The following is a 57,671-nucleotide window of genomic DNA, read 5'->3' on the forward strand; positions in this document are numbered from 1 at the left end:
CTGCGTCCCGAAGCCCTGAATTGTCGGGTCACCGGCCCCGGAAAGCTTCCACTCGGACGGCGCCGTGCCGGGCAGGCTGTTCTCACAGACAATCGGGTTCACGGGGGCGTCGCAGGGACCCGTGGTGGTGGCCTCGGCAGCCGGGAGCGTCTGGGTGCCCGGCATCACGGTGAAGCCGACCAGCGAGGCCGCCACCAGCAGGGCGAGAACCGCCACCCGACGCGGCGCCAGCCGCACCGCCGCCGCCAGGGCCATCACACCCGGCCGACGGCGCGGCGACGGACCGGTCGATCCACGGCGCCACGAACTGGCAACGCGCCGACGAGACTGCATGACGATCTCCCACTTTTCCGGGACGGGTACCGCGCCCTTGCCCCGGCCGCCGGGTCAGGTCCGGCCTAGGCGACAGATTCGGGTTGGAGCCTTGTCGGATGCGGGTGGGAGGGGTCGTCGAAGCCGTCATCCCCCGGCACGCGCACGTCGATCTCAGATCGTGGACGGTTCAGGGGAAGTCATGTAGGTGCGACACGGCGGCGGAACGCGCACAGCCGACCACCACGCGCGGACATCTGCCGCGACAGCTGGCTGACACTCATTCGGACCCCCCCGAGGCCACGCGACACACCCCCCCTTTTGGGTGCCGCTGCGGCGATCCGACACGGTAGCGCACCAACCGTCGGCGAGCAAACCGCCACATACCATCGCTCGAACGCAGTTCATCTGTTGTCGATTGTTGCCGATATTGGCCGGAAACGCAGCGAGGTGGGTGGCTCGAGCGCCACCCACCTCGCGATACCAGCCAGCCCGCCGCCACCGCATCAGTCGGTGACGGCGCAGTACTCAGGGAGTGACCGTCGCTCCCGTGTCAACCCAGACGTTGCCCGAGGCCTGGTTCCCGTTGACGGACTCGAAGCCCGCGATCGTTCCGTAGGTTCCACAGGTCGGGTGGTACCGCCGACCGAACGTGTTGTCGAGGATGCGGACGTTGCTGGCGAGCGGGAACGCCTTCTGCGCCCCGGAGCCCCCGTACACGCAGTAGGCCCCCTGGGTGTTGAAGAGGTTGTACCGGATCAGCACGTTCTGAATGGGCGCGAAGTCTCCGAACAGGCCGACCGAACCCGAGCACATGTCATTGCCGTCCGGAACCGCGCACTCGATGTTGTTGCCGACGAGCGTGAGGTTCGAACCGCCGTTCGAGAGGAACCCGTCCATGTGGGACGAGTGGTTGGAGTACAGGTCGTGCACCCAGCTGTTCTCGACGACCGTGTTTCCGTCCGAATAGATACCCGCCCGGAAACCGTGGATGTCCGCGCGCCGGATGGTCATGTTCGAGTTGCCGACGCCGGTCCGGTCACAGGCCAGCCCGTCGCCGCTGACCTCGACGTCCTCGACCAGGGTCGGGCCGACCCTGTCCTCCACGTAGCCGGCGTCGATCGCGCCGCGGTCACCACAGCCGTGCACCCGGACATTCCGAATGGTCACGTTCTTGGCCCGCACGGTGATGGTGCCGGTGATGTCCAGCCCACTGATCACGGTGTTGTCCTTGGTGACCGTGATGGATCCGGACGGGGTCAGCGCCACCCCCGGCTTGACCCCGGTGCTGTCCGGGCCAGGCCAGGCGCTGGGCGGCGCGGAGACACCGGAGGTCTGCGGCGTGGCCTGCGGGACCGTCGCACCACCGCCCGCCGGCGCGGGCGCCTGACCGGTGGGTGTCGCCGACGCGGTGGTGGTCGCCCCCGGCGTGGCGCTGGCGGACGGGCCGGCGGACCCGGCCGGTGACGCGGGCGCGGTCGCGTTCGGGCCCGGCGAGGGCGGCACGGTGACCGGGGCTCCCGCCCCCGAGGTAACCGGCTGGAACTCGACGTCCACGTAGTAGTTGCTGTCGCGCCAGGTCTCGTCGGGGAAGGCCGCGGCGCGGTAGGTGTACACCCCGGCGAGCGCGATGAGCGGCCCGACCTTGCGGACCTTTCCGGCGCCGAAGTAGTCGACCTGATCGACATAGCCGCCGGAGTCGACCTGGTAGGCGGCGACGTAGGTCTGCCCGGCCTGAACGGCGACCGGACGCTCGAACGCCCCGCGGCGCCAGCCGGCCTGGTCGCTGTTGGGAATCGTCAGCGTGCTGAGCTGCCGCCCGTCACCGGACCAGAGCGCACCCGTGTTCGGGCCGCCGCCCGCGGTCGGGCGGTAGACCCGCAGCGCGGAGATCCGCCCGGACACCTCTGGGCGGAACCGCAGCCCGAGCACCACCTGGCGGGTGTCGGGGCTGGTCTCGACCGTCAGCGCCCCACGCCCGTTCCACAGGCTGACCGGCCCGGACGACCCCCTGCCCGACCGGCCGGCCTCCGCCACGGTCAGGTTGTCCGACGCCGTCCGCAGCCCTACCACCAGGCCGACGAGACCGCCCGCCAGGGCCACGACCAGCATGATCGACAGGCGGCGGCTCGGCCTGCGGGCCGGGCGCGGCGCAGCGGCACCCCGCTGCCTTCGTCGGCGCCCGCCTCTGCCTGGTGGCCGCGCGCCGCCCTGCCGGCCGGAGGCGGTCGATGCGAGGGCTGCGACTTCAAGGTCGGCAGGATCGAAGTCGGCAGGATCGGGACCAGCCAGGTCAGCGCCCGCGAGGTCATGCTCCGCCAGGTCATGGTCCGCCAGGTCATAGCCATCCGGATCGAAACCGGCCGCCGCATAGTCGGCCAGCTCATAGCCATCCTGATCGAAACCGACCAAGCCAGCGCCCGCCAGATCATGATCCGCAAGCTCGTGACCGGCCGTACCGAAACCCGTCGGATCGAAACCCGTCAGATCAGCACCTGCCAGCTCATGACCAGCCGTACCGAAAGCGGCCATCTCAGCGCCCGCCAGATCGGCGCCTGCCAGGTCATGACCAGCCGTACCGAAACCCGCCACACCGGCGCCCGTCAGGTCATGACCAGCCGTACCGAAACCCGCCACACCGGCGCCCGTCAGGTCATGACCAGCCGTACCGAAACCCGCCACACCGGCGCCCGTCAGATCATGACCAGCCGGATTGAATCCGGCCAGGTCAGCGCCGGTCGCGGTGCCGTCCGGCACCGGTGTGCCGGTGACCGGACCGGCCTCCGCCCGGTCGGCCATCTCTGCTGAAACGTGAAATTCGCTCCACGTATTACTCGCGGTCATTGCGTGCCTCCCGGTCGGTCCCCCCCGGAGATGGACACGGAACCGTCAGGTCGTGTGACCCGGATCGCTGCGGCGAAATCAGCGGCCCGACGAGCCCAACTGTGGCTTTCCGCGAACGCGCGACGAGCGGCGGCCGCCTGGCCGGACCGCTCGCGTTGCAGCTCGGCGGCTACAGCTGCCTCGAACTCTGGCGGAGTGGTAGCAGTGACTATCAACGATGAATCCAACCAACGGGTAGCCGGCAGATCCGTCGACACAGCCGCCCGCCCCGCTGCGAGGTACTCGAGGGTCTTCAGTGGAAAACTACCACGGTTGAAGGCGGTGTCGGCATAGGGCACGAGGCCGACGTCGATGGCCTTCAGATAGCTCGGGAGCGACTCGGCGGGCTTCCGCCCCACCGATACGACGTTCTTGCGGCCGAGCAGCGCCCGCATCCGATCCGGCTCGAACGTTGGATCGATCGGGCCGACCAGAAGCAGCGAATGACCGGCCTCGGCAACCGCTTCCAGCAGACCGAGATCTATTCGCGCATTGATATGCCCGACCAGACCGGCAACCGGGCCGGGAAGGTCCACGTCTTCCGGATCCGCCGCGGTCTCCACGCCGGCGAACGCCTCGGGATCGCAACCATACGGAATGAGGATCGGGCTCGCACCCAATGCGGTCAGTTTGTCATGAACGACGGGACTCGCGGTAATAACCACATCCGCCTTCGCCGCCACCCGCACCTCGGCGACCTGCACCCGCACCGGGTCGAGCCCGAGCAGCGCCGCACCGCCGGCGTAGTCGTCCTGTGCCCAGTAGACGCGCAGCCGTTCCCGGGCTGCCCCGAAGGCCGGGAGCAGCACGTCCGCCTCCACCAGCGCCGCGACGGGTACACCGAGGTCACGAACGGCGCGTCTGATCTGGCGGCGGACGATCTCCGAGTTCGCCGTGGCGACGCCGCGCCGGCGCAGCCCGGGCAGCACCACCGGCGCCAGCTGTGCCAGGTTGTCCGCCACCATGCGTACCCTGGGCGCGGCAGGCGCGGCGATGTCCGCCCGGCGCCTCGGCGTCGCCGGTGAGATCGGCGGGTCCACATACAGAACAGGTACGTGGCGGGCCAACTGCTCCGCGAGTGAGCGGTCGTGTAGTTTGACGCCATCCCAGCGGTTGGTCGCACACACGGTGACGCATTGACGCCACTGAGCAGCCCCTGCCAGGTCGGGCGCACGCACAGCGCGGCTCATCGGTCCCCCCTCCGATTGCGCATCCACGCCAATGAATGCGTGGCCGATGGTAACCGACCGGTATCCCGTCAGGGAGCACCGGCTGTGCGCCCTCCCGAGTACCTGCCCTATGGTGGTAGCCGAACAGATGACGCCGGCCCGTCACCTTCACGGACTGGATCTCCGCAGCARGGGGCGAGATCCACTCTGCCATGCGAAGCTCACGGGAACGGATACTTCCGCCTGACGCCGCCGGACCGGCGAGGGCGCCTTGGGGGGACGGAATGGGGCGGGCCCGGGTTGCGCTGGCCGCCGTGCTGGCGGTGGGGGCGGTGCTGGGTGCCGTCACGTTATTCATGCGTCCGGCACCCCAGTCGGCGAGCGTGGCCGTCGTGCTCCGTGTGGACAAGGGCCGCGACGACGCGCTGAACGCCCAGTTCGCGGGCGAGCTGCTGATCTATTACGCCCGTTCGGAGCTCTCCCGGCCCGGGGCGCTCGGCCCCGAGCAGGTCACCGACTTTCAGCTTGCCTTCTCCCGCAACAGCACCGAGCCGTTCGCGGACATCGTCGGCCGCAGCACGATCATCAACATTGTCTCCGCGGACAGCGACGGCGCGGTGGCCCGTGACACGGTCAACGCGGTCGTCAGCCAGCTGTCGAAGCGGCTCGAGATCTGGCAGGACGGAATTCCCGACGCCAAGCGCATCGTTCTGGTGCCGCTGCCGCGAGCCGGCAAGGATTCCAGTGGCCCGGCAGGCCCGGCGTCCTATGCCGGCGGCAGTCGCCCGCGGGCAGCCCTGGGAGTTCTCCTCGTCGCCGTTCTCGTCACCGCGGCCGTGGGCACCAGCCTCCGGCGAGCGCGGCCGCGATGAGCGCTCCCCCGCGGCAAGCCCCAGCTCAAACCACATCTTTGCCGTTGCTGCGACCATGGGAACGGCAAAGGTTGCACTCGAGGCCGTCGGTGACGGCGCCTACCCGTCCACAGCTTCCGCCGCGTTCAGGAAGTCAGGTCTTCCGGATCGGCACCGGGGGGAACACGTAATGCAACTGAACGGACCGCTCACGATTCTGCTCCGGCGGTGGCGACTCACCGCCGCTGGAGTTGCTCTGACCGTGGTCGCCGCGATCGGCGCCTTCGTGATGACCCCCGTCAGCTATCAGGGATCGTCCCAGGTCTTCCTTCTGCCGTCGGCCGTCTCCGCGGAGACCGGCAAGGTTGACAATCCGTATCTGGGATTCGGGCAGTCGTTGCGCATTACGGCGGAGGTGATCAGCCGCCTGACCAGCACCGCCGAAGCCGTTGACGAAGCCGTGAAGCACGGGGCCACAGCGGGGTACATGATCGGTATTCCCACCGACGCCGCCGGCCCGGTACTCAACGTGCAGGCCGAGGGACCCGACCGGGCCGCGGTCGTGACCACCGTCAACTATGTCGTCACCAAGCTCGGCGAGGTGCTGGACCAGGAGCAGGAGAAGGGCGGCGCGCCCCGGTCGTCGTGGTTCGTCCTGAACAAGATCACCGAGGAGCCGGTGGTCACGGTCGCCAAGAAGGCCCGCTACACGCAGGCGGCGATGGCTTTCGCGGTCTGCTGCCTGCTCACCTTCCTGGGCGTCCTGCTGTTCGACCGGTTCCGCTCGCCGCGGCCTGCCGGTGACGCCGATGCCCCGATGTCACCCACCGGGCCGTCCGCGCCGACCGACAGTGACGGCTACGGGGAGATCGGGCGCCCCCGGCGCCCGGCCGCGGGGCCGCAGGAGCACCGCGAGCGCCAGCGATACGACGAGCCGAGCACCTTCGACGGGGCACCGCAGGGTCGCTCGGACCACGACACCGAACGCACCTACCGCATTCCGCTGCGGCGTCCCATGTCACTGGACGACGACCCGCAGTCGGGCTACGACCGCCGACCGCTTGGCAGCGACCGAAAGTCATGATCAGCGGAACGTCGCGGTCCGCTACCAGCCCCCCGGCCACCACATCTCGCGCCAGCGGCCCCGGCGCGGCCCTGGCTCCGGCCCCGTCCACCCCTTTGGCCGCGCCCCCGACGTCGGCGTCGGCAGCGGCGTCGGCCCCGGCCTGGCTCCGGTCGACCTCGCACCTGGACACGGTCAGCCTGCTCACGCTCTTCCTGTTCCTGCTGCTGGGCCTGTCCGCGCAGCTGGTGATCGGTTCGCTCGGTTCGGCCGCGACACCGGCCAACCTGATCGGTCTCGCCGGCCTGCTGTGCTGGCTCGGCGGGCGGCTGCATCCGGCTCTGGGCCTGGACCAGGCGGCGAACCCGGTGCGCGTCGCCGCGTTGATGTTCATGGTCGTGGTCCTGCTCAGTTACACCGCGTCCAATGGCCGGGTCACGTCCGCGGTCGAGATCCGCGCGGCCGACCGGGGCCTCATCGCGACCCTGTGCTGGCTGGGGATCATGCTGATCGCCTGCGACGGGGTGAGCAGCCTCGATCGGATGGAGACCCTGCTGCGGCGCCTGGCCATCGGCGGCGGGCTGCTCGGCCTGCTGGGGCTGGTGCAGTTCTACACCGGGTTCAATCCGCTCGCCGCGGTCAAGCCGCCCGGCCTGCAGCCGATCGCGGCGTTCGACGAGCTGAGCACCCGGTCGGACTTCGTCCGGATCAAGGCGACCGCGAGCCATCCGATCGAGGCCGGCGTCGTGTTCGCCGCGATCCTGCCGTTCGCCCTCCACTTCGCCCTGCAGCCCGCTGCCACCCGCCTGCGTGGTCGGCTCCGCTGGGTGGGCGTGGTCATGCTCCTGGTCGCGCTGCCGATGACCCTGTCCCGCGGCGGCCTGCTCGCCGCCACGGTCACCTTCATCGTCCTGTTCACCGGCTGGCCGTCCCGGATCCGCGTGCGGGCGCTGATCATCACGCCGGTCTTCCTGGTGATCATGCGACTGGCCGTGCCCGGCCTGCTCGGCACCGTGCGAAGCATGTTCGCCGGCATCTCCGAGGATCCGAGCACCTCGGGCCGGACCAGTGACTACGCGACGGTCGGCCACTACTTCGACCAGTCCCCGCTGTTCGGCCGAGGATTCCGCACGTTCCTGCCGAACATCTACCGCACCCTGGACAACCAGTACCTGGGCAGCCTGGTGGAGATCGGCGCGGTCGGCATGGTCGTACTCATACTGCTGTTCGCAATCCCGCTGACCTGCGCGGTGATCGCCCTGCGACGCGCCCCCGACCAGCGGACGAAGGACCTCATCCGGGCGCTGGCCGCCAGCGTGTTCGCGGTGATGCTCAGCTACGCCACCTTCGACGCACTGAGCTTCTCACTGATCGCCAGCCTGACCTTTCTTCTGCTCGGTTGCTGCGGCGCCGCCTGGCGCCTTACCCGGCAGCCGGCCCACCGCGAGAGGAACAACGCCCGATGACCGCACCGGGACCGGCCGCCCGAGCCCGCCAGATGGCCAGGGACATGGTCCGCGACRTCGTCCTGAACGGCGCGCTCGCCGCCCCGGTGACCCCGCGCCCGCTGCGCGCGCAGCTGCTGCACCGCACCGGCATGCGGGTGACCGGAGCCGCGATCTCCCCCGGCTGCTGGTTCGGCGGCCGGAACGTCTCGATCGGGCCCCGGACGTACGTCAACCGCGGCTGTTTCTTCGACTCGTTCGCGGACATCACGGTCGGTGCCGACTGCCATCTCGGCATGCAGGTGCTCCTGTGCACCAGCACCCACGAACCCGGTACCGGACGGTCACGCGCGGGGGCGCTGGCCGGGCGCCCGATCGTGATCGGCGACGGCTGCTGGCTCGGCGCCCGTGTGACGATCATGCCAGGCGTCACGGTGGGAGACGGGTGCGTCATCGCCGCGGGCGCCGTCGTGACCGCGGACTGCGAGGCTGACGGGCTCTACGCCGGCATTCCGGCCCGCCGGGTCCGTGATCTGCCGCCGCGCGCCACGAGCTGACCTGACAGGCCACAAGCTGACCTGGCTGGACGAACGACGAGCTGACCGGACGAACGACGGCCCCCAGCCGGCAGACAGTACGCCCCCCGGCCGGCAGACAGTTCAGGCGACCCGGGGCGGAACGGGCTGCCCGCCGCCGGCCCGGCCGCGCAGCGCACGAACATCAGCCCAGGAGCGGGCGCGCAGGAACGGCGCCTCGAACAGCTTGAAGAACCCATAGGACACGACCAGGACCGTCGGAATCGTCAGGGCCATGATGATGGCCAGCGCCGCCATTCCTGAGGCCAGGTCCTGCACCAGGTGGAACCAGAGGGTTTCCAGGATCAGCACGTGGATCAGGTAGATGGAGAAGGCGAACATGCCGAGGGTGGTGAGCAGGCGGGCCGCCAGCACCCCACGCAGCCGGGATGTCGGCGCGGCGGCAAGGCCACGGAAAGCCACAGCCGTGACGACGCCCACGAGGACGTCGACCCAGAAGTAGTTGTTCACGATGTCCTCGGAGCCGATGACCGCGAAGCCCGCCACGCAGGCGGCGATCAGCAGGCCGGCGAGCCCGAGCAGAGGAACCCGGCGTCCCGCGATCCGCGGTGCCCGCGAGGAGTCGGCCGCGAGCACGCCGAGCGCGAAGCAGGCCAGCATCTGCGGGCTGAGCTGCCCGTACTTCGTGGCGAGCATCGGGGTGTGCGAAAGGGCGACCTTCAGGCCACACACGACGAGGACGGTGACGACCGCCATGGCCACCGGGCCCAGCCGCCGGCGGAGCAGCAACAGCAGCGGAAACAGGAAATAGATCCAGACCTCGACCGCGATCGACCAGAACGTGCCGTTCGGCCGCTCGGTGTCCACCACGATCTGCAGCATCGAGAAGTGCACGAAGAACGCGCGGATTCCGGCGCCGGTGCCGCTGACGCTGTGGGTGACCCAGATCGCGACCGGCACGGAGATCGCCAGCGCGGTCCAGTAGGGCGGCAGGATCCGCCAGGCCCGGCGCCGGGCGAAGGTGCGCCAGCCACCCTTGAGCCGGTGGCCGTTCGCCGCTGGCGCGAGGGCGAGCGAGTAGCCCGAAAGCACGATGAAGACCACCACTGCCAGGTGGCCGTAGAGCAGCCATCCGACATACCACGGGCCGTTGTTTCGCGGGAATCCCGGAAAGACAATCAGCCAGCAGTGATGGAGAACCACGAACATCGCCGCCAGTCCGCGCACTCCGTCCAGCCACGCGGTGGCTCCATGTACCTTCTCGGGTGCCTTTCCAGCGGCCGGACGGGCCTGATCCGCATCCGCACCCGCGCCGGTGGCGCGGGCGAACCTCGGAATCGTCATCGTCCGTTCGGCGGCCTCCGAGCCCGGGAGGGCTCGTCTGGGCACCCACACCGTGGCCTGATCGACGGAAGCGGGGCCGGCCCCGGGATCGGGCACTGCGGCGGGTGACTCGAAGCCTTCCCGATGGGTCGTCATCGCGCCACTACCGTCCCCCCGCTGCCATCACCTGTGATCATGCCCGGCTGCTGTTGTCCCGCAGCCAGACAGGGGTGCCGCCGCGGCGGGCCCGCGCCTGGCCCCACAGACGCCCGCCCAGCGTGATGGCGACGAAGGCGGCGACCGCCGGTGCCTGGGCCGGCTCCCGCCGGAGGATCCCGGCGACCGCCCGGGCGCTGGCGGTGCTCTCCTCCCGAGCCCGCGAACCGGACTGCTCCGCGTTGCCCATGGAAGCCCGGGCACGGCGGCGTAGCAGGTCGGCGACCTTACGCGGAGGATGGACCATCGACCGTGCCGAGCGCACGACCGTGCGTTCGGACGGCCCGAAAGCACGGTGCAGGTAGAGATCGTCGTTGACGACGTCGGGCAGCGCGGCGATGCGCTGGTGGCCGCGTTCGCTCACCGCGACCACCCCGCGGCCGATCAGCCCGTTCGACACCACCGGCAGCTGCGACCACACCGAGTAGTAGGCACGCACCAGCCAGGGCGAGCCAGCGAGGTCCAGAACCCGTTCCGGCCCCGCCGCGAGGTAGCCACCGCCGTCGACGGCCTCGGCCAGCGCCAGCAGCCCGGCCCGGTCGATCTCCACATCCGCGTCCACGTAGATCCGCGGGAAGACGTCCGTGGCGGCGTTCCCCATCCGCAGGGCATTGATCTTCGACGGAACGTCGGTGGACAGCACACGTACGCCCGGCCCGAACGAGGAGGCGACCTCGGCGGTGCGGTCCCTGCACCCGTTGCAGACCACCACCACGTCGAAAACCGCGCCCGTGTCGTCCGGGCCGGCGCTGACGATCCTCGACAGGAGCCGGCCGATCACCCGCTCCTCGTTGTGGGCTGGTACCACCACACTCGCCGACACCCGTCCGGTGCCCGTCTGTGGCTCACTCATGCCCCGCCCCCGGCGCTGCCGATCCAGTCCGATCCGATCCGATCCGATCCGGTCGGCGGAAGAAGACCTCATGCCAGACCTCGAGACACAGCAAGGTCCAGATCCTGATCTCTTCGTTGCGCCGACCCTGTTGATGCGTGGCGAGCAACTGCCGCACGGGTGCCGTGCCGAGAAGGCCGCCGACGAAGGACCCGTTGCTGGTCAGCATGTCCGCGGCGAGGTCGGAGAGATCGCCGCGGAACCAGTCGGCCAACGGCACCCGGAAGCCGACCTTGGGCCGGTCCACGATCAGCGTCGGCAGGTAGCGGCGCGCCACCTCCTTGAGCACCCACTTGCCGCGGCCGTCCCGCACCTTCACCGACGAGGGGAGCCGGAACGCGAGCTCCACGAGTTCGTGGTCCAACAGCGGCGGCCGCATCTCGACCGAGGCGGCCATCGTCATCCGGTCACCGCGCTCGAGCAGGTTGTCGGGCAGCCAGCCGAGCAGGTCCGCCTCGAGCATGCCCCGCAGCGGATCGTTGCGGGTCGCCGGTAACAGCCGGCCCGGCTCCCCACGGGCGATGCCGAGCAGCCGGTTGCGCTCCCGTTCGGTGAACGGCGCGAACCAGCCGTCGCGACGGGCCCGCTCGTCCCTCTCCCCCAACGCCCGCAGCGCGATGCGCAGCCGGTTGGCGCCCGCCGGAAGGGATCGCTGGACCCCGTCGAACAGCGGCCCGCGCAGGCCGGCGGGAACGATCCCGATCCGGGAGGTCAGCGTGGCCAGCCGGTACTTCGGATAGCCGCCGAACAGCTCGTCCGCGCCCTCGCCGGACAGCACCACCCGCACGTGCTCCCTGGCGAGCTGGGCGAGCCGGTGGACGGCGATGTCCGCCGGCTCCGACACCGGGGCGTCCCGGTGCCAGGTCAGGGTCGACCACAGGTCGGCGAAGTCACTCGGCTTCACCACGATCTCGTGATGGCGGGTGGCGAACTGGTCGCTGACCAGGCGGGCCATCGGCCGCTCGTCGTGCTGGCCGGGCCCGAAGCCCACGGAGAAGGTGTGGACCGGCTCGTCGGTCCGCTGGCTCATCAGCGCCGTCACCAGGCTGGAGTCGACACCGCCGGACAGGTAGGCACCCACCGGGGTGTCCGCGACAGTCGCCCGTTCCACGGCCCGCCGCAGGGCGGCGTCGACCAGGTCGACCGCCTGCCGGGGGTCCACGGGCAGTTCCTCCGTGGCCAGCGGCGGCGACCAGTAACGCCTGATCGTGGAACGGCCATCCCGGGCCACGCTGAGCGCGTGGCCGGGCAGCAGCTTGCGGACCCCCTCGAACAGGGTCGCCGGCGCCGGGACGGACCGGCCCGCCAGGTAGTCGGCGACCGAGGCGTGGTCCACGGCTGGCGGCTTCGGCAGCGCAGGCAGGATCGCCTTGATCTCCGAGGCGAACACCAGCTGCGAGCCGTCCAGGTAGTAGTAGAGCGGCAGCACGCCCACCCGGTCCCGGACGAGGGTCAGGCCACCGCTGTCCGCGTCATGGACGGCGAACGCGAACTGGCCGACGAGGCGGCTCAGCCCGTCGATGCCCTTCTCCGCGAACACGGCGAGCGCGACCTCGGTGTCGCCACCGGTCTGGAACGGATAGGACATCTGCTCGCGCAGCTGCCGGTAGTTGAAGATCTCGCCGTTGAAGCAGATGTGGTGCCGGCCGCCGGCCGAGGCCATCGGCTGCGCGCTGCCGCCGAGATCGATGATCGACAGGCGGCGGTGCCCGAATCCCACCGGCCCCTGCGCCCAGAAGCCCTCGGCGTCGGGTCCACGATGGGCCAGTAACCCGGTCATCGTCGACAACATCGCCGGATCAACCGGCTGGCCGTCGAAACGGGCGATACCCGCGATGCCGCACATCAGCCGGCCCGGTGCGGGTTACCGCCGGCGATCGCCCGCCGGCCCGGCCGGCCGGCCGGGCCGGGCGCCGAGGTCTCGCTGGCAATCCTGTCGATGAGCTCGAGCAGTTCCTCGGCGCGGGCGTCCCAGGAGTCGCGCTCGACATGGCGGCGCCGGCCGGCCGGGTCGCCGGGCCCGCCGTCGGCGATGGAGTCCCGGATGAGCTGGACGAATTCCTCCGGACTCCCCGCCACCCGCACCACATCGCGGTCACTGGCGATCTGCGGGTAGTCCGTGGTCACGACGGGCAGCCCCAGAGCCAGATATTCCTTCAGCTTGATGGGGTTGCAGAACCGGATCCACTCGTTGCGCAGCCACGGCATGATCGCCACGTCGAACGCGGCACCGTAGGCTGGGATCTGCTCGTAGGGGCGGAATCCGAGCCAGTGCACGTTCGAGTAGGCCTCGAACCGGCGCATCGAACAGGTCGCGTCACCGATGAGGACCAGGCTCGCGGTCGGGATCTGGGCCGCGACCTGTTCGAGCAGGTCGAAATCGACCGTGTAGTCGTCGAGCCCACCGAAGAAACCGATCCGCGGCCCCGGGATGCGGGCGATGTCGGCCGGGGCTGGACCGGCCGTTGCCGCGTTGAAGTGGGCCAGGTCGACGCCGTGCCCGAGAAAGTGCGCCCGGTCCGCCACCGCCGCGCCGTCCCGGCTCATGAGCTCGTGACTGACGTAGAGAACCCGATCGCTGTGCCGCAGCAGCTCGTCCTCCAGCGCGGCCACCACCGCACCGTTGCTCTCGGTGAATTCGGAGTGCTTGTCGGACCGGTTGTAAAGGAGGCCCGACCGCGCGAGCGGGCGAACAGTGTCCCACGCCGTGGGCATCGTCACGAAATAGGCGGGCGCACGCAGCCCCAGGCGCTTCGCCACCCGGGCCACCTGAAAACGCACCAGCCAGGCGTTCACCACCCGCCCCGCGCGGCTGCCGTACAGGGGCAGGAGAACCGGCGAGAGGACATGGAGGTCCGGAAGGTCCGCACGCGGTGTTCTGACCCCGCGCGAAATGCTCTTCGCCTTCCGCGCTATCCGCCGCAGCGGCTGGGTGCTACGACCCGGCAACGGCATGCGCACAGCCAGGCTGTTGACGAAGAGCACCGGCCGCTGTGCGGCTATCCGGGTCATGAGCTGGAAATCCGAGTGGGCCCGGTTGTGATACCACCAGTCCTGGCCGGAGAAGCACACGATCGGCGGAGCGCCGGCGACGTCAGCGGGCAGCGCGTGCCCCGCCGGCACGGCCCGGGTCCGCGTGCCGGCGCCCCCGGGAGAGCCGGCGGAACGGACCGGGAGCGGAATCACGGCCGGGATCCGGTTCGCGAGCCGCGGCCCTCGGGCACCAGCTCGCCCGCCGCCATCACCGCCACTGCCACCACGACCACCACGACCGCCGCGGCTGCCGGTGGCCACCGCCCCCGGCTGCCTGCCGCCCGCGCGTTCCACCAGCCGCGGCTGGCTCGCCGTCAGCAGCCCTTTCACCGCCGCCTTGCTGATGGCCCGGCCGGACGCGGCCCGAAGAAGCTCGCCCGTGAGAACCCCCGCGGTGAACGCGGCACTCGCCGCGAGGCCGTGCCGGGACCTGAACAGCCGCAGCCGGTTGGCTGTGAGCAATGTCCACAGCGCGGGCGAGGTGCCCGACTCCCCGCCGAGATGCACGCCCACCGCGGCCGGCGCGAGACGCAGCCGGAAACCGGCCTCCCGGACCCGCAGCAGGAAATCGGTCTCCTCGGAGTAAAGGAAGTACGCCTCGTCCCAGTCCCCTACGGCTTCCAGGCATTGCCGCGAGACCAGCAGCGCGGCACCGGTGGCCCAGTCCGCCTCGCTCGGCGCCTCATAGGCACCCGGCGCGACAACCACCTCACCCAGCGCCGGCCACCGGCCGGCCCGGCCACCGAACAACGCCTCGCCCCAGGCCCGGCCGACGGAGGGCTCCCTGCGCAAGGAGAACGCGAGCGTGCCGTCGGCCCCGAGCAGCCTGGGCGCGACGACGCCCGTACCGGGTCGCTCCAGCAGCTCCAGCATCGCGGGAACGGCCCCTGGACGGAGCCTGATGTCGGGATTCAGGACGAGCACCGCGGAGGCCGGCGAGGAGGCCGCCCGGATCCCCCGGTTGATCGCCGCCGCATAGCCGACGTTCCCCCCGGTGGAGACGATCCTGATGCCATCGCCGGCGGCCCGGGCAACCTCAAGCGTCGCGTCGCTGGATGCGTTGTCGACGACGAGGGTCTCGACCGGGACCCGACCGCACGCCGCCGGCAGGGCCGCCAGGCATTCAGCCAGGACCGGCGCGCTGTTGAAGGTAACGATGACCACCGAGACGAGCGGCAGGTCGGACGCGGCCGCTCCACCCTCGGCGGACGGACTTACCTCGCAAACATCCATGGCCATCCCCCCATAGCCGAACGCTGCCAGTCGCGAGCAGCGAGCAGCGCCCGGGTCATAGTACGGGTATGGCCGCCCTTGCCCCCAAGGGGGCCGTCCGCTATCGTCATCCGCCGGATGCCCTGAAGTGGGTGATCCGGCAGGCTGGCCAGATCACGTACCAGCCCAGATCACGTACCAGCTAGGCTCACGTACGGCTCGGCATCATGTACCGACTAGACCAGGTAGGTCAGTAGACCAGGTAGCTGCTGGACCATACTAGCTACCAGACAACTACTACTGCCTGCGATAACCGGTGACTTGTCGCAGTCGGTCAGTTCATGTAGAGGCATCTACACGGTTGCAGTTCAACACACCACCCGAACCTTAGACACACGAATGTTCAGCAGCCGAGTTCCACGGTGCCGCCGCGTTGGGGGGAGCAGTGGCTTTGGGAACGTTAGCACGTAAACATGTCCTGATAATCGTCCAGAATCTTCCGGTTCCGCTGGACCGCAGGGTCTGGCTGGAATGCCAGGCGCTGGTGAGGTCCGGGTACCAGGTTTCCGTCATCTGCCCCAAGGGCCCCGGGGATCCGTCCCGCGAACTCCTCGACGGTGTGTGGCTCTACAAGTACCGCCCGCCGGCGCAGGCGAACGGCTTCGCCAGCTACATCAACGAGTTCGTCTACTGCTGGCTGCGGACGGCGCTGCTGTTCACGCGGATCTTCCTCACCCGCCCGTTCTCCGTGGTGCAGGCCTGCAACCCGCCGGACACCTATGCCCCGCTGGGGCTGATCGCCAGGCTTTTCGGGGTCCGGTTCGTCTACGACCAGCACGACCTCTGCCCGGAGATCTACCTGGCCCGCTTCGAGAAGCCGTCCAAGAAAATCTTCAAGGCGCTGCTCGGCCTGGAGCGCGCGACCTACCGGGTCGCGGACCATGTGATCTCCACAAACGAGTCCTATCGCGCGATCGCGATGCGGCGCGGCCACCGCACCCTCGAGAACACCACCGTGGTGCGCAGTGGTCCCGACACGACCAGGATGAAGCCCGGGCCGGCGCAGCCCGAGCTCCGCCTCGGTCGGGAGCACCTCGTCTGTTATCTGGGCATCATGGGCCCCCAGGACGGCGTGGACATCGTTCTGCGGGCGATGGACGTCATCGTTCACAAATTCGGCCGCAAGGACGTGAGTGCCGCCCTGCTCGGCTTCGGCGACTGCCTGGAGGAGCTGCGCAGGTTGTGCACCGAGCTCGATCTCGACGACTACGTCACGTTCACCGGCAGGGCTGACGCGAACATGATTCGGGACTATCTGTCCACCGCCGCGGTCGGTCTCAGCCCTGATCCATACAACGAGCTGAACGACATTTCCACGATGAACAAGACCATGGAATACATGGCGCACCAGCTCCCGGTCGTGACCTTTGACCTCGCGGAGACCCGGGTCTCCGCGGCGGACTCCGCCGTGTACGTCGAACCGGGTGACATCACCGCGTTCGCCACCGCCGTCTGTGAGCTCCTCGACGACGCGGACCGGCGCAGCGAGCTGGGCGAACGCGGCCGCCGCCGGGCAGTCGAAGTGCTGGACTGGGCCGCCCAGGCCAGGGCCTACGTCAGCGTGTACGACCGGCTGCACGGCATCACCCGCTCCGACGGGACGTCCGCCGTGCCGGCGCCATCCGTGCGGGTTCCCACCCCGGCCCGCGTGTCGAAGGGCTCCGAGGTCGAGGCGGCCGGAAGCTCCGCCGGGCAGGCGCTGCGCCCATGAGCATGGCGAGGAACGTCCGCCGACTCATGGTGGAGTCGCCGAACTCGCTCGGCGCGCGCAGCCGCGGCCGCCGCTGGGAGCGAGTGCGTGAGTTCTTCCCGAGCATCGATGACATGCGGGTCATCGATCTCGGTGGGACCGTCGACTTCTGGCTGCGGCTCGACCGCCGGCCGGCGCACGTCGTGGTGATCAACCTCGACAAGCCCGCCGAGCCCGCGCCACCCGACATCACGGTGATCGTCGGCGACGCGTGCAACCCACCGCCCGAAGCCCTCGTCGGGGACTTCGACCTGGTCTTCTCGAACTCGGTGATCGAGCACGTGGGCGGGCATGCCAACCGGCTCGCCTTCGCGGACGTGGCCCGGCGGGTCGCGCCGATGCACTGGGTGCAGACACCGAACCGCTACTTCCCGCTCGAGCCGCACTGGCTCTTCCCGGGCTTCCAGTTCCTGCCCGTGGCGGCGCGGGCCTCCGTCGCGCAGCACTGGCCGCTCGCGCACACGAAGTCGCGGACCAGGCAGGAGGCGCTGAGCGCGACCATGTCGACCGAGCTGATCGGCCGGACCGAGCTGAAGGCGTACTTCCCCGACTCCGACATCGTCGAGGAGCGGACGGGGCCGCTCACGAAATCGATCATCGCAGTCCGCCCGGAGGTTCCCGGAACCGGCAGCGCCACGCGCACGACGGCAGACCCTGGTGGAGGCCCGGCGCGGTGAGACTGCCGGAAGGACGAGCTCGGCGTGGTGCGGCCATCGGCGCCGTGCTCTGCGTCGTGCTCGTGGGTGTCCTGATCGGCGCGCGTCTCGCGGGCGTCGGAACGGGCGATGACAACGAGGGCGCCTCGAGCCGACCACAGCTGGTGGTCGGCTCGACCGGCGCGCTCGACGACGCGCTGGTCGCCGACCTGTACGCGCGGGAGCTCAACGACCACGGGCACAACGCGGTCGTCCGCACCTTCGAGAGCCGTGACCAGCTGATGTGGGCTCTGGAGGAGGGGACCGTCGACCTCGCGCCGACCTATCTCGACGAGCTGCGCGACGGCCTCGCCGAACAGGCCGGCAGCGGGGTGCAGACGACCCCCGCCCTCGGCTCGAACGTCGCCGAGGTCACCGGCCTGATGCAGGCCCTGACCCAGCGGAAGCTGATCGCCTACCCCACCGCCCCCGGCGGGCGTACGCCGGCGTTCGCGGTAACCGCGGCGACCGCCGAGCAGGCCCACCTGAGCACCCTGTCGGACCTGGCCGCACCGGGCGTGGCGAGCGGACTGACCCTCGGCGCGCCGGCAGCCTGCCAGGCCTGGGCGGGATGCCTGCCGGCGCTGCGGGACTCCTACGGCGTCGGCTTCGGGCAGGCGAAGGAGCTTGACGACGGTGGGCCCGGCACGATCCGCGCCCTGCTCGACGGAACCGTGCAGGTGGCACTCGTCTACGGCTCGGATCCCGCGGTCGCCGCGAACAAGCTGGTCCTGCTGCAGGACGACCGGCACCTGCTCCCCGCCAACAACCTGCTGCCGCTGGTGCGCATGGACGTCGCCAACCTCGAGCTCCAGGGCCTGCTGTACCAGGTCACCCAGACCGTCACCACCGCGAACCTGCTGGAGCTTCAGCAGCAGGTGAACGCGGCACCCGACGGTCGCGCCCGCGCCATCGAGAGCTATCTCGACAAACACGTCCAGACTGGTTGATCGCCAGATGACCAGCGGCAGGGAACCAGTCATTCTGGTCGCGGCCTCCGGGCTGGCCAGGGAGACCGCCGAGGCCGTCCACGCGGCGGGCGGCTACGAGCTCGCCGGGTTCGTCGACGACAATCCGCAGCGGTGGGGCACCGAGGTCGATGGGCTGCCGGTCCTCGGCGGCCTGGAGGCCATCTCGGCACGGCCGTCGGCCCGGATAGTGCTCTGCCCCGGGCCCGGGTGGGCTCGCCGGCGGCTGGCGCACCGGCTCGCCGCGGCGGGCGTCCCCGAGGAGCGCTACGCGACGATCATCCATCCGACGGCGGCCGTGGCGAGATCCTCGGAGATCAGCCCCGGATGTGTCCTGCTCGCCGGGGTCGTGCTGACGGCGTCCGTGCGGCTGGGCCGACACGTGGTGATCATGCCGAACACCGTTCTCACCCACGACGACGTCGTCGACGACTACGCCACGCTGTGCGCGTCGGTCTCGCTGGCCGGGTCGGCGCGAGTGGGATCAGGCGCCTATGTCGGGGCCGGGGCGCTGGTGCGGGAGGGCGTCGCCATCGGGGCCTGGTCGACGCTGGGCATGGGCGCCGTCGCCCTGCGGGATGTTCCGGATGGCGAGGTCTGGGTCGGGAATCCGGCCCGCTTCCTGCGGCGGGCGGCGCTCCCGGGCGACCAGCCCTCGGCGACCAGCCCCTCCTAGCCCTCCAGCAGGCCCTGCAGATAGACGCCGTAGCCGCTCTTCGCCAGCGGCGCCGTCAGCGCCCGCAGCTCCTCGTCGGTGATGAATCCCTCACGCCAGGCGACCTCCTCGACACAGCCGATCTTCAGGCCCTGCCGTTCCTCGATGACCTGGACGAACTGGGCGGCCTGCATCAGGGAGTTGAACGTGCCGGTGTCGAGCCAGGCGGTACCCCGGTCGAGCAGGTGCACGTTGAGCTTGCCGCGGCGCAGGTACTCCTGGTTGACCGCGGTGATCTCCAGCTCGCCCCGCTCGCTCGGCTTCGTCTCCTCGGCGATCTCCAACACCGAGTTGTCATAGAAATAGAGACCGGTGACGGCGTACCTGGACTTCGGTGCCACCGGCTTCTCCTCGATGGAGATCGCACGCCGCCGGCCATCGAACTCGACGACGCCATAACGCTCTGGATCCGAGACGTGATAGGCGAAGACCACGCCGCCGTCCGGATCGGTGTAGCGCTTCAGCTGGTCACCGAGGCCGACCCCGTAGAAGATGTTGTCGCCGAGAACGAGGGCGACCTTGTCGCGGCCCACGAAATCCGCGCCGATAATGAAGGCCTCGGCCAGGCCTCTCGGCTCGTCCTGGATCGCGTACTCGAACTGGCAGCCGATCCTCGACCCGTCGCCGAGCAGCCGCTGGAACTGAGCCTGGTCCTGCGGAGTGGTTATGACCAGGATCTCACGGATCCCCGCGGCCATCAGCGTCGAGAGCGGATAGTAGATCATGGGTTTGTCGTACACCGGCATGAGCTGCTTGCTGACCGCGTGGGTGATGGGATACAGCCGGGATCCGGTGCCGCCCGCGAGAATTATTCCCTTCATACCAGCTGCCGCCCGCCTTTCGGCGCCGATCCCCACTGATCGGCGCGAGGTCCTCCGCGCATTACCCGCACCTTCACGCCGACGCCTCGAACGGACGCGCGTCCGCCAGCGGCACGTGCCCGCGGTCCCGCTCCGAGATCACGGCCTTGTCCAGCGGGATCGGCCAGTGCACGCCGACCTCCGGATCCGCCAGGTTGACAAACACGTACTCGTCGTACTGATCGGCACTCCAGTGGCGGTTCACACTGTAAAGGTAGTAGGTGTCGTCCACCAGTGTCTGGAACGAGTTGGCCACCCCCCGCGGCAGGAAGACCGCACGGCCGTTATCGATCTCCACCGTGACGACCCGCCCGAAGTTCTCGCCCCGCCGCAGGTCGAGAAAGGCGCAGAAGACCTGGCCGGCGACCACCGAGATATATTTGTCCCACGGCTCGGCGTGAAAGCCTCGGGTAACCCCGGCCTGCCGGTTGTACGAGACGCTGGTCTGGACCACCTCGAAGGATTCCGGCAGCCCGGCGGCGACGAGTTTGGCCCGATGGAACTTCTCCTGAAACCAGCCACGCTCGTCACCGATGCTCGTGATATCGAAGACGAGCAGCCCCGGAATCTCCGTCTCCCGGGCAGTGAACTCGGTTGTTGCCACGGCCATGCGAAACTCCCCCTCGCGTCGTCGGTCGCACCACGAGAGCAGCCTGCCTGGCCGAGACTCTCCGGGTGCGAACCGTCCCCCTGACGCTTGCCTGGCGAATCATAAACCGGCTCGCCAGCCGGATGCCGGCGGGACGACGCACCGGTGGGACCATCGGTTCTTCCGGGACCGCTCCTTTGTTCGGACGTACCTGATGGGACCGAGCCTGGTGGGACGGACCTCGGTGCCCACCGCTCCAGTGTCCCGTGCGGGGCCGCTGCCGCCGGGTGTTTCGCCCTGGCGCGTCTGGCCACCGGTTACCGCTCAGCTCTCGACAGCCGCCTCGGCCTCGGCCTCGGCATCGGAGTCACGCGTCGCGATGACCGCGTCGTAGACCTGGCGGGGTGTGACGCCGTTCTCGGCGGCGACGGCCTTGCGCGCCTCCTTCGGCGCCATGCCACCGGCGATGAGACGCGCGACGGCGGCGGCCAGGGCCGCAGGCCCCACCGCACCCCCGCCCGCGCCTTCCTCCACCGCACCCGCACCCGCGACCCCGGCCGCTCCGCCGGCGCCACGTCCACCGCCACCGCCGCCTGCACCGGCACCTGCGATCACCAGAGTGAACTCACCGCGGATCACCCGACCGTCGGTCGCCCACTCCACCAGGCCGGCCAGATCGGTCCGGACGATCTCCTCCCAGGTCTTGGTCAGCTCCCGGCACAGCGCCGCACGCCGGCCACCACCGAGGACGTCCGCGAGGTCGCGCAGCGCCGCCAGCAGGCGGTGCGGGGACTCCAGGAAGACCATCGTCCGGGGTTCCGCGGCCAGTCCACGCAGCCGGGCACGGCGCTCACCGGCCTTGCGGGGCAGGAATCCCTCGAACGTCCACCGGTCCGAGGGCAGCCCGCTGACCGCCAGCGCCGCCGTCACCGCGGACGGGCCGGCGACGACCGTGACCGCGACCCCGGCCCGCGCCGCCGCGGCCACCAGGCGGTACCCGGGGTCCGAGACACCCGGCATGCCCGCGTCGGTGATCAGCGCGACGGTGCGGCCGGCGAGCAGCTGCTCGGTGAGCATCTCGGCGCGTGCGCCCTCGACCGCGTCATAGCAGGAGACCACCCGCCCCCCGATGGTGATCCCGAGCGTGTGCGCGAGGCGGCGCAGCCGCCGTGTGTCCTCGGCGGCGACGATGTCCGCGCTCGCGAGCACCTCGCCGAGGCGTGGACTGGCATCCCGAGGGTCGCCGATCGGGGCACCGCACAGCACCAGGGTCCCGGACACCCGACCAGTCTGCCAGGACCCAGGACCTAGGCTGATCGCGTGACGGCGACGACGGCGCAGCTTCCCCGACCCGAGACCGGGCCGTCCGGGTCGCCCGGCCCGGGGGGACCGGCCGGGCGCGCGCGGGTCACACCCGATGGCTCCGCGACGCCCGGTGTCACCGCGCGCGAGCGGCTGTACCGACCGATGCCGACCGACCGGTTCGTCGGCTGGCTCGCGCCGGTGCTGCTCGCGGTGGCCGCCGGCGTCCTGCGCTTCTGGCGCCTCACCGAGCCCCGCGGGATGTACTTCGACGAGATCTACTACGTCAAGGACGCCTGGGGTCTGATGACCGCCGGCTACGAGATCGACTCGAACACCTGCAACGGGCCCGCGTACGTCGTCCATCCACCGTTCGGCAAGTGGCTGATGGCCGCGTCGCAGTGGCTGTTCGGCTACGTCGACTGCGGCGGCGCCGCGCACGGCAGCCCCGAGCTGGGCTGGCGCTTCTCGTCCGCGCTCGCCGGGACGCTGGCCGTCCTGGTGCTCGCCCGCACCGCCCGCCGGATGTTCCGCTCGACGGTGCTCGGGTGCTTCGCGGGGCTGCTGCTGGCGCTGGACGGGCTCGAGTTCGTCCAGAGCCGGATCGGCATCCTCGACATCTTCCTGATGACGGGCATCGTCGTGGCCCTGGCGTGTCTGGTGCTCGATCGCGACCACGGCCGCCGGCGGCTGGCCGACCGGCTCGACCGGGTGGCGGCCGGCGCGGCCGRCACGGGCTCGGCGGCCGATGCCCGGTACGGGCCCAGACTCGGCCTGCGCCCCTGGCGAGTGGCCATGGGGGTGGCGCTCGGGGCCTCGCTCGGGGTCAAGTGGAGTGCCCTCTACACCGTGATCGGTTTCGCCGCGCTCGCCCTGGCGTGGGACATCGGTGCCCGACGCACGGCCGGGGTGCGCTCACCCGTTCTGGGCGCGCTGCGCCGCGACCTGCCCGGCTGGCTGGTGGGCTTCGTCATCCTGCCGATAGTGACCTTCCTGGCAACCTGGACGGGCTGGTTCGTCACCGACGGCGGCTGGAACCGCCACGAGCACGGTGACGGCTTCGTCAACGCCTGGTGGAGCTGGTGGGACTACCAGCGGGACGTGCTCAGGTTCCACGAGGGGCTCTCGGACAGCCACCCGTTCCGCTCGACGCCGATGAGCTGGCTCGTGCTCGGCCGCCCGATCGCCTACTTCTACAGCTCCCCCGCGTTCGGGGCCGAGGGCTGCACGGCGCCCGGCGGCTGCTCACGTGAGGTCATCGCCCTGGGGAACCCGGCGATCTGGTGGGGCGGCACCGCGGCCCTGGTCGGCTCGCTGGCGCTGTGGGTGCGCCGCCGCGACTGGCGGGCGGCGCTGGTGCTCGTCGGCTTCGGTTCGGCGTTCCTGCCCTGGCTGCTGCTCCCCAGCCGGACGATGTTCTTCTTCTACGCGCTGCCGAGCCTTCCGTTCCTGGTGCTGGGGCTCACCGCGATGGCAGGCATGGCCCTTGGGCCGCGGGACGCCACCGAGGCCAGGCGGCTCGGCGGCGCGCTCTCGGTCGGCGTGTACACGGTCATCGTGGTCCTGTTGTTCGCCTACTTCTACCCGATCCTGGCGGCAGAGGTGATTCCTTATTCATCCTGGCGAATGCGTATGTGGTTCCCGGGGTGGATCTGACCCGGTTTCGGCAGCGTTGCGTTCCAGGCCCGGCACGCAGCGCCCCGGACACCCCCGCACGGGCGGCGCCACCCGGCCGCATTACGCGCCAGATCGACCGGAACAGACCACAGCCGTGTCCCAAGTCACCTTTACCGAAAACTCGCCGCCGTGCTGACAACGCCCCGAAGTGGGAGCATCACCCAGAGATGACACCGGCTGAATCGGGTCGACACGGGGGAGACGCTTTCAACCATGGGAAGTCACCGAAAGTCCATGCCGTCCGCGACTAGCAGCATCGCCTCACCCGAGAAAGAGGGGGGTCACGAACGAGCCGACAACCCGATCAGGGATCGTGGATCGGTCACCACGTCCCTTGGCCGCAAGGACGGGGATGCCCAGACGGGTCCCCGCGGCACGATCGGCCACCGGCCACGGGTGTCCGGGGGACCCGAACTGGGAGGAAAGACCATGGCGGATGTGTCGGTACGCTTCGCAATGACCGATGACAGCGAGATCGTCCTGAACCTCTCGCTCACCCAGGCGATCCGGCTCACCGAAGCCATCGCGTCGAAGGTCAGCCAGGCCATGACCGAGCAGCCGCGCGCGGGCATGAACGGCAACGCCTACGGCCCGGGAGTGCGCCCGGGGCCGTACTCGACGTCCTGATTTCTCCTGGCGCCGTCGGGGCGCCCGAAAACCGCGTCCGGTCGCAGCTCCGGGCGACGCTCCGGCACACCCGGCACACCTGGCCCGCCCGCCGACGCCACGACGACGGCGTCGGAGCCTGGCGGGCCCGGCATGGTGTGCCGGGCCGCTGACCCGACCGTGAAGTCGGAGCCGACGACCGCGATCCCGTTTCCGGCCAGCGGTGCGCCGGCCGGTCGGCCGGGGCGGGCCGGTACGGGCGGGCTCTGGATCGGCGAACTCTGATTCGGCCTCACCTGGCCTGGCTGTACCTGGCCGGGCTGGGTCTGGCCGGGCTGCGCCGACGGCCCGGGCTGCGCCGACGCCGATGCCTTCGTGTGGTCGGGCCCGGTGAGCTCCGCGATCAGCGCGTTGAGCAGCTGGAGATCCCGGCGGCGCAGCTCGGCCAGCGAGGCCGCGTCGGAGTGGCCTGGCGTGAGAGCGGCCCGCACCCTGCTGAGCGCGCTGCGCAGCGCCCCCAGTGCCTCGGGGGCGAGCAGCCCCTCCCGCAGCACCAGCACCACCTGCCCGCCGTGATCGACGACGTCGCAGGGCTGGCTCATCTGCATCGTGACGACACGCAGGCCCATCGGCGCCTCCTGGTCATAGACCAGGCAGAGCTTGTCCTCCGCCAGCACCTCCGCGGATCCGTCGTCCCACAGCACGGTCGCGCGGGCACACGGCGACGTGGCCACCGGCATGGCGTCGACACGAACGCCGTCCTGGGCCGCCGGCGCCTCCTGCCGCTGCACCGGATGAACCGACAGCACGGTCCCACGCCGGGACCACACTCCACCGCCAAGGTCATCCACCGGGAAGACCCGGTCGCCGCGAGCGAACATGACAAGGCCGGCTCGACCGTCCTCGATGGTCGGCCACTGCTTGGTCATGCGGCGATCGTAGGGCGCGCGCTCCGGGCCTGGATACCCGAGACCCCGGGCAACACCGCCACGCCGGCGTGACACCACATCGCACCAAGATCGACCAAGGGCGACTTCACTGTCAGAACAGGTATTTCAGGTGATTCCGCGCAGTTGCGCGACCCGGCCGCGGGCCGGCACCGCCGACAACCCCATCGGGTAGTCGGCGGCACCTTCGGCGCCCCCATCCGTCCCGGCATGCGGGGTGGTTCGGCCGCCCGGGCGAGGTACCTTCGGCTGACCCCGCCGATGTGGACCGAGGACCTCCCGCACCCGCCCGCCGCTCCGGCCACGCCCGGACCTCCCACGCGCGGAGAACTGCATGCCCGGATCCGACCATCCACCGAGCAGCTACCCATCGAACGGTTACCCGCCGATCGAGGAACACGCGGTCATCGGCGACCTGCGCACCGTGGCCCTCGTCGCCACGGACGGCACGATCGACTGGTACTGCCCGCAGCGTTTCGACGGTGCCTCCGTCTTCGCGAGCCTGCTCGACGCCGACCGCGGCGGATCCTTCCGCATCCACTGCTCCCGGTCCAAGGCCAAGCAGCTCTACCTGCCCGACTCCAACATCCTGATGACCCGCTTCCTCACCCCCCATTCGGTGGGCGAGGTGGTGGACTTCATGGTCCCGGTCGACAACGACCTCACCGAGACGCCTCACGTGATCGTCCGGCAGGCACGCGCCGTGCGCGGCACCGCCGGGTTCAACCTGCGCTGCGACCCCCGTTTCGACTATGGACGGGCGTCGCACACGGTGACCCTGGTGCCCGGGGCCGGGGCGGTCTTCGAGTCGGCCGCCGGCACCCTCGTCCTGCGTACGGCTCTGCCGCTGCGGGTGGAGGGCACCGCGGTCACCTGCGCGTTCGAGCTGGCCATGGGCGAGACGTCCGAAATCGTGCTGGAGTGGAACTCGCGGATCCGGCCGCTCGCGCCCGGCGAGGCGGACGAGATGTTCGCCCGGACGCTGTCGTACTGGCAGACCTGGCTGCGCAGGGGCCGCTACCAGGGCCGCTGGCGGGAGATGGTGCTGCGGTCCGCCCTGGTCCTGAAGCTGCTCGTGTACCGCCCGACCGGGGCACTCATCGCGGCCCCGACCACCTCCCTGCCGGAGGAGCTCGGCGGGGTGCGCAACTGGGACTACCGCTACACCTGGATCCGCGACGCCGCGTTCACGACCTACGCGCTGATGGCCCTCGGTTTCACCGACGAGGCCGCGGCCTTCATGGACTGGCTGGAACAACGCTGCAAGGAGGCACCTCCGGGCCGCGGGCTGCGCGTGCTCTACAGCGTCGACGGCAACGCCGACCTGGACGAGATCGTGCTGGACCACCTCGCGGGCTACCGCGGATCCAAGCCGGTCCGGATCGGGAACGGCGCCGCCGACCAGCTCCAGCTGGACATCTACGGCGAGCTGATGGACTCGGTCTACCTGTACAACAAGCGGGTCCCGATCTCCTTCCAGCTCTGGGAGGCGCTCGGGCGCCAGCTCGACTGGCTCGGCCGGCACTGGGAGCAGCCCGACGAGGGGATCTGGGAGACCCGTGGCGGGCGGCAACGGTTCACCTACTCCGCCGTCATGACCTGGGTGGCGTTCGAGCGGGCATGCCGGATCTCCCGGCAGCGCGGCCTGCCCGGCCCCACCAACGACTGGAAGGAGCACGCCGGCCGGGCCTACCGCTTCGTCCAGAACGAGGCCTGGGACCCGCGCAACGGCGCCTACATGGAGTTCCCAGGCTCACCACGGCTGGACGCCTCGCTGCTGTGCATGCCGCTGGTGAAGTTCTCCGGCCCCACCGACCCCCGGTTCCTCTCGACGCTGGACCGGGTCGGCACCGAGCTCGTCAGCGACAGCCTGGTCCGGCGCTACGCCGCGGACGGCAGCGACGGCATCACCGGTGACGAGGGCACGTTCAACCTGTGCTCGTTCTGGTACGTGGAGGCGCTGACCAGGGCCGGGCGCATCACCGAGGCCCGCATGGTCTTCGAGAAGATGCTCACCTACGCCAACCATGTGGGCCTCTACGCCGAGGAGATCGGCCCGTCCGGCGAGGCCCTGGGCAACTTCCCGCAGGCGTTCACCCACCTGGCGCTGATCAGCGCGGCGATCCATCTGGACCGCGCACTCCCCTAGCCGCCCACCACCGCGCCTGGCGGTTGCCACCGGACAAGATCATGGAATTTTGGTCGTCAGGACGACCAAAATCCCTTGATCTTCCGATTCTTCAGCGCCTCCAGCTCCCCATGGTCGCCGGGCGACATCGGATGGTGGCCAAATCCCGTCAATGCCCCCATGGTCCGTGGCCACGCCAGTAGTTGGCCGAGACCGGGCCTCGCGGGATGACCGCGCGGGCGGCGTGTGCGGGCGGCGCGGGCCCGTGTGTTGTCTTACCACGGACATCTCGCCGGATTCCGCGGTGAGGTCACCTATCGTGACATCCCGATCGGGCAGTGCGCTCATGCCCGGCAGGCGCCGGTCCGCCGGCTGGACGCGTCGGACCGAGGAGGCCCAAGGGTGAACCGCGCGCACTTTCCCGGCGACCGGGATCCGCGCCACGGCGGTTTCGGCAGCGGCAGCGGTTTCGGCAGCGGCAGCGGCAGCGGTCCAGGCGATGGTTCCCACGGCGGCTCCGACGAGGCTGTCGACGGGCCCACGACCGTGCTCGGCGGCTCGGCGACGCCCGGGGCTCCGCCGGACCATGCCCGCCCCGCCCAGCCGCCCGGCCGGGCCGCACGACCCTCAGCCCGCCCAGCCCGGCCCGGGCCGGCTCCAGCTCCGGCTCGGCCAGGGCCGCCACCGGCTCTGGCTCCGGCTCGGCCAGGGCCGCCGTCGGCTCCGGCGCGGCCGGTGCCACCTCCGCCCCGCCCGGCCGCGCCGCCGGCACCGGCACCCGCCGCGGCCGGGTCTGCACGAGTCGGCGAGCCGCCCGTCCGCGGTGACCTCACTCCCCAGCTGCTCGAGACGTCGGTGTGGACGGATCGCATGCTGGCCGAGGCGGGCATCCCCGTCCACGACACGTCACTGGTCACGGTCGGTGGCGGGATCGGCTCGTTCGTACTCGTGGACTATCTGCGTATCGCGGGGGCTCCGACCTCGGCGATCCGGGTGCTCTCCAACATCGACCACCCGTGGCAGACCTACCGTTACCTGACCCGGGTGTCCCAGATCCCCGACCACGAGCGGATTCGTTCGGATTCGGGGTCGACCCCGGACAACATCTGGGCCTTCCCGTCCTACGCCGTGCGCGAGGCGTTCGCTGCCCGCAGCCTGCGGGGCTTTCTCGCGCCGCTGTGGCAGGTGRCCACCGAGCCGGTGTTCTCGGACTACTTCACCCCGAGAATCGGCTCGGTCTTCGAAAGCATGGCGCGGGAGGCGGACCGGATCTCCTACCGGGAGATGCTGGTCTCCGGTCAGGTGCGCATGGTGCGCCGCCGTGCCGATGGCGGCTACCTGACGATCATCACACCGCCCAAGGGCCACGCCTCGACCCGCCGGGTGGCGTTCCGCAGCCAGCACGTCCATCTGGGCGTCGGCTACCCGGGCCTGAAGTTCCTTCCGGACCTGCAGGAGTACCGGTCCCGCTACGGGGACGTCCGGCGGGTCGTCAACGCCTATGAGCCCCACGAGCATGTCTACGACGAGCTCATCCGGCGGCCGGCGACGGTGGTCGTCCGCGGGGCCGGCATCGTCGCCTCGCGCATTCTGGACCGGCTGATCACCGACCGCGACCGACACCAGGCCGGGACGCACATCGTGCACCTGTTCCGGACCTACGTCCGGGGCTCCCACGGCCCGAGCGTGTTCATGCGCCGCCGCGGCGGCGACGGGTGGGCCTACCAGGGCTTCAACTATCCGAAGTCGGTCTGGGGCGGCCAGCTCAAGGCCCGCATGCGAACGCTCGAAGGCGACGAGCGCAAGGCGCTCTACGACACGATCGGCGGGACGAACACCCCCCGGCGGCGCCGGTGGCAGGCACAGCTCGCCCGCGGCCGGCACGAGGGCTGGTACGTCACCAGGGTCGGCGAGGTGGAACGGCTCGCCCCCGGAACGGACGGGACGGTCGTCACCCGCGTCCGCACCGCCGACGGGATGCTGGAGATCCCGGCGGCCTACGTCATCGACGCCACCGGCCTCGTCGCCGACATCCGGGAGCACCGGGTCCTGGCGGACCTGCTCGACCACTCCGGCGCCGGCCACAACCCGCTCGGGCGCCTCGATGTGGAACGGACCTTCGAGGTCCGCGGCACACGCAGCGGCCCGGGGCGGCTCTACGCGTCGGGCGCAGCGACCCTCGGCGGCTACTTCCCGGGCGTGGACACCTTCCTGGGACTGCAGATCGCCGCCCAGGAAATCTGTGACGACCTGGCTTCGCAGGGATTCGTACCCCACCTGGGGGTAGCACGTTCGGTGTCCCAATGGGCGCGCTGGATGCGCAACCAGCCGGTCTGACGTCGTACCCGATCGGAGAAATCGAACCATGGTGCCGACACTGGCCGGACGACTTCAGACCCGGCTGTTCCTGCTCGCCACTGTCGGCGTTGTTCTGACAGTCCTGGTCACTCCTTTGCTGCCCGTCGACGCACCGCTCGGCACCGCCTACCGGGCGAGTTTCGGTGTGCTGTTCGCTGTCGCCCTGCTCGGGCTGGGCTGGGAGCTCGCCTACCACGGCCTGCAGCAGTTCCGGTGGGAGAAGGACTGGCCGACGATGTTCGGCCTGCTCACAGCCCTGAACGAGGGACTGCTGGTCTGGCTGGCGGTGCGGGCGGACGCGGTACCGGGCGCGGCCGGGCTGGCGGGCAGCGCCTTCGTGATCCATTTCGGGGTCGTCTGGGTCGGCGTGTGGCTCTGTGCGAACGGCCCGATGCGCGTCCCGTTCCTGCGGTGGCGCTTCCACGGCGGGCGCCTGCTCTGACCACCGTCCCGTCGACATCCACAAATGTGGCCCTTCAGGTGCTCTGGCGATTACGTCGCGCCCGGCCAGGTCGCGCTACCACGGCGGCCCGCCGGGCCGCACAGACGGCCCGACCGAGCGTGCAGAAGAGACATATCGGGTTCCCGCGGCGGTCAACGCGGCAGGATAAGTACCGTACGACGCGCGCGGGTGCCGCTAGTCTGAAGATCGGTACCGTTTGCACCACGCGGGTAAGCGGCGAAGGGCGAGGCAATGGCGGGACTAGACCGTTTCCGGGTCGTGGTCGGGGCAGGCAACAGTGGGCAGCCGGGCGTGGTCGTAAGGCTGCCCGGTGTGCTTGTCGTGGCCTCCGTGGCCCGGCCCGAGACCATCGAGACGACCAAGCGGCTGCTCGCCCTGTGCGCGGACGCCGCCGGTGAGGCCAGCGCGACGGGTACCGCGCTCGTCCGTCAGGCCGGCGCGCTGCTGTTCAACACCGAAGCCGAGCGGGTGCCCGCCTTCGGCCTGCTCACGACGTCCAACAGCCGCATCCTCGTGCTCATCCACGGAGCCATGGACGTCGTCGCCACCGGCCCCACACCGGTCGCCCTCTCCGGCATGGACTCCGCGATCTGGGTCGACCGCCTGCTGCCAGCCGAGATCTCCCGGGTGGACATCGGCCCCACCGACACGCTGCACGGCGCGCCCCGCTCCGGCTTCACCGGTCTCGACGACCTCGGCTTCCCGCTGGATCTGCGGATCGGCGCGGTGCCCGGCATCGGGGTCAGCCTGATCTCGGCCGACGCCAGCCCGCTGACCGCGTCCTCCGCCGCCGCGGGCGCCGACGGGTTCCTCGCCGGGTTCGACTCACCGCGCGAGCCGATGACGGGGGCCGCCCCCATCCCCACTCCGGGCACTCGGCTGCCCGACCCGCTGTCGACCGCACCGCCCCCGCTGATCCCGCTGCGCAGCCAGGACGACGAGGTCCACCGCAGGCTGGTCGCGGCGGCCGAGCCGACGCAGGCGGCGGACTTCGACGAGCTCGACGAGGATCCCCCGACCGCGCTCGCGGAACACGAACTGCTCGCACGCCGGCAGCGGCACGACGATCTCACCGACGACCTGGACGACGACCAGGACGCCGTCACCCAGCTGCCCGGCGACCAGAGCTTCACGGTGTCGGATCTGATCGAGGACGACGACGCCGCGACGATGCTGCCCGACGCGGCGCAGCCGCAGGTCGAGGGCATCCTGTGCGCCCACGGTCATTTCAACCATCCGCTGGCCCCGTACTGCGCCGAATGCGGTATCTCCCTGGCTCAGCAGACGAACCGGACGGTCCTCGGCCCGCGCCCGCCGGTCGGCGTCCTGGTGTTCGACGACGGGCAGACCGTCAACGTCGACATGGACCTGGTCATCGGGCGCCAGCCCGACCGGGACGAGGCGGTGCGCGCGGGCAACGCCCGGCCGCTGCCCGTGGAGGACGGTGAGAGCGCGGTCTCCCGGGTGCACGCCGTCATAACGCTGAACGGGTGGGACGCCGTGATCACCGACCGTGGATCGGCGAACGGGACCTACATCGCCCCGCCGGAGGCGACGGTGTGGACTCCGCTGAGCCCGCACCAGCCCGCGCCCCTCGTGCCCGGCACCCGGGTGCAGGTCGGCAAGCGGACGTTCGTCTTCAACTCGCACATTCAGATCTGAGGGCCGTCCGGCCCGTGGCAGGCAGGCCGTCGGCCCGCCCGCCACGGGCCGGGTGACCTGCCGCGCTCCTGGCGCTTCGCCCGTCACCCATGCCCGCCCATGGGTCACACTGGATGGCGATGAACCGAGCCGACGAGGACCGAGGCGCGTCCGCCATGCCACCAGCGAGCAAGACCACCGACGGAGCGACCGAGGGTTCCGAGGTCACCGATGCCGAAGGGCCGGCGGCTGACCTGCCGGCCGATCCCGCGGCTGGTTCCACGGCCGACACCGCGGCTGGTTCCACGGGCGGCACCGCTGCTGGTTCCGCGGTCGCCGACTACCGCGCACCCGTCTGGGTCCGGCTTTGGTGGACTCCGCTCGTCCTCTTCGCGGTCGTCGGTCTGCTCGCCGCCGGTGCCGGCATCCGCGCGCTGATCGACCGGCCGCCGGCCGACAGCTCGGTTGACGTCGGCTTCGCCCGGGACATGTCCGAGCACCACTCGCAGGCCGTGCAGATGGCGATGGTCGAGTTCAGCCACGGCGGCGACGCCGCGATCCGCAGCGTGGCGCAGGACATCGCCCTGGGCCAGCAGCGGGAGATCGGCATCATGGCCACCTGGCTGTCAGGCTGGGGCCGTACCGAGACCGCCGCCCGCGAGCCCATGGCCTGGATGGCCGGTGACAGCGGCGACGGCGGCCACAGCGCGCACGAGGGCATGGACATGGGCGCCGGCGCCGAGGCTGACGCCGGTTCCGCGGACATGTCGGTCCGGATGCCGGGGATGGCGAGCGAGGCCGAGCTCGCCCGGCTGGCGGGCGCGAGCGGCCGGGATCTCGACATCCAGTTCCTGACCCTGATGATCCGCCACCACCGCGGTGGCATCGAGATGGCCCAGTACGCCTGGTTGCACGCGGACAGCGACAAGGTGCGCGCACTGGCTCGGGCGATGGTCGGCAACCAGGACAGGGAGATCACCCAGATGCAGGCCGACCTCGAGCGTCTCGGCGCTCCCCGGGCCTGAGTGGCCTGAGCGGCCTGAGCGGAGGGCCCGTCCACCCGTTTTGCGGGCACTTTGTATCGTCATATCTGACCTACCGGAAGAGTTGGGCACCCGCTTCCGATCCGGGCGCGCCGCCGCACGGACCGACGCCCGGCGACCGGTYCCTCCTCCCCAACGGTGTGAGACCTCAGCGTGCCTGACATGTCCCTGGGCCAGCCCTCGCCGGCGACCCGTCTCCCGCTTCTCGCGCGGGCACGGTCGCGGGCAGGGTCACGCCCGCGGGCACGGTTTTCCGGGATCGCCTGGCCCGGGTCGCGCGTGATCCGGATCGAGCTGCTCGCCGGCCTGGTCACGGCGCTGGCGCTCATCCCGGAGACGATCTCGTTCTCCGTCGTCGCCGGGGTGGACCCCAAGGTCGGCCTGTTCGCCTCCTTCACGATCTCGGTGGTCATCGCGGTGACCGGCGGGCGGCCCGCGATGATCTCGGCGGCGGCCGGGTCGATGGCGCTGGTCGCGGCTCCGCTGGTGCGCGACCACGGCCTGGACTACCTGCTGGCGACCACGATCTGTGTCGGTGTGACGATGTTCGTCCTCGGCCGCCTGGGCGTCGCGCGGCTGATGCGCTTCGTGCCCCGCACCGTGATGATCGGTTTCGTCAACGCGCTCGCGATCCTGATCTTCACTGCGCAGATGCCTCATGTGCTCGGCGAGTCCCCCGCGGTGTACGCGCTGGTGGCCGCGGGTCTGGCCATCCTGCTCGTCGTTCCCCGCCTGACCCGGGCCGTCCCGCCGCCGCTGGTGGCGGTGGCGCTGCTGACGCTGACCACGGTCGCCTTCGACCTCTCCGTGCCCACGGTCGGGGACGAGGGCAGCCTGCCCAGCTCGCTGCCCGTGCCAGGGCTCCCGTCGGTGCCGATGACCTGGGAGACGCTGCGGATCATCGGCCCGTATGTCGTCACGCTCACCGCCGTCGGCCTGTTGGAGACCCTGCTCACGGCGCAGATCGTCGACCGGATGACCGACAGCACCCACGACGCGAACCGGGAGTCCTGGGGCCTCGGGATCGCCAACATCGTCAACGGGTTCTTCGGGGGCATGGCCGGCTGCGCCATGATCGGCCAGACGATGGTCAACGTCTCCTCCGGCGGACGGACCAGGCTTTCCACGTTCTCCGCTGGTGCGTTCCTGCTCCTGCTGGTGGTCCCGCTGCGGGCGATCGTCGGTGTGATCCCGATGTCGGCTCTCGTCGCGGTCATGATCCTGGTCTCGGTGATGACCTTCGAATGGCGCAGCGTGGCCCCGGCCACCCTGCGGCGGATGCCACGCTCCGAGACCCTGGTGATGGTGGCGACCGTGGCGGTGGTCGTACCGACCCACAACCTCGCCTACGGCGTGCTGGTCGGGGTGGTGCTGTCGGCGTTGTTGTTCACGCGCCGGGTCGCTCACCTCACCAAGGTCACGAGCGTCCTGGACCCGGAGGGCGGCGAACGGATCTACGCCGTCAGCGGCCCGCTGTTCTTCGCGTCCTCGAACGACCTGGTGACGGCCTTCGACTACGCCCACGACCCGGCGCGGGTCGCCATCGACCTGTCCGAGGTGCAGATCCTGGACTCCGCCGGCGTCGCCGCGCTGGACGACGTCCGGCAGAAGTTCGGCGACCGCGGGATCACGGTCCGGTTCGCGGGTGCGAGCGGAGCGACGGCGACCATGCTCACCCGCTTCTCGGCGACGGAACCCGCCGCGCTCGCCACCGCACCCGGCCGCACCGAGGGCGCTGAGGCCGCCTCCACGGCAGCGGCCGCGCCCGCGCCCGCGCCCGAAATGACATCCGACGCGAACAGGGACGTCCCGGACGGCGGGCCGGATCCGGGCTCCGCGCGCAGGTAGGCCGATCCCGAACCGCCGCGCCCTCGACACGCCCCCGACGCGGCGCCATCAGGTTTTACTCAGGTTGTATGTGCAACATTGCCGCCAGCGACAGTCGGACCTGACAAGGCGGGTGCTCGGTGGCAGAAAGTACGCCCCACAGAAAGCGGCGCTGGCCGCTTCTCATCGTCGGCGCGGTGGTGGCCGTGGCCGTTCTGGTCGTTGGCGGCACCGCGTTCTACATCAACGTCATCAAGGAGGACGCGCCAGAGGAGTTCTCGCTCGATGACCAGTCCGCCGGCACCTCGACCGGCAGCGGCTCGGCGTCCACCGGAGGCGGCACCGCCGTCTCGACCGCACCCGGCGCCGCCGACGGCACCTGGAAGGTGACCGACGGATCCGAGGCCGGCTACCGCGTCGAGGAGGTCCTCTTCGGCCAGAAGACCACGGCTGCGGGCCGCACCTCGGACGTCTCCGGAACGATGACCATCGCCGACGACGAGCTCACCGAGGCGGCGTTCGAGGTCAAGATGGCCACGGTGCGCAGTGACGAGGACCGCCGCGACAACCAGTTCCGCAACCGGATCATGGATGTCGACGCCTACCCGACCTCGGAGTTCACCCTGACCAGCCCGGTCGATCTCGGCTCGCTGCCGGCCGCGGGCGAGAAGCGCACATACAAGGCCACCGGAACCCTGACGCTGCGCGGCAAGCCGCGCGAGGTGACCATGGACCTGCAGGCCCAGCGCTCCGGCGAGCAGATCCAGATCGTCGGCCAGATCCCGGTGACCTTCGCGGACTGGGACATCCCGAACCCGAGCGTTCCGGGCATCTCGACCGAGGACCACGGAATCATGGAGGTCTCGCTGAAGCTCGCGCGCGACGAGGCGACCCAGTAAGTCCTACGCGAGCACGCCTCACCCGATTACCGACCTCACGGCACCTGACAGCACAGCACCTGGCCGCACAGCACCTGGCCGGGCCGCACGGCTCACGCCTCGGCGGTGATCGCCGTCCGCTCGGGCTCGGCGCGGCGCTGCTCGGAGACGGCCAGGGCGGCTGCCGCCTGGCGGTTCGGCAGGAGCACCGCGATCAGGCAGGCGAGAATCAGCAGTCCGGCAGCGATCCAGAATCCAAGCGCATACCCCGAGGTCAGCGCCTCGGCCGGCGTCACACCGGCGGCAAGGCGGCCGTCGGTGTGATGGTCGGCGATGGTCGTCAGCGCCGCCAGGCCGACCGCGGCACCGATCTGCCTGCCGGTGTTGAGCAGCCCCGAGGCCAGGCCGGCGATCTGCGGCGGCACACCGGACGTCGCCGCGGTGGTCACCGCGACCATGTTCACGCCCATGCCGAGGCCGATCAGCACGAGTGGCCCGAAGACCTCCGCCCAGTAGGAGCCGCCGGCGGACAGGTTGCCGAGCCAACCCATGCTCAGCGCACCGATCGCCGAACCCATGATGATCAGTGGCCGTGGGCCGACGCGCCCGATGATCCGTGAGCTGAGCTGCGAACCACAGATGATCATGATCGGCATCGGCAGCATCGCCAGGCCGGCCTCCAGCGGGCCCATGTTCTGGATCCGCTGGAGATACAGGGTGAGGAAGAAGAACAGCCCGAACATGACGGTCCCGATCACCATGATGATCAGGTTCGCGTAGCGCAGGGCCCGCCGGCGGAAGACCCCCAGCGGAACCAGTGGGTTCGCCGTCCGCGCCTCGATGGCCACGAAGACGGCGAGCAGGACAGCGGCGGCGATCAGGCAACCGACGGTGACCGGCGAGCCCCAGCTGCTGGACTCGGTGCGCACGATGCCGTAGACCAACGCCACCAGACCCGCGGTGACGGTGATGGTGCCGGGAATGTCGAGATCCTTCGCTCCGCGGGCCTGGCCGCGGGACTCGGTGAGCGCCACCCGCGCCCCGACGACCAGCGCCACCCCGATCGGGACGTTGACGAAGAAGACCCAGCGCCAGTCCGCGATCTCGGTCAGCACTCCCCCGGCCAACGCACCGAGGGCACCACCACCCGCCGCGGTCGTGCTCCACATGCCAAGGGCGCGGGTCCGCTCCCGCGGATCCGGGAACGAGGTCATCAGCACGCTCAGGGTGGCCGGCGCCAGCACCGCCCCACCCAGCCCCTGCACCGCACGCGCGACGATCAGCGTGACCTCGCTGGTGGCGAGACCACCCGCGAGGCTCGCGAGAGTGAACACCGCGAGCCCGGTGATGAACGTCCTGCGCCGCCCGAACAGGTCCGCGGCACGCCCGYCGAACAGCAGCAGACCCGCGAACGCGAGGGTGTAGGCGTTGACCACCCACTGCATACCGGACGCACTCAGCCCCAGGTCCGTCTGCATCGACGGCAGTGCCACGTTCACGATCGAGACGTCCAGCACGACCATGAACTGGGCCAGGCAGCACACAGCGAGCACAGCCCAGGCCGGCGCCCGGCGACCGCTGCCACCGGTGCGCTCCGCCGCCACCACGCCCGCGCCGGCATCGTCGCCAGCGCCGGCATCGTCGCCAGCGCCGGCATCCTCCACCGCACCGCCGGCATCCTCCACCGCACCGGCATCGCCCACGGCCACACCGGCATCGCCCTGCGCCGCTTCGAGGTCGCCTTCCGCAGCAACTGCAACCGCGATGGCAGCCTCCACGGCTCCGGTGTCCTCGCCAGCGACGGCGCCCTCACCCGCGCTGGCACCGCCAGCCGCTCCCGCGACCTCGGCCGCACCGACACCCTCGGACGCCGCCGTACCCTTGGCCACGCCAACACCCTCGGCCGCGTCCGCCACGGGCTCCGCGTCCGCCACGGGCTCCGCGTCCGCCACGGGCTCCGCGTCCGCCACGAGCTCCGCAGGCTCGCCGCCCGAGGACGAATCCCCGCCTTCGGGCTCGTCACCGATCACGGTGCTCCGAGTCGCCGCCTCGTGGTCCTGCGTCATTGCGCCTCCCGCCCGCCGCTTGTTCCCGTACACCGTACGGTGCACCGGTCGAGCCTACGTCGTACGCTGTACGTCCACAAATGAATTCCGGACAGCGTCGAGGCGGGATGGGGATGAGCACCGCAGAGGTCAGTTCGACCAGGCCCGCCTGCCCACGGCAGGCCTCGCAACGCGGCACCCTCTCCCCGGAGCGGATCGTCGCCGTGGCGCTGGAGATAGCCGACTCCGACGGGCTCGACGCGGTGTCCATGCGGAATGTGGCCGCTGCCCTCGGCGTCGGCACGATGTCGCTCTACACCCACGTCCAGGACAAGGACACGCTGCTGGTGCTGATGCGTGACGCACAGTTCGCCGAGTGCCTCGTCGAGGACACCGGCCCCGACTGGCGCACCGGCTTCACCCGCGTCGCGCGGCAGACCCGCGAATCCCTGCTGCGCCATCCCTGGGCGGTCGCGCTCGGGCTGCGCCCCGCCCTCGGGCCCAACCGGCTCCGCCACATGGAGCAGGTACTGACGATCGCGGCCGAGATCACCGACGATCCCACCGCCCAGCGCACCATCATCCACGCGGTGGACGACCTGGTCATCGGGTGCGCCACGCAGGAGCTGGCGGCCCGGGCCATCGGGGCCGACGTTCCGCGGCCACACTGTGGTCTGCGTCGCCGGATCAACGCCGACCCCACGCTGCGCGCGCTCCTCGCCTCCGGCGAGTTCCCCCACCTCGCCCGGGTGCTGGCCGAGAGCTCCCCCTTCGCGGCGAAGCGGTTCGAGCAGGCGCTGACCTGGCTGCTCGACGGAATCGAACGGACCTACCAGCCCGACGCCTGAACCCGGTACCTGAATCCGGCGGTCTCCCTGACCGGCAGCCCCGCGAGCGGTTGTGTTCGCGGCGACTTAGCCGGGGCGTCATCTTGATCGGCCTAATCTGGTCCTTGTGCCTGCCTGGGCGTTGTTACCGGCACGCTCCGTGTCATCGATGCGGGCCGCGCGCCGGGCGCAGGCGCGCGGCGGCGCCCGCGGGCGACCCGAGCGACTCGTGCGCCCCCGGCTGGCCGGCGTGGCGTTCCTCGGCCTGGTCGGTTCCTGCCTGGTCGTGGCCACCGGCGGGCGCCTGGCCCGGCAGCCGCTGGCCGAACCGCCGACGACCTGGGGCGGGCTGCTCAACCCGGTGAGCACCGACTCGATGTCGGTACTGCCGGCTCTGCTCATCAGCGGGATCGCGCTCACGCTCGCGGCCTGGGTACGGGCGTACGTCCTCGCCGAGTCGCACCGCCTGTCCCCGCGGGCCGGCCTGATGCTCCTCGCCCTCTGGATGGTGCCGGTCACCTTCGGCCCACCCATCCTCAGCCTGGACGTCTACAGCTATGCGGCGCACGGAATGATGCTCGCCACCAGCCTCGATCCCTACAGCACGGCACCGGTCGCGCTGCCGCTCGGCAGTCCTCAGATCACGGCGGTCGACCCGCTGTGGCGATCGTCGCTGGCGCCGTACGGGCCGTTGGCACTGGCCGTGTTCCGGGCGGTGCACACCCTCACCGGAGGAAGTCTGATCGGTGCGGTGGTGGTGCTGCGCCTGCTCACCCTGGCCGGCGTCGCGCTGGTCGCCGCGGGTGTGCTCGCGCTCGCGGCACCCCAGCGGCGAGCGGAGAGCCTGGTGCTGGCGGTCGGGAACCCCATCGTGCTGTTCCAGCTCCTCGGCGCCATCCACCTTGAAGCGATCATGATGGCCCTGGTGGTGATCGGCCTGGTGGCCATCCGGCGCGGCCGGCGCACCCTGGGCCTGGTGCTGCTGGCCGCGGCCGCGGCCGTGAAATGGCCGGCGGCGCTGGCGGCCGCGGCGGTGGTCGCCTGGCAGCTCGCCCCCGAGCCGCGCCTGCGCGGCCACCCACCCGCCACACCCACGGCACTCGCAACACCCGCAGCAGCCGCCACACCTGCGGCAACCGACACACCTGCGGCAGCCGACGCACCTGCGGCAGCCGACGCACTGGCGCCACCGGCGACACCCACAGCCGGCGAGGCGACGGAGGCACCGCCGCTGGCGCGGCGGCTTCGCACCGCGCTGTGCGACGTCGCCGTGGTCCTGCTCGCGACGGCGGGCTTCGCGGCTCTCGTGCCCGACGGTCTCGGCTGGCTTCGATCGGCCGCGACACCTACGACCGTGCCCACCGGGTACTCGCCCACCAGCATCCTCGCCCACATCCTCGGCCGGATCCTGGATGCCGCCGGTGCCCCACGGACACCGGACCACCTGCTGAGCCTCTCCCAGGCTCTCGCTCTCGCCGCCTGCGCCGTGATCATCGTCAGGCTGTTCGTCACCATCTCGTCCCGGCCCGTGGCCGACACCGCGGGCTGGGCGATGCTCACCCTCGCCCTGCTCGGACCGGTGCTTCATCCCTGGTATCTGGTGTGGGGCCTCATTCTGCTGGCCATCGCGCCGACCGGGCGGAACCGTCTGGTCGTGCTGGGCACGACCCTCGCCGGCTCGTTCCTCGCGCTCCAACAATGCTCACTGCTACTGGCCGACCACCCCGAGATGCTGAGATGGGTGCGCTCCAACGGACCCGTCGTGGCGGTCACGGGCTATGTCACGGCAGCGGCGCTCGTCATCGCGTTCAGGCAGCGGGCCGCGGGCACCGCGCGCTGGCTGGCTGCCCCGGGGCGGTCAGTCCCGGGTCACCCCGGCGGGCCAGACGACATGGACCGTCTTGTTTCTGCTCCGCGCGTAGGCGACGACGTCACCCGTGCCCGCGTAGCCTCGCGCGGGCTCACCGTCCCAGACCGCGATGAGCTCGTCCACCTCGTCGACCAGCGCCCTGCTGGCGCTCATCAACGCCTCCAGGTCCACCTCCGGCGCCAGCGGCTTCCCGACCCGGCTGGCCGCGACGCACAGCCGGTCGTACACGGGTCGGTGCTCCGGGGGCAGGAAGTCGCGGTAGTTTCCGGCGGGCACGACCACGACGAGCTGACCGCCGAGGCTGAGCACCAGATCGGCGAACATGCTGTCGGTCCCCTCGGCCAGGCAGCTCACCCCGACGAGGTCCCCGGACGGATAGCGACTGAGCAGCCGACGGGTCCGCGCGACCGTGTACTTCTCGACGGCGGGCGAAAGGGCACGGTGGCCGGTGATTCCCACGACTGCCATCATCGAGAACGGTTCCTTTCGGCGATCAGGCGAACAGACCGCGGGCGGCCGGCAGGCAACGGGCAGATCCCACCAGCCTGATCGACGTGGCGGATGGATTCGCCCTCGTTCGCAGCGTATGTGTGATCTGCCCGTGGTCTGCCCGATTGATCAGGCAGGCAGCCTGAAACGCGCCACAAAGCGCCAGATCTCGTCGTTCGCGTCCAGGTCACCGGTATCGCGCCCGAGGACCGCCGCCGAGAACATCGGGACTCCGCCAGGCCAGACGTGACCGCCGCCCACCACCTCGAAGAGAACCACCGGAGCGGCCGGCGAACAGCCCGTGAAGTCATGCCGGACCACCGTCGTGCCGTCGCCGGGACGCCGGTCGGCGAGCGGGGTGTCGACGGTGGTGTCAGCGCAGCCGTCCACCAGCGCCCAGTACCGGGCTCCGGCCTCGGCCTGGGAATACTTTATGATCTTGTCGTCCCGGCCGTGGATGACCAGCATCGGGGTCCGGGGCGGCTGGCCGGTGGACCCGGCCGGGCAGCCCACCCGGGGCGCCGACCCGGCCACGACGGCGAACGCCGCGAACCGAGTGGGCCGCTGGCAGGCCAGGGCCTGGGCGAACAGCCCGCCGTTACTCATCCCCGAGGCGTACAACCGGGACGGATCGGCGTCGTAGCCGTCGACCACGAGATCGGTCAGCGCACGGATGAAGCCGGGATCATCCGCGGTCGCCGTGTTCTCGCCGCCCGGCACGCCCTGCCAGCCGACCCCCTCGTGCGCGGGGATCACCAGCAGGTACCCCGCCTTGTCCGCGAAGGACGTCAGCCGAGCGGAGTCGTCCGCTGTCCGCGGGGTCTCGAACATGCCGGGAAAATGGAACAGCGCCGGCCGCGGACCGCCGCCAGCCGTGGGCGGAACGTGCACCACGGCCCACCGTTCGATGCCCGCATGCCACAGCCGGACGACATGATCTCCGGGTGCGCCCCGGGTGGGACCGTCGGCCCGGGCCGACGGCGGCGGAAGGCAGCCGGCGACCAGCGCCATCGCGGCCAGCAAGGCCGCGATCAGCACCGGCGTGATCAGCGCAGCCGCGACCGGGGTGGTCGCGGCCCGCGACCAGCGCGCGGCAGTCACCGTGCCGGCCCGTTCGCTGTCCACTGCCCGCTGCCTGCGAGCAGGGCCCGGACGGCGTCGTCGAGCAGCCCGACCTCCTCCACCCACAGGCGGGCGAGGTCGCCGGCCCCAGGAAGGCCGGCGTCCGCCGCGGTGCCCACGCTGACGGCGTCACCGAGGCCGCTGAGGTGGCAGGCGAGCCGCTGCCCCGGGAACAGCGTCGGAATGGGGACCGCCGTCGTGATCGACTGGCCGGCGAGGGCGAGCGGGCCGGGCGCGCCGGCCTGGTTCGAGACCGACAGCAAGGAGGAGCGTCCACTCAGCCCGGCGTCGAAGAGGCGGGGCCGGATCCGGGCCGGCAGGAACTCGAAGAGCAGCCGCTCGCCCACCCCGAGCGTTCCGCCTTGTTTGAGGCGATCCGTCCTGTCTCGGACGGCCAGCAGCCGATCAAGAGGCAGCTCCTCGGCACACGGCAGGACGATCCGCGCGCCCGCCACGAAGTTCGCCAGCATCGCGCGCTCCCCAGGCTGGCGGGTGCTGACCGCCATCGCCACCGGCAGGCCGACGGTGGCCCTGCCGGTACCCGGCCAGCGCCGCAGCGCACCGGCCAGTGCCGCGAGGAACACGTCGTTGACCGTCCCGCCGACGGGGGTCCCGATCGAACGGAGGAGCGACAGGGAGGTCGTCTCCCAGCCGTGGATCGTCCGCCCGAGCCAGGGCGCGGCGAACGAGGCCGGCCCAGCCGTCGGCGCCAGCCACTGCAACGAGCGGGCGACCGCGGCGCCGACCTCCCTCGACCGGGTCCGCCCCGCCTCCCGACGCTGCGGCGGCACGAACGCCATCGGATCGGAGCCGACCCCGAACAGCGCCGACAGAACGAGGTTCTTCGCGGTGCCGTCCTGTTGGATGTGGCTCGCCCGGTAGAGCAGGGCGAACTCGGTGTCGTCGGCGGACCGCAGCAGCCAGAGCTGCCAGGGCGGACCAGCCATCGACACGACCTCGTCACTGCGTCGCGCCACGAAGTCATGCAGCGCGGTTCCGCTGAACCCCGGCCCGGCGCCCAGGCCCCACACGCCGCCTACTGAGGCCGGGGACGCCGGGGAGGCCGCGGAGGCGGGCGGGAGCACCGGGTGTTCCCGGACAAGGTGGTTCAGATCGACATCCGGGTCGGCCCGCCAGCCGTAGCGGGCCCGGCGACCGGGCACGCAGACCAGCCGCTCGGTGAGCAGCGGGAACCGGCGCAGCCGCTCGGCCACCCAGCCCCGCACCACCTCGATATCAGGCGCCGGGCCCTTCCCCAGCAGCAGGCAGTTGACGTTTATCGGCACATCCGCGTGCAGCAGCTGGTATTCGAGCAGTGCGGTGTCGAAAGCATTGAGAAGGCGAATGCGGTCCATCGGCTTCACGCTCGCTCTCCGCGGGCGAACTCGCGATCCGGTGACAGGAGACCATCCGGAAAGGTAACCCGCCCCACCGTGCCGGGCGAGCCGACAACCCCTTCCGGCCCCGCTCGGGCGAAAAGCTCCCGCCTGCCTACCGGCGGATCTCGGAGCACCGCCCGCCCCTCCCCGAATCAGGCCTCGAGGAGATGGGGATGTTTGTCGCGCCAGTGGATACCTCAGACCGGCTCGAAAGCACTCACGGCGAGCTGATGGACCGCCGGATCACGACAGGTCTGGACGCCTCCGGGAACCTCCGCCAGCAGGCTGGCCCGGTTTTCGGGCGGGTAGACGCGCAGCCGGGTTCCCCGGGTCGTCTCGTCGGCGCTCTCGCAGCCGGGGAGCAGGCCGGGCTGGGTGATGGCCAGGGTCGCGCCGGCGCGCCCGCCCGGGGCCAGGGTGACGGGGGCACCTGACGGCCCGTTCCGGTCAGCCGCCGCGCCGATCTGGCGTCCCGCCTCGTCCACCACGGAGACGCCTGGGAACCCAGCGACGACGCACGGGGCCGAACCCGTGTTCGTGAGCACGATCCGGCCGTAGATGTGGCCCGCCGCTCCCTGAAGATCGTCCACGGCGGCGGTGAGACCTGCCGCGGCACACGCCGCCACATCACCCGAAGCGGCGGTCGAGGGTGCCGTACCGGCCACGCTCGACGTCGGCGGCGGGGTCAGTGCCGGCACCGACACCGCGGCGGAGGCACCCGGGGAGGTCGGTACGGAGGCGCTCGCGCTGTCGGTCGAGTCACCCGCGTCCCCGCAACCGGCGACGGACGCGGCAATCGACACAGCCAGCGACATCATGGCGACGAGGCGGAGACGGGCAGGCCTGCCTGGTGTGGTGCGCATGCAGACCTGCCTACCCTGCTCGTGGACCGCCGAGTCCGCGCGTGACCATCCGGGCGTGACGGTCAGCGCCTGGCGGTCGGAGCCTGATGTTCAGTGCGTGGCGTCGGCCAGCTCGCGGACGCCCAGCTCGGCCAGCAGCCGGGAGCGCAGCGCGGCGAAGGCCGGATCCGTCCGCAGCCGCGGCGCAGCCAGCTCGACCGAGGCCTCGAACGACAGCCGGCCCTCGGAAAGGACCAGGATCCGGTCGGCCAGCAGGACCGCCTCGTCGACGTCGTGCGTCACGAACAGCACGGCGGGCTGATGCCGGGTGCACAGCTCGTGCAGCAGAGCGTGCATCCGGATCCGGGTGAGGGCGTCCAGGGCGCCGAACGGCTCGTCCAGCATGACCAGATCCGGTTCACGGACCAGCGCACGGGCGAGCGCCACCCGCTGCGCCTCACCGCCGGACAGCGTCACCGGCCACGAGCGTTCTCGGCCGCCCAGGCCCACCTCCTCGAGCGCGGCCCGCCCGCGCTCGGCCGCGCCGGGCCCCTTCAGGCCCAGGATGACGTTGGCGAGCACTCGGGTCCACGGCAGCAGCCGGGGCTCCTGGAAGACCACCGCCCGCCGGCGCGCGACCAGCACCTCGCCGGTGACCTCGTCGTCGAAGCCGCCGAGAACCCGCAACAGCGTGCTCTTGCCCGACCCGCTGCGCCCCAGCAGGGCGACGAACTCGCCGGGTGCGATGGTGAGGTCGAGGCCGTCGAGGACCGCACGGGAACCGAACGCCCGGGTCAGCCCGCGTACCCGCACCGCCGCGCCGGCGCCGTCCGCGACCCCCAGGTCGGTGTGGGTGCCGGTGCCGGGGTCGGTGTCCTCGGCCGCGGTCAGGTCCCCGTGAATCCGCGTCGCCATGACAACAGGCTCCTTTCCAGGACACGGACGATGCCGTCGCAGAGCAGGCCGAGAATTCCGTAGATGACCAGGCAGAGAACCATGATGTCGGTCCGGTTCCAGCCCTGGGCGCGGTTGAGCAGATAGCCGATTCCAGAGTCGGTGTTGACCTGTTCCGCGAACACCACGAGCAGCCAGGCGACACCCATCGACCAGCGAAGGCCGACCAGGAAACCCGGGAGGGCACCCGGGATGATCACCCGCCGGATCAGGCCGGTGCGGCTGAGCCCGAAGGCACTTCCCGCCTCGACAAGCTTGATGTCCACACCACGGATCGCAGCGAAGGTGTTCATATAGATCGGGAAGGTCACACCAACTGTGATCAGGAAGATTTTCGCCTCTTCGCCGATCCCGATCCAGACGATGATCAGGGGCAGCAGCGCGATGACCGGAATCGCGCGCAGGAAGTTCATCGCGGAGTCGACGACATCCTCGCCGAACCGGAAGAATCCGGCGACCACGGCAAGCGCGAGCCCGAGACCCACTCCGATCAGCAGACCCCAGGCCACCCGGAACAGGGAGGTGGCGAGGTTGTCCGCGAGCTCGCCCGAGCTCCACAGCTCGCGCGCCGCGCCGACCACGGCGCCTGGTGGGGCCAGCTCACGGTCACCGACCAGGTTCAGACCGGTCGCGAGCGACCAGGCGACGAGCAGCAGCGCCGGGCCGGCGAGCCGGCGGGTCCAGGGCGGAATCCTCCGCGCGCGCCGCGCACGGTGGCGCTTTCCGGTCGGATCCTCCAACGCGGAGACCAGCCGCACCGCCGCGACCGTGGCCCCGTCCGCGGCGGTGGCCCCGCCCGCGCCCGTGGCCGCCACGTCCGCGATCGTCGCCCCCGGGGCCGTAACCCCGATGCCGCCGATGTCGCGGGCACCGTCGCCAGCCCGGTCACGGTCCGCGGATCCGGCAGACCGGTCGACCACGCGCGGGACGGCCTCGCTGATCACTTCGGTCACGGAATCCTCCATCCGGTGTTCGCCGGCGCCCGGGTACCCGGGCGATCGCCGTTCACAGCGGCAGGCTCGCGGCGGTGAACGCGTCCCGCAGTTCCAGGTTGAAATCCTTGTCGATCTCGTTGTCGACGCTCAGCGAGGTCGGCAGCTCACCGACTGCGGAAAGCAGCTTCGCCTGCACCCGCTGGCTCTCGATGAAGGAGTCGGAGACAGGGGTGTACCTGGTTCTGGGCAGGCTGTCGAAGAAGGTGCGCGAAGCCTTCGGGTCCTGCTTGAGCGTCTCGACGTAGTACTTCTGCACCCACTCGTCCGGATGCTCCTTGGGCCAGGTCGAGGCGCGGGAGAGGCGGAGCACGAAGTCCGTCACCGCGGCGCGGCGGGCCGGGTCGGCGAGTGCGTCCTTGGCCGCGAGCAGCACTGAGTACTGCGGAAGCGGGCTGGTCTTCAGCTCACGTGCGTCTGGACCGAGTGCGGCGCCGAACTGGCGGACGTAGACCACCGCGTCCGCCTCGCCGGAGGCGAACGTGGCACCAATGCTCGCGGCCGGAACGTTCACGACCTTGACGTCGTCCTGGTCCAGTCCGACCGAGGCGAGCTGGTTGAGCAGATAGCCGTGCAGCGACGTGCCCTGGGTGAACGCGATCCGCTTCCCCTTCAGGCCGGCGAGGTCTCGGATGTCCGAGTCCTTCGGCACGAAGATGGTCTGGGAGTTCACGGACGACTCCGAGACGGCCACGGCGACCACGCCGGCATCCGAGGCGTTCGCGAACAGCACCGGGGTGTCGCCCATGAAACCGACATCGAGTCGGTCCGCGCTGAAGGCGGCGTTCATGTGCGGCCCGTCCGCGAAGTTGTTCCAGTTCAGCTTGTAGGACGTCCCCTGCCCCTGGCCGGACAGGGTGATCGGCAGCTCCAGCGACTTGCTCTGGTCACCGATACGCAGCGTTCCGGCGGTTCCGCCGGCGGACCCGCTGGAACCGGTGGAACCGCTGTCGTCCCCACCGCAGGCGGCGAAGCCGAAGGCGAGAACGGCGACCAGGCCGGCCTGGGCCAGCACCGGCCACCGCCAGCGGATCCGTCGATGGCGCATGAATGTCTCCAGGTGAAAGGAGCCGTCGGCATCTGTTCGATACCGACAGCCAGGCAGACGATGCAGTGAGATGAAGGGCGGGAGGACGGGAGGAAGAGGCGCCGAAGGAAAGCAGCCGAGAAAGGCGCCGAGGAAACAGAGGAAAAGGGGCGGAGGGGCGGAGGGTGGCAGTGGCGCACGGGTCAGGCGCCAACGGCGCAGGCCGCACCCGTTGCGGGTACGGCCTGCGGCGGTTCAGCTGCCGAGGAACGGCTGCCCGGCGACCAGTTCGGACTCCTGCCCGTCGACGCCGACCGGAACATCACCTTCGATGGTCACCCGGTAGAGAACACGGTCGAACTCGAGGTGGCTGAGGTCGGACGGACCGAGATGGGCCGTGGCCCGATTGTCCCAGAACGCGACATCGCCGGGGTTCCACTTGAATCGCACGGTGAACTCCGGCCGCGAGATCTGCTCGTAGAACAACTCGAGAACACGGTGGCTCTGGCGGGGCGAAAGACCGATGATGTCGTTGTCGCGGGCGGTGAAGCTCGGGCTCACGAAAAGCGCGCGCTCACCGGTCTCCGGATGCACTCGCACCACCGGGTGTATCGCCACCAGGGGGTTCGACTGGATCCGCCGTCCGTACTCGCCGCCCTCGAAGATCGGCAGGCTGAAGCTGTGCCGGGCCCGCAGGCTGTCGGCCAGCACCCGCAGCGGCTCCGGAAGCGACTGGTAGGCCGCGACCAGGTTCGTCCACGCCGTGTCTCCGCCGTAGGGCGGCACGATGTCGGCACGCAGGATCGAGCCGGCCGGCGGGTTGACCAGCGCGGTGACGTCGGTGTGCCACCCGTTGTCGTAGGTGGCCTTCCGCCGGTCGCCGAAGAGCTTCGCGTACCGCCGGCTGTCGATCGGAAGGATCTCCGGGTGATCCGCGGGCGGCTCGGTCTCGTGCGGGTGCGCCGCGGTGAGCCGGCCGAACCGCCGGCCGAAGGCCACCTGCTGCGCGTGGTCCAGGTGCTGGTCGCGGAAGAAGACCACCTTCCAGGTCAGCAGGGCGGAACGGATCTCGGCGATGGTCGCGTCATCGAGATCCTCCCGCAGATCGACCCCGTGGATCTCCGCTCCGGTGTACCCCGACAACGGCCTGACATCGATACCGATGCTCTGGACGGCTCCAGCCATCTGCACATTCACCCTCTCGGCGAGCGGAAGCTAACACGGAATTCCAGTGGAACGCACACAGAAAAGGCGCGTCACATCACCCGGCCAGATCCCCGGAAAGAAACCCAGAAATTATCGGCCGGCACCCTGGAGCGGGCCTGACAACCCCTTCCGGGGCGAACCATCCCGCCTATTCATCATCAGATGACCAGACAACCCTGGTCAATGTTTTCTGATCGAATGGAATTATTTCAGCGCCGCTTCCGGGAAACGACCGGGTACAGCCCCACCAGACACCCCGGCCGCCCCGGCCGCCCCGGCCGCGAGAACTGGATTACGCGAGAATGCGTCCAGCGTCCGCGGGCTTCGGTGCACGGAGTTGAGCACGGCCGCCGTCGCCGCGACCGCGAGCACGTCCGCCCCGAAGCTGCTGGGCCGCACGACCGGCTCCGGATCCCGGCACGAACGGGAATGCGCGGCGATCTCCTCGAACAGGTCCGGCAGCAGCGCGGGCTGGAAAAGCACTCCCAGCTCGGTCAGCACCAGCAGCTCCGGGTCGAGCATGTCCAGCAGAGTCGCGACCACCTTGGCGATGTCACCGAGCCGGCGGCGTACCAGCTCGACCGCCGCCGGTTCGCCCGCCGCGACCGCCTGTTGGAGCAGCATCGGGTCCGGCCGCGGCAGGATCCCGCGCTCGACCGCCCTCGCCAGCAGCGCACGGTCGGAAAGCGACGCCTGCGCGCAGCCACGCTCCCCGCATGGGCAGGGCTGTCGCGCACCGGGAACCGGCAGGTGCGCCACTCCCCCGGCGGCCGAGCGCAGGCCACGGTGGACCACGCCCTCGGTCGCGATCGCGGCGTCCACCACGTTGCCCACGAACAGGTGGACGAGGCTGGACCGGGCACGAGGCTCACCGAAGAGGATCTCGGCCTCGGCCAGTGCGTGCGCGTGGCTGTCGACCCGGACCGGCAGACCGGTTCGGGCCGCCAGCAGCGGCCCCAGCTGGAGGTTGCGCCAGCCCAGCGGCTCATGCTCGACGACGGTGCCGGTCCGGCCATCGACGTGCCCTCCGGTCACCACACCGAGACCCAGCACCCGGCGGCGGCCGGCATGCCGCTGAAGGAACCGCGGCAGACCACGCGCGATGAGGTTGATCAGCTCGGCGGCGTCACCGCTGTGCGGTAGCTCCTCCCTGGCCACGGTCCGGCCTCGCAGGTCCACCAGGCCGAAGGTGAGGATGGGGACGGCGATGTGAACACCGCAGGCGAGATGCGTGTCGGTGTCGACGTCGATCGGCACGCTCGGCCGGCCCGCACGTGGCCCGCAGGCCGCGGCGGGCAGCTCCCGCAGCACACCCAGCGAGATCAGGTCCGCCGTCTGCCGGGACACCGCCGCGGGGCTGAGCCCGGTCGCCGCGCCGATGAAGCTCCGGGCAACCGGGCCGTGGTCGAGCACCGCACGCAGGACGGCCGCGGCCGAGCCCGACCCCCGCGGCCGGTCGCGTGACCGTTGGCCGTCGCGGCCGGCGTCCGGGATGTCGGGCCTGGCAACGGGCGGATTCGTGGCGGGTGAGCTCGTGCGCGGACCGGGCACGGGAACCTCCTACGCGCGTGTCGTCCACTGCAGAGACGGTCGCCCGCCCAGACGGGTGACGGGTGACGGGTGACGAGCGGTTCGCGGGCGCGAAGCGTCGCCGTCAGCGCGTGGTCTGACAGAGCGCGCTGGCGACGCGCCGGAGATCGATATGAGCACGACAGACGAGATGCGAGTGCTCACCCATGAGAGGAGAAGCTAGGCCACCGACCTCATATTGTCAACAAGTTCGGTGTAGATATGGGCAAATCTCCGGGGTGTGCGGTCAGCCCCGCGCCGGTGCCAGCGGCGCCGCGCCCAGGCCCGCGACCGGCCCGTCCGCGGGGAGAGCGCCGGCCCGCCGGCGGTAGGACGACGGCTTCTCCCCACAGTGCTGGGCGAAGGCCCGCGCGAACGCGCTCGGGTTCTCGAAGCCCACAGCCGTGGACACCTCGAGCACCGACAGGTCCGGGTTCGCCAGCAGCGCCATCGAACGCAACAGCCTCGCCTGCAGGACGTAGTGCCGCCACGACATGCCGAGCGTGGCCTGGAACTGCCGGCGCAACGTCCGCTCCGACACGCCGACCGCACGGCTGACCGCGCCGACGGAGGCGGAGTCGAGATGCGTCTGGGTGTAGGCGATCGCCGCCGCGACGACGGGGTCGGACGTCGTGGGCAGGCTCAGCGGAGCCTCATGGTCCAGCGCCTCCGCGACGAGATGACCGAGGGTCCGGAAGAAACCCTGTGCCACCGGGTCGTCGCCGGCACGGGCGATCGGCCAGCGCAACGCATAGATCATCATCTCGCGGATGAGGGTCGGCACGGCGATGATGCGCGCACGGTCACCCGGCCGCGGAACCAGCCCGGGATCGAACAGGACGGAGATCGTCCGGGCGGTCGGGTTGAGCGTCGCCTGATGTTCCAGGCCCGCGGGAATCCAGGCGGCCTGCTGCGGCGGGAGCAGATAGTGTGCGCTCTCCGTCTCCACCTCGACGACGCCGGCGACGGCGTACTCGATCTGGTGCAGGCTGTGCGAATGCCAGCCGGTTACCAGGGCGGTGCCGTCGTGCAGGTAGCTGCCGGCGAGCGCGTGGCCCCCTCGGCGCATGTCGATGACGCCGATCCTGGCCGGTTCAGCAGCTCTGTCAGCCGAATAGACGGTAGCGGCCACCCGGGTAAGAATAGGCGACCCGGGCCGGTGGTGAAGGCCGAATTCCCGGCCACGCTGGTCTGCCGGGCCCGCCGGGCCGGCAGACCCGGGCCGGCCGAAGTCCGTCGGCCACCCACGGCACCGATCAACACCGGCCTTTCCGTCGTCGACTCGGGCCGGCGGCATCCCTGATCATGTAGCGAGAGCCGGAAGAGGCTCACTATGCTGGGCGGATGCCTGGCCTGCCAGCATCCAGAAATCAAGCGATCAGGCATCGCGTTCGATGCGTCCGGCGGATCGGAGCGCGCCCGGCACCATCGGCGGACGCGTGCGGATCGCCGGCATGAGTTCAGGACAACGCCGCCAGGGGAGCGAGGAGTCCGGGACCCGTACAGCCCTGCTCGACGCGACTGCCCAGATCATGCTGGATGAGGGGTACGCCGCCGTCAGCTCCCGGCGGGTCGCGGCCCAGGCCGGGATCAAGCCCGCCCTCGTGCATTACTACTTCCGGTCGATGGACGATCTCTTTCTGGCCGTGTTCCGGCGCGGTGCGGAGGCGAACCTGGCTCGGCAGCAGGCGGCCCTGCGCGAGCCGCGCCACCTGTGGGCCCTGTGGGAGATCGACATCGATCCGCGTGGGACCGCGCTGCTCACCGAGTTCATGGCACTCGCCAACCATCGCAAGGCCATCCGCGCGGAGATCGCGGCCTACGCGGAGCGGTTCCGCGAGACGGAACGCGCCGCGCTGGCAGCGGCCCTCGAGGCGCGGGGCGGTGCTCCGGCCGAGATCGACCCGCTGGTGGCGACCCTCTTCATGACCGGCATATCGCGCATCCTGGTCATGGAACGTGCACTGGGAATCACCATGGGCCACCAGGAGACCCTGGAACTGGTGAACCTGTGGCTGGAGGCGCTGGATCCGGCCGAGGAGCACTGACCGGGCCGTTCCCGCCGTCCCGGCGCTCCTGACCACGGTCCCGGCGCTCCTGACGGTCCCGGCGCTCCTGACGGAAGCGGAGCACGGTGGTCAGGGCCAGTGCCACGGCTGCGCCGAGGAACGGGAAGGACGGCGGGACGTAGCGGTAGTCGAAGCCCGCGGTGGCCGGCGGCAGCAGCAGCGCGAGCAGCGCGACCCCGGCCAGCAGCAGCAGTGGTGCGCGCCTGGTCCGATCGCGGACCGACAGGACCAGGCCGGCGAACGCGGCCAGCAGCGCGATGCCGATCGCCGGCGCGGGCACCCGGACGTCACGCTGATACGAGACCAGCCAGCGGGCGGCCGGGGAATGCACCGTGGTGGCGAATTCGCCGCGCTCGTAGGCGCGCATGTCGACTGCCTCCCGGTCCTTGCCCTGCAGGGGAATCGTCGCGGAGGCGAAGAGGTACCGCTGGGCCACCATCCGGCTCGGATAGTCCGCCAGACGTGATTCGAAGGTGCGCCTGAAGTCGTGGGCGACGGTGCGAAGGTAGTCCAACGGCTGCCGGGTGATCGCCGCGGTGGCGAACTGGCGCGCCAGTTCCTCCTTCTCCGGGCTGAAGGTCTCGCCGGGGACGTCGAACAGCGGTGTGTCGCCGTGCCAGATGTAGTTCGACGGCTGCTGCCGCTCGCCCACCGGCTCGGCCGGGCAGAGAACCCGTAGCTTCTGCGGCGGGTCGATCACGGCGCAGTCGGCGAACGTCGCCGTCCGGGAGTAGAGGAAGATCCCGGTGCTGCCCGAGATCGCGAATGTTCCGTGCTCGGCCTTGTACCAGCCGCTGTAGGCGGCCAGCGGCAGTGTCAGGGCCACCGCGAAGACGCCGACGGACCGCCAGCCGGGCCATCTGGCCACCAGCCACAGCGCCGCGACCAGCGCCAGGGGCAGGCCGACGGACCTGGTCACCGAGGCGGCGCTCAGCGCGAGGCCGGCGCCGAGCGCTCCCAGCACACCCACCCGGCGGTTCCAGAGCAGGCACATGACAGCGCCGAACAACAGCGCGGTGAAAAGCGTCTCGGACAGCACCATGTGTTCCAGCGCGATCTGGTAGGCATCGAACAGCTGCGGCACGGCACCGCCCGCGGCGAGCCAGGCCGGGCTGCGCAGCCGCAGCAGCAGCAGGTAGATTCCGACCCCGACGGCAAGCCCGATCAGATGCTGCGCCAGCACCACCAGCTCAAAGCTGTGAAACGGGAGGAAAGCCCGCAGGAACATGCTGTAACCGGCTGGCCGGACGGCATAGGGCTCGGGGCGCAGGGCCACGCCGACATAGTCGTAGCTGTCGTTGAACCAAAGCGCCGGTCGATATCCGAAAACCGCGGCCAACCGCACGGCGAGAGCACCGAGAAAGAGCGCTGCAAACAGGCAGTGCCACCAGCCGCCGGTGCGGCCCCAGACACCCTTTGACGCGCCCCCGCGGCGCACCGCGCGGTGCTTTGGACGATGGGTGGAGGCGTGCCCGGGCACGGTCCGGAGCGTAGCGTTCCCGGCCAAAGACAGCAAATCCGGGCGAGACTGCCACCAACCGACACCGACTACCGTCAGCTACCCGACCCAGCACGCTCCGTTTTGCACCATTCCACACCGTTGTGCACCGTTGCGCACCCGAGGTATCGGCTCCGCATCGAGGCACCGGCCCGGAGCGGGCGCGCCGGACACCCGACGACCGCCCCCCAGGCATGAATCGTGGTGCGCGACCAGACCACGCCAGGCATCGGACAGATGACGGATCAGCTGGCGGGGATTGGGCCCCGGATCGGGCGAACCAACGGCGCGTGAACATTTTCGGACCGCGCCACCCCTTTCCCGGGCGGCCAATAAAAACCCTCCCATGACCCAACTCAACCGACGCACCGTCATCCTCGGCGGGATGGCGGGAGTGGGAACTGCGCTGGCGGGTGTCTCGATCGCCCGGGCCGCGTCCTACCCCTTCACTCTCGGTGTCGCCTCCGGCGAGCCCACCGCGGACGGATTCGTTCTGTGGACCCGTCTCGCGCCCAGTCCTCTCAACGCGGACGGACTCGGCGGAATGTCGAGCGCCAATGTCACCGTGGAGTGGCAGGTGGCGACCGACCAGTACTTCACCACGCTCGCCGCCAGCGGATCGACGACCGCCGTCCAGGCCTGGGCGCACAGCGTCCACGTCGAGGTCAGCGGTCTGCAGCCGAACAGCGAGTACTGGTACCGGTTCCGCGCGTCGGGCCAGATCTCCCCGGTGGGCCGCGCCCGCACCGCGCCGGCCGTCGGCACCAGCCCCACGCTGAAGATGCTGTTCGCCTCCTGCTCGCACTACGAGGCCGGCTACTTCACCGCCTACCGCCGGATGGCCGAGGAGACCCCGGACCTGATCCTGCACCTCGGCGACTACATCTACGAGGGTGGCGCCGGCAGCTCCGGCGTGCGCACGCACCAGCCGAGCGCGGAGATCACCTCGCTGGCGAACTACCGGGTGCGGCACGCCCTCTACAAGACCGACGTCGACCTGCAGGCCGCGCACGCCGTCGCACCCTGGATCCCGGTGTGGGACGACCATGAGGTCGAGAACAACTACGCGAACCTCGTCCGGGAGAACTCCACCCCCGCCGGGGACTTCACGGCCCGGCGGGCCGCCGCGTACAAGGCGTACTACGAGCACATGCCGCTGCGCTCGGCGCAGATCCCCGTCAGCCAGAACATGCAGCTCTACCGGCGGCTGCGCTGGGGCAGCCTGGCCACCTTCCACATGCTCGACACCCGGCAGTACCGCGACGACCAGGCCTGCGGCGACGGCACGCAGGTCTGCGCGGACGCCGATCTCGCGAGCCGCACGCTGACCGGGGCCACGCAGGAGACGTGGCTGCTCAACGGCCTCGGCCAGCACCTCGGCACCTGGGACATCATCGGCCAGCAGGTCTTCTTCGCGCAGCGGCTGAGCTCCGCCGCCGGCGCGAAGAGCATGGACGCCTGGGACGGCTACACCGCCAACCGCGGCCGCATCCAGGCCGGCTGGCAGGCCACCGGCAACGACAGCGTCGTCGTGCTCACCGGGGACGTCCACCAGCACTGGGCCGCGAACATCATGGACAACTACACGACGCAGAACCAGGTGATCGGCACCGAGCTGGTGACCACCTCGATCACCTCCGGCGGTGACGGCACCGGCGCCGGCACCGGCCTGTCCACCCTGAACCCGCACGTGAAGTTCAACTGGAACCGCCGCGGCTACGTACGCACCGTCACCACCCCCGCCCAGATGACGGTGGACTTCCGCGTGCTCAACCAGGTCACCGTGCGCGGCCTGGCGGTCAGCACGGCGCAGAGCTACGTGATCCAGGCCGGGAACCCCGGCCTCCAGACGGTCTGAAGGGGGCAGCGATGCACAGGCGCAACACGCGCAACAGGCGCATCACCCGGGTCGCGGTCATCGGCACCGCGGCGACGGCCGCCCTCGCCGGCATGCTCGCCGGCCCGCTCACCGGCACCGCGCTCGCGGACGGGACCACGACGGCCGACGTCACCTGGACGGTCGCCAACACCGACGCCACCGGCGACCAGGACACCTCGGAGGTGTCCGCGACCCGCAACGGCTACACGGCCGTCGTCTGGGAGGACGACCGCGACACGACCGCCCCCGAGGACACCCTGCACACCGAGGTCTACCTCCGTCTTTACAAGGACGGGACGTCCCTGTACGAGAAGCAGCTGTCGACGGGTGGCAGCGGGAACTGGCGGCACGTCCAGCCCGACGTCGCCCTGCACGACGACGGCACCGCGGTGGTCATCTGGGCGGAGGACCCGGACGGCAACGGCTACTACAACATCACGGTCCGCGCGGTGAACACCGCCGGCACGGTGACCGGATCCGCGCAGGCGAACGCCGACTCCACCGGGCAGCAGCTCAACGCGCACGTCGCCGCGGACCCGGACACCGCCGGCTTCGCGGTCGCCTTCGAGGACGTCCAGACCGGCACGGAACCGACGGTGCGCCTGTCCGGGTACGCGTCGATCTCGTCCAAGACCTACGAGGTCCAGGTGAACACGGCCGGCGGCACCCACCACCGGCCGGACGTCGCCCAGGACGCCGTCGGCAACGCGATCGTGGTCTGGGACGAGGACGGCGACGGCAACGGCTCGTACAACGTCGGGCGCAAGGTGTACACGCCGTCGGGCGGGGTGAAGGTCGCCCAGACCATCGCCAACGTGGCGACCGCCGGGGACCAGGACCGCCCGTCGGTGGCGGCGAACTTCAACGGTGACTACGTCGTCGCCTGGGAGACCACGCAGAACGGCACCGCGCAGGTCGGTGCCCGGTCGTTCAGCGCGGCGAACGTGGCGGGCCCGGAGGTCATCCTGCCCGGCGCGGACCCGCAGGCCGGCATCGACGACCAGCGGCGCGCCGTGGTCGCCTGGGCCCAGGGCGCCGACGTCTACGCCCAGGGCCTCAACGTGGACGGCACCAGCACCGGCCGGCTCCCGCAGCTGCGGGTGCACACCACCATCGCCGGCAAGCAGGACGAGCCGGCGCTGGGCGTCAACGCGTGGGGCCAGATCGTGATCGCCTACACCGACGACCACGACGGCAACACCTTCGACCAGGTGTACCTGGGCACCGGGCTGGTCAACAGCACCTGGTAGCGGCTGGCCGGGGCGATCAGCTCAGCCAGGCACGGTTCGGCTCCGGTGGGTCGTCGCGTACGGCCCACCGGAGCCCGCACCGCCGCTCGGCGCACCGCCGCTCGACCCGCGTCACCGCTCGACCCGCATCACCGCACGACCCGCATCACCGCACGGTGGCGAAGGCCCGCCGGCAGTAGCCGATCAACTCGCCGGCCGCGGGATTTCGCTCCGCACGCCAGACCAGCGCGAGCACCGCCGGGACCGTCATATCCGTGATCGTCACGGCGGTGAGCAGGGCGCGGTGCCCCGCGATCATCGATTCGGCCATGACCGCCACCGCGAGACCCCGGATGGCCAGCGCGGCCAGTGCGTCCGGCGCGCTGGCCTCCAGGGCGATCGTCGGCCGGATCTCCTGGGCCGCACAGTGCTGGTCGATCATCGTTCGCAGGCCGGTACCGGCGGGCAGGCACACCAGCGGGTGTTCGCACACCTCGCGCAGCAGGACACCGCCGCCCCGGAGGGCCAGCGGGTGCCCGGCGGGGACCGCCGCGACGAGACGGTCCCGCACGACCACGCAGGCGTCGAGCCCGTCCGGCGCCGGCGCGGCGCCGGCCAGGCCCACCAGCGCCGCGTCCAGCGCCCCGGCGCGCGTCTGCTCGATCAGATGGTCGGAACGGTCCTCCCGCACGGTCAGCTCGATCCCCGGACGCGCCTGATGGAAGGCGGCCAGCGCGTCGAAGAGCGGCTCCAGGGTGCAGCCGGAGATCATGCCGAGGGCCAGCCGGCCGCGGACCAGGCCGGTCACCTCACCGACCGTGTGGCCCACCGCGCTGGCCGCGGCCAGGGTGGCGCGAGCATGCTCCAGCGCGGCCCGGCCGGCCGCGGTGAGAGCGGTCACCCGCCCTGACCGGTCGAAGAGGTCAGCGCCGAGCTCCCGCTCGAGCTGCCGGATCTGCGCACTCACCCCCGACTGGCTGATCCGCACCCGCTCGGCCGCGCGGGTGAAGCTCCGTTCCTCGGCGACCGCGACGAAGTACTCCAGCTGCCGCAACTCCATAACCAAGGATTCTAGATCCTAGAAGAATCATCCGTTGGACTTCTGATTCCCAGCACGAGAACGTTACGGCCAGGGGCTCCGATCCCCGACTCGCCGACGAGGAACGCAGGTACCGCCATGCGCAAGTGGTTGCCGCTGCTGACAGTCTGTCTCGGAACGTTCATGCTGCTGA

47 protein-coding genes (2 of these 47 running past the window's edge) are annotated in these 57,671 nt (G+C 70.7%); 24 read left to right on the forward strand and 23 right to left on the reverse strand.

Annotated features, from left to right (window positions below; all coding sequences use genetic code 11):
• Window positions 1-333: the beginning of a DUF4082 domain-containing protein gene (locus CcI49_RS24355; protein ID WP_083473048.1), read on the reverse strand. 4,605 nt of this gene lie to the left of the window's left edge; the window shows 333 of its 4,938 coding nt (coding positions 1-333); the start codon lies at window positions 331-333; its stop codon lies off the left edge, out of view.
• A 507-nt stretch (window positions 334-840) separates the two neighbouring features.
• Window positions 841-2,424 (reverse strand): DUF4082 domain-containing protein, encoded by a 1,584-nt coding sequence (locus tag CcI49_RS24360; protein ID WP_158230805.1) that lies wholly within the window; start codon window positions 2,422-2,424, stop codon window positions 841-843.
• 213 nt (window positions 2,425-2,637) lie between these two features.
• Between CcI49_RS24360 and CcI49_RS42185 the strand changes: the two genes are divergently transcribed.
• Entirely contained in the window at window positions 2,638-3,120 is a 483-nt protein-coding gene (locus tag CcI49_RS42185) for a hypothetical protein (RefSeq protein ID WP_158230806.1), read from the forward strand.
• Between the two features lie 32 nt (window positions 3,121-3,152).
• On the opposite strand, the gene CcI49_RS24370 is transcribed toward CcI49_RS42185, so the two are convergent.
• A complete protein-coding gene (locus tag CcI49_RS24370; RefSeq protein WP_158230807.1) occupies window positions 3,153-4,157 on the reverse strand; it encodes a glycosyltransferase in 1,005 nt (334 codons plus the stop codon).
• Window positions 4,158-4,648: 491 nt separating this feature from the next.
• Here CcI49_RS24370 and CcI49_RS24375 point away from each other — a divergent pair, with 491 nt between their 5' ends.
• The 4 genes from CcI49_RS24375 to CcI49_RS24390 all read left to right on the forward strand — a co-directional run bounded on the left by CcI49_RS24375 (window position 4,649) and on the right by CcI49_RS24390 (window position 8,280).
• Window positions 4,649-5,236 (forward strand): hypothetical protein, encoded by a 588-nt coding sequence (locus CcI49_RS24375; protein ID WP_006544151.1) that lies wholly within the window; start codon window positions 4,649-4,651, stop codon window positions 5,234-5,236.
• Window positions 5,237-5,405: 169 nt separating this feature from the next.
• Window positions 5,406-6,299, forward strand: coding sequence for a hypothetical protein (locus CcI49_RS24380; protein WP_076829587.1), 894 nt, complete (start codon window positions 5,406-5,408; stop codon window positions 6,297-6,299).
• Window positions 6,296-7,744: an O-antigen ligase family protein gene (locus tag CcI49_RS24385; protein ID WP_083749683.1), complete on the forward strand. Its 1,449-nt coding sequence runs from the start codon at window positions 6,296-6,298 to the stop codon at window positions 7,742-7,744. Before CcI49_RS24380 ends, CcI49_RS24385 begins: the two co-directional genes overlap by 4 nt.
• The gene (locus tag CcI49_RS24390; RefSeq protein WP_116437489.1) at window positions 7,741-8,280 is read left to right on the forward strand and encodes an acyltransferase; all 540 of its coding nucleotides are present in this window, start codon (window positions 7,741-7,743) and stop codon (window positions 8,278-8,280) included. Before CcI49_RS24385 ends, CcI49_RS24390 begins: the two co-directional genes overlap by 4 nt.
• Window positions 8,281-8,382: 102 nt before the next feature.
• Here the strand turns inward: CcI49_RS24390 and CcI49_RS24395 are convergent, their stop codons facing one another.
• From CcI49_RS24395 to CcI49_RS24410, 4 genes are read right to left on the reverse strand one after another with little or no spacing between them, the layout of a single operon-like run.
• Window positions 8,383-9,738 (reverse strand): acyltransferase, encoded by a 1,356-nt coding sequence (locus CcI49_RS24395; RefSeq protein ID WP_054565292.1) that lies wholly within the window; start codon window positions 9,736-9,738, stop codon window positions 8,383-8,385.
• A 37-nt stretch (window positions 9,739-9,775) separates the two neighbouring features.
• Window positions 9,776-10,651: a glycosyltransferase gene (locus tag CcI49_RS24400; protein WP_054565293.1), complete on the reverse strand. Its 876-nt coding sequence runs from the start codon at window positions 10,649-10,651 to the stop codon at window positions 9,776-9,778.
• The gene (asnB, locus tag CcI49_RS24405; RefSeq protein ID WP_076829593.1) at window positions 10,644-12,536 is read right to left on the reverse strand and encodes an asparagine synthase (glutamine-hydrolyzing); all 1,893 of its coding nucleotides are present in this window, start codon (window positions 12,534-12,536) and stop codon (window positions 10,644-10,646) included. Before asnB ends, CcI49_RS24400 begins: the two co-directional genes overlap by 8 nt.
• Window positions 12,536-14,956 (reverse strand): glycosyltransferase, encoded by a 2,421-nt coding sequence (locus CcI49_RS24410; RefSeq protein ID WP_054565295.1) that lies wholly within the window; start codon window positions 14,954-14,956, stop codon window positions 12,536-12,538. Before CcI49_RS24410 ends, asnB begins: the two co-directional genes overlap by 1 nt.
• Before the next feature lie 430 nt (window positions 14,957-15,386).
• On the opposite strand from CcI49_RS24410, the gene CcI49_RS24415 reads away from it, so the two are divergent.
• The 4 genes from CcI49_RS24415 to CcI49_RS24430 are packed head-to-tail and all read left to right on the forward strand — an operon-like array spanning window position 15,387 to window position 19,084.
• Entirely contained in the window at window positions 15,387-16,706 is a 1,320-nt protein-coding gene (locus CcI49_RS24415) for a glycosyltransferase family 4 protein (protein ID WP_076829596.1), read from the forward strand.
• The gene (locus CcI49_RS24420; RefSeq protein ID WP_198955619.1) at window positions 16,703-17,422 is read left to right on the forward strand and encodes a class I SAM-dependent methyltransferase; all 720 of its coding nucleotides are present in this window, start codon (window positions 16,703-16,705) and stop codon (window positions 17,420-17,422) included. Before CcI49_RS24415 ends, CcI49_RS24420 begins: the two co-directional genes overlap by 4 nt.
• Window positions 17,419-18,390: a glycine betaine ABC transporter substrate-binding protein gene (locus tag CcI49_RS39860; RefSeq protein WP_158230808.1), complete on the forward strand. Its 972-nt coding sequence runs from the start codon at window positions 17,419-17,421 to the stop codon at window positions 18,388-18,390. The genes CcI49_RS24420 and CcI49_RS39860 overlap by 4 nt, the downstream gene beginning before the upstream one ends.
• 7 nt (window positions 18,391-18,397) lie before the next feature.
• Complete coding sequence (locus CcI49_RS24430; protein ID WP_054571368.1) at window positions 18,398-19,084, forward strand: acetyltransferase; 687 nt, start codon at window positions 18,398-18,400, stop codon at window positions 19,082-19,084.
• On the opposite strand, the gene rfbA is transcribed toward CcI49_RS24430, so the two are convergent.
• The 3 genes from rfbA to rsmI all read right to left on the reverse strand — a co-directional run bounded on the left by rfbA (window position 19,081) and on the right by rsmI (window position 21,853).
• Entirely contained in the window at window positions 19,081-19,944 is an 864-nt protein-coding gene (gene rfbA / locus CcI49_RS24435; protein WP_054571369.1) for a glucose-1-phosphate thymidylyltransferase RfbA, read from the reverse strand. The two genes, CcI49_RS24430 and rfbA, sit on opposite strands and share 4 nt — an antisense overlap.
• A 73-nt stretch (window positions 19,945-20,017) precedes the next feature.
• Entirely contained in the window at window positions 20,018-20,593 is a 576-nt protein-coding gene (locus CcI49_RS24440; protein ID WP_054571370.1) for a dTDP-4-dehydrorhamnose 3,5-epimerase family protein, read from the reverse strand.
• A gap of 303 nt (window positions 20,594-20,896) precedes the next feature.
• Window positions 20,897-21,853 (reverse strand): 16S rRNA (cytidine(1402)-2'-O)-methyltransferase, encoded by a 957-nt coding sequence (gene rsmI, locus CcI49_RS24445; protein ID WP_054571371.1) that lies wholly within the window; start codon window positions 21,851-21,853, stop codon window positions 20,897-20,899.
• 39 nt (window positions 21,854-21,892) lie between these two features.
• Here rsmI and CcI49_RS24450 point away from each other — a divergent pair, with 39 nt between their 5' ends.
• Together CcI49_RS24450 and CcI49_RS24455 are read left to right on the forward strand one after the other, a co-directional pair.
• Window positions 21,893-23,530 (forward strand): phospholipid carrier-dependent glycosyltransferase, encoded by a 1,638-nt coding sequence (locus CcI49_RS24450; protein ID WP_076829602.1) that lies wholly within the window; start codon window positions 21,893-21,895, stop codon window positions 23,528-23,530.
• Window positions 23,531-23,980: 450 nt separating this feature from the next.
• Window positions 23,981-24,178 (forward strand): hypothetical protein, encoded by a 198-nt coding sequence (locus CcI49_RS24455; protein ID WP_006541195.1) that lies wholly within the window; start codon window positions 23,981-23,983, stop codon window positions 24,176-24,178.
• Here CcI49_RS24455 and CcI49_RS24460 read toward each other — a convergent pair.
• On the reverse strand, window positions 24,136-25,086 hold the full coding sequence (locus tag CcI49_RS24460) for a hypothetical protein (protein ID WP_076829605.1): 951 nt from the start codon (window positions 25,084-25,086) through the stop codon (window positions 24,136-24,138). The two genes, CcI49_RS24455 and CcI49_RS24460, sit on opposite strands and share 43 nt — an antisense overlap.
• A gap of 352 nt (window positions 25,087-25,438) precedes the next feature.
• On the opposite strand from CcI49_RS24460, the gene CcI49_RS24465 reads away from it, so the two are divergent.
• The 7 genes from CcI49_RS24465 (at window position 25,439) to CcI49_RS24495 (ending at window position 35,463) form a co-directional block, all read left to right on the forward strand.
• The gene (locus tag CcI49_RS24465; protein ID WP_076829608.1) at window positions 25,439-27,253 is read left to right on the forward strand and encodes a glycoside hydrolase family 15 protein; all 1,815 of its coding nucleotides are present in this window, start codon (window positions 25,439-25,441) and stop codon (window positions 27,251-27,253) included.
• Window positions 27,254-27,967: 714 nt separating this feature from the next.
• A complete protein-coding gene (locus tag CcI49_RS24470; RefSeq protein ID WP_076829610.1) occupies window positions 27,968-29,569 on the forward strand; it encodes a hypothetical protein in 1,602 nt (533 codons plus the stop codon).
• A 28-nt stretch (window positions 29,570-29,597) separates the two neighbouring features.
• Window positions 29,598-30,032, forward strand: coding sequence for a hypothetical protein (locus CcI49_RS42190; protein WP_006541190.1), 435 nt, complete (start codon window positions 29,598-29,600; stop codon window positions 30,030-30,032).
• 252 nt (window positions 30,033-30,284) lie between these two features.
• A complete protein-coding gene (locus CcI49_RS24480; protein WP_076829614.1) occupies window positions 30,285-31,715 on the forward strand; it encodes an FHA domain-containing protein in 1,431 nt (476 codons plus the stop codon).
• A gap of 119 nt (window positions 31,716-31,834) precedes the next feature.
• Window positions 31,835-32,719 carry a DUF305 domain-containing protein gene (locus tag CcI49_RS24485; RefSeq protein ID WP_076829617.1) on the forward strand — a complete coding sequence of 295 codons (885 nt, stop codon included), beginning with the start codon at window positions 31,835-31,837 and terminating at the stop codon, window positions 32,717-32,719.
• Window positions 32,720-32,890: 171 nt separating this feature from the next.
• Window positions 32,891-34,585 (forward strand): SulP family inorganic anion transporter, encoded by a 1,695-nt coding sequence (locus CcI49_RS24490; RefSeq protein WP_241840215.1) that lies wholly within the window; start codon window positions 32,891-32,893, stop codon window positions 34,583-34,585.
• A 119-nt stretch (window positions 34,586-34,704) separates the two neighbouring features.
• On the forward strand, window positions 34,705-35,463 hold the full coding sequence (locus CcI49_RS24495; protein ID WP_054571379.1) for a YceI family protein: 759 nt from the start codon (window positions 34,705-34,707) through the stop codon (window positions 35,461-35,463).
• Between the two features lie 92 nt (window positions 35,464-35,555).
• Here the strand turns inward: CcI49_RS24495 and CcI49_RS24500 are convergent, their stop codons facing one another.
• Window positions 35,556-37,508 (reverse strand): MFS transporter, encoded by a 1,953-nt coding sequence (locus CcI49_RS24500; protein WP_241840216.1) that lies wholly within the window; start codon window positions 37,506-37,508, stop codon window positions 35,556-35,558.
• A 113-nt stretch (window positions 37,509-37,621) separates the two neighbouring features.
• Here CcI49_RS24500 and CcI49_RS24505 point away from each other — a divergent pair, with 113 nt between their 5' ends.
• Window positions 37,622-38,335, forward strand: coding sequence for a TetR/AcrR family transcriptional regulator (locus tag CcI49_RS24505; RefSeq protein WP_076829624.1), 714 nt, complete (start codon window positions 37,622-37,624; stop codon window positions 38,333-38,335).
• Between the two features lie 148 nt (window positions 38,336-38,483).
• Window positions 38,484-40,733, forward strand: a complete 2,250-nt coding sequence (mptB, locus tag CcI49_RS42195) for a polyprenol phosphomannose-dependent alpha 1,6 mannosyltransferase MptB (protein WP_158230809.1) — start codon at window positions 38,484-38,486, stop codon at window positions 40,731-40,733.
• Between the two features lie 69 nt (window positions 40,734-40,802).
• Here mptB and CcI49_RS24515 read toward each other — a convergent pair whose 3' ends face one another.
• The 9 genes from CcI49_RS24515 to CcI49_RS24555 all read right to left on the reverse strand — a co-directional run bounded on the left by CcI49_RS24515 (window position 40,803) and on the right by CcI49_RS24555 (window position 50,833).
• On the reverse strand, window positions 40,803-41,798 hold the full coding sequence (locus CcI49_RS24515; RefSeq protein ID WP_076829627.1) for a prolyl oligopeptidase family serine peptidase: 996 nt from the start codon (window positions 41,796-41,798) through the stop codon (window positions 40,803-40,805).
• Window positions 41,771-43,150 (reverse strand): WS/DGAT domain-containing protein, encoded by a 1,380-nt coding sequence (locus CcI49_RS24520; protein ID WP_076829631.1) that lies wholly within the window; start codon window positions 43,148-43,150, stop codon window positions 41,771-41,773. The genes CcI49_RS24515 and CcI49_RS24520 overlap by 28 nt, the downstream gene beginning before the upstream one ends.
• A 221-nt stretch (window positions 43,151-43,371) precedes the next feature.
• Window positions 43,372-44,037: a DUF4232 domain-containing protein gene (locus CcI49_RS24525; RefSeq protein WP_076829634.1), complete on the reverse strand. Its 666-nt coding sequence runs from the start codon at window positions 44,035-44,037 to the stop codon at window positions 43,372-43,374.
• Between the two features lie 90 nt (window positions 44,038-44,127).
• On the reverse strand, window positions 44,128-44,931 hold the full coding sequence (locus CcI49_RS24530; protein WP_076829637.1) for an ABC transporter ATP-binding protein: 804 nt from the start codon (window positions 44,929-44,931) through the stop codon (window positions 44,128-44,130).
• Window positions 44,904-45,935, reverse strand: a complete 1,032-nt coding sequence (locus CcI49_RS24535) for an ABC transporter permease (protein WP_083473950.1) — start codon at window positions 45,933-45,935, stop codon at window positions 44,904-44,906. The genes CcI49_RS24530 and CcI49_RS24535 overlap by 28 nt, the downstream gene beginning before the upstream one ends.
• A 40-nt stretch (window positions 45,936-45,975) precedes the next feature.
• Window positions 45,976-47,010: a PhnD/SsuA/transferrin family substrate-binding protein gene (locus tag CcI49_RS24540; RefSeq protein WP_054571386.1), complete on the reverse strand. Its 1,035-nt coding sequence runs from the start codon at window positions 47,008-47,010 to the stop codon at window positions 45,976-45,978.
• A 234-nt stretch (window positions 47,011-47,244) separates the two neighbouring features.
• The gene (locus CcI49_RS24545) at window positions 47,245-48,174 is read right to left on the reverse strand and encodes a TauD/TfdA family dioxygenase (RefSeq protein WP_054571387.1); all 930 of its coding nucleotides are present in this window, start codon (window positions 48,172-48,174) and stop codon (window positions 47,245-47,247) included.
• 225 nt (window positions 48,175-48,399) lie between these two features.
• Window positions 48,400-49,746 (reverse strand): ROK family protein, encoded by a 1,347-nt coding sequence (locus tag CcI49_RS24550; protein WP_083473951.1) that lies wholly within the window; start codon window positions 49,744-49,746, stop codon window positions 48,400-48,402.
• A gap of 265 nt (window positions 49,747-50,011) precedes the next feature.
• On the reverse strand, window positions 50,012-50,833 hold the full coding sequence (locus CcI49_RS24555; protein WP_054571388.1) for a helix-turn-helix transcriptional regulator: 822 nt from the start codon (window positions 50,831-50,833) through the stop codon (window positions 50,012-50,014).
• Between the two features lie 385 nt (window positions 50,834-51,218).
• Here CcI49_RS24555 and CcI49_RS24560 point away from each other — a divergent pair, with 385 nt between their 5' ends.
• Window positions 51,219-51,812 (forward strand): TetR/AcrR family transcriptional regulator, encoded by a 594-nt coding sequence (locus tag CcI49_RS24560; RefSeq protein WP_054571456.1) that lies wholly within the window; start codon window positions 51,219-51,221, stop codon window positions 51,810-51,812.
• Here the strand turns inward: CcI49_RS24560 and CcI49_RS24565 are convergent.
• The gene (locus tag CcI49_RS24565) at window positions 51,736-53,271 is read right to left on the reverse strand and encodes a hypothetical protein (RefSeq protein ID WP_241840217.1); all 1,536 of its coding nucleotides are present in this window, start codon (window positions 53,269-53,271) and stop codon (window positions 51,736-51,738) included. The genes CcI49_RS24560 and CcI49_RS24565 overlap by 77 nt on opposite strands.
• A gap of 406 nt (window positions 53,272-53,677) precedes the next feature.
• Between CcI49_RS24565 and CcI49_RS24570 the strand changes: the two genes are divergently transcribed.
• Window positions 53,678-55,189 (forward strand): alkaline phosphatase D family protein, encoded by a 1,512-nt coding sequence (locus tag CcI49_RS24570; protein WP_054571390.1) that lies wholly within the window; start codon window positions 53,678-53,680, stop codon window positions 55,187-55,189.
• A gap of 11 nt (window positions 55,190-55,200) precedes the next feature.
• Window positions 55,201-56,460, forward strand: a complete 1,260-nt coding sequence (locus tag CcI49_RS24575) for a hypothetical protein (protein ID WP_054571391.1) — start codon at window positions 55,201-55,203, stop codon at window positions 56,458-56,460.
• A 145-nt stretch (window positions 56,461-56,605) separates the two neighbouring features.
• Here the strand turns inward: CcI49_RS24575 and CcI49_RS24580 are convergent, their stop codons facing one another.
• Entirely contained in the window at window positions 56,606-57,499 is an 894-nt protein-coding gene (locus CcI49_RS24580; protein ID WP_076829647.1) for a LysR substrate-binding domain-containing protein, read from the reverse strand.
• 117 nt (window positions 57,500-57,616) lie between these two features.
• Between CcI49_RS24580 and CcI49_RS24585 the strand changes: the two genes are divergently transcribed.
• Window positions 57,617-57,671: the beginning of an MFS transporter gene (locus CcI49_RS24585; protein WP_076829650.1), read on the forward strand. 1,508 nt of this gene lie beyond the right edge of the window; only the first 55 of its 1,563 coding nucleotides appear in the window; it begins with the start codon at window positions 57,617-57,619; its stop codon lies beyond the right edge, outside the window.

The organism is Frankia sp. CcI49 (genome assembly GCF_001983215.1).
GTDB lineage: Bacteria > Actinomycetota > Actinomycetes > Frankiales > Frankiaceae > Parafrankia > Parafrankia irregularis.

Coding starts and splice junctions, on each gene's coding strand:
- CcI49_RS24460 (WP_076829605.1), bottom strand. CDS start 25,086: ATGACCAAGCAGTGGCCGACCATCGAGGACGGTCGAGCCGGCCTTGTC.
- CcI49_RS24400 (WP_054565293.1), bottom strand. CDS start 10,651: ATGAGTGAGCCACAGACGGGCACCGGACGGGTGTCGGCGAGTGTGGTG.
- mptB (WP_158230809.1), top strand. CDS start 38,484: ATGCGGGCCGCGCGCCGGGCGCAGGCGCGCGGCGGCGCCCGCGGGCGA.
- CcI49_RS24440 (WP_054571370.1), bottom strand. CDS start 20,593: ATGGCCGTGGCAACAACCGAGTTCACTGCCCGGGAGACGGAGATTCCG.
- CcI49_RS24465 (WP_076829608.1), top strand. CDS start 25,439: ATGCCCGGATCCGACCATCCACCGAGCAGCTACCCATCGAACGGTTAC.
- CcI49_RS24570 (WP_054571390.1), top strand. CDS start 53,678: ATGACCCAACTCAACCGACGCACCGTCATCCTCGGCGGGATGGCGGGA.
- rfbA (WP_054571369.1), bottom strand. CDS start 19,944: ATGAAGGGAATAATTCTCGCGGGCGGCACCGGATCCCGGCTGTATCCC.
- CcI49_RS24420 (WP_198955619.1), top strand. CDS start 16,703: ATGAGCATGGCGAGGAACGTCCGCCGACTCATGGTGGAGTCGCCGAAC.
- CcI49_RS24455 (WP_006541195.1), top strand. CDS start 23,981: ATGGCGGATGTGTCGGTACGCTTCGCAATGACCGATGACAGCGAGATC.
- CcI49_RS24430 (WP_054571368.1), top strand. CDS start 18,398: ATGACCAGCGGCAGGGAACCAGTCATTCTGGTCGCGGCCTCCGGGCTG.
- CcI49_RS24575 (WP_054571391.1), top strand. CDS start 55,201: ATGCACAGGCGCAACACGCGCAACAGGCGCATCACCCGGGTCGCGGTC.
- CcI49_RS24485 (WP_076829617.1), top strand. CDS start 31,835: ATGAACCGAGCCGACGAGGACCGAGGCGCGTCCGCCATGCCACCAGCG.
- CcI49_RS24545 (WP_054571387.1), bottom strand. CDS start 48,174: ATGGCTGGAGCCGTCCAGAGCATCGGTATCGATGTCAGGCCGTTGTCG.
- CcI49_RS24375 (WP_006544151.1), top strand. CDS start 4,649: ATGGGGCGGGCCCGGGTTGCGCTGGCCGCCGTGCTGGCGGTGGGGGCG.
- CcI49_RS24535 (WP_083473950.1), bottom strand. CDS start 45,935: ATGGAGGATTCCGTGACCGAAGTGATCAGCGAGGCCGTCCCGCGCGTG.
- CcI49_RS24580 (WP_076829647.1), bottom strand. CDS start 57,499: ATGGAGTTGCGGCAGCTGGAGTACTTCGTCGCGGTCGCCGAGGAACGG.
- CcI49_RS24555 (WP_054571388.1), bottom strand. CDS start 50,833: ATGCGCCGAGGGGGCCACGCGCTCGCCGGCAGCTACCTGCACGACGGC.
- CcI49_RS24525 (WP_076829634.1), bottom strand. CDS start 44,037: ATGCGCACCACACCAGGCAGGCCTGCCCGTCTCCGCCTCGTCGCCATG.
- CcI49_RS24540 (WP_054571386.1), bottom strand. CDS start 47,010: ATGCGCCATCGACGGATCCGCTGGCGGTGGCCGGTGCTGGCCCAGGCC.
- CcI49_RS24520 (WP_076829631.1), bottom strand. CDS start 43,150: ATGGACCGCATTCGCCTTCTCAATGCTTTCGACACCGCACTGCTCGAA.
- asnB (WP_076829593.1), bottom strand. CDS start 12,536: ATGTGCGGCATCGCGGGTATCGCCCGTTTCGACGGCCAGCCGGTTGAT.
- CcI49_RS24505 (WP_076829624.1), top strand. CDS start 37,622: ATGAGCACCGCAGAGGTCAGTTCGACCAGGCCCGCCTGCCCACGGCAG.
- CcI49_RS24385 (WP_083749683.1), top strand. CDS start 6,296: ATGATCAGCGGAACGTCGCGGTCCGCTACCAGCCCCCCGGCCACCACA.
- CcI49_RS24395 (WP_054565292.1), bottom strand. CDS start 9,738: ATGACGACCCATCGGGAAGGCTTCGAGTCACCCGCCGCAGTGCCCGAT.
- CcI49_RS42185 (WP_158230806.1), top strand. CDS start 2,638: ATGGTCCGCCAGGTCATAGCCATCCGGATCGAAACCGGCCGCCGCATA.
- CcI49_RS24530 (WP_076829637.1), bottom strand. CDS start 44,931: ATGGCGACGCGGATTCACGGGGACCTGACCGCGGCCGAGGACACCGAC.
- CcI49_RS24410 (WP_054565295.1), bottom strand. CDS start 14,956: ATGGATGTTTGCGAGGTAAGTCCGTCCGCCGAGGGTGGAGCGGCCGCG.
- CcI49_RS24560 (WP_054571456.1), top strand. CDS start 51,219: ATGAGTTCAGGACAACGCCGCCAGGGGAGCGAGGAGTCCGGGACCCGT.
- CcI49_RS24480 (WP_076829614.1), top strand. CDS start 30,285: ATGGCGGGACTAGACCGTTTCCGGGTCGTGGTCGGGGCAGGCAACAGT.
- CcI49_RS42190 (WP_006541190.1), top strand. CDS start 29,598: ATGGTGCCGACACTGGCCGGACGACTTCAGACCCGGCTGTTCCTGCTC.
- CcI49_RS24360 (WP_158230805.1), bottom strand. CDS start 2,424: ATGCTGGTCGTGGCCCTGGCGGGCGGTCTCGTCGGCCTGGTGGTAGGG.
- CcI49_RS24380 (WP_076829587.1), top strand. CDS start 5,406: ATGCAACTGAACGGACCGCTCACGATTCTGCTCCGGCGGTGGCGACTC.